At 67.3% G+C, this 54939-nt stretch carries 51 protein-coding genes and 3 pseudogenes; 24 read left to right on the forward strand and 30 right to left on the reverse strand.

Going from position 1 to position 54939, the window contains the following annotated elements:
- A pseudogene (locus RTW82_RS31020) lies at positions 1-126 on the reverse strand (hydrolase); the annotation flags it as partial.
- Between the two features lie 155 nt (positions 127-281).
- Between RTW82_RS31020 and RTW82_RS31025 the strand changes: the two are divergent.
- Complete coding sequence (locus RTW82_RS31025; RefSeq protein ID WP_184489004.1) at positions 282-1187, forward strand: LysR substrate-binding domain-containing protein; 906 nt, start codon at positions 282-284, stop codon at positions 1185-1187.
- Between the two features lie 84 nt (positions 1188-1271).
- On the opposite strand, the gene RTW82_RS31030 is transcribed toward RTW82_RS31025, so the two are convergent.
- From RTW82_RS31030 to RTW82_RS31040, 3 genes are all read right to left on the reverse strand, one after another.
- A complete protein-coding gene (locus RTW82_RS31030) occupies positions 1272-1874 on the reverse strand; it encodes a hypothetical protein (protein ID WP_263402230.1) in 603 nt (200 codons plus the stop codon).
- A gap of 219 nt (positions 1875-2093) precedes the next feature.
- Positions 2094-2543 carry a Bro-N domain-containing protein gene (locus tag RTW82_RS31035; protein WP_410478884.1) on the reverse strand — a complete coding sequence of 150 codons (450 nt, stop codon included), beginning with the start codon at positions 2541-2543 and terminating at the stop codon, positions 2094-2096.
- Positions 2544-3004: 461 nt separating this feature from the next.
- Entirely contained in the window at positions 3005-3436 is a 432-nt protein-coding gene (locus tag RTW82_RS31040; protein ID WP_169708426.1) for a hypothetical protein, read from the reverse strand.
- Positions 3437-3666: 230 nt separating this feature from the next.
- On the opposite strand from RTW82_RS31040, the gene RTW82_RS31045 reads away from it, so the two are divergent.
- The gene (locus tag RTW82_RS31045) at positions 3667-4026 is read left to right on the forward strand and encodes a hypothetical protein (protein ID WP_021220276.1); all 360 of its coding nucleotides are present in this window, start codon (positions 3667-3669) and stop codon (positions 4024-4026) included.
- Between the two features lie 72 nt (positions 4027-4098).
- Here RTW82_RS31045 and RTW82_RS31050 read toward each other — a convergent pair whose 3' ends face one another.
- From RTW82_RS31050 to RTW82_RS31070, 5 genes are all read right to left on the reverse strand, one after another.
- Positions 4099-5277, reverse strand: a complete 1179-nt coding sequence (locus RTW82_RS31050; protein WP_043246514.1) for a vWA domain-containing protein — start codon at positions 5275-5277, stop codon at positions 4099-4101.
- 25 nt (positions 5278-5302) lie between these two features.
- On the reverse strand, positions 5303-5698 hold the full coding sequence (locus RTW82_RS31055; protein WP_316927501.1) for a GFA family protein: 396 nt from the start codon (positions 5696-5698) through the stop codon (positions 5303-5305).
- Positions 5691-6125, reverse strand: coding sequence for a hypothetical protein (locus tag RTW82_RS31060; protein WP_111263519.1), 435 nt, complete (start codon positions 6123-6125; stop codon positions 5691-5693). The genes RTW82_RS31055 and RTW82_RS31060 overlap by 8 nt, the downstream gene beginning before the upstream one ends.
- Positions 6126-6132: 7 nt before the next feature.
- Entirely contained in the window at positions 6133-6978 is an 846-nt protein-coding gene (locus RTW82_RS31065) for an AAA family ATPase (protein ID WP_021220273.1), read from the reverse strand.
- A 285-nt stretch (positions 6979-7263) separates the two neighbouring features.
- Complete coding sequence (locus RTW82_RS31070) at positions 7264-8343, reverse strand: DUF748 domain-containing protein (protein WP_316927502.1); 1080 nt, start codon at positions 8341-8343, stop codon at positions 7264-7266.
- Between the two features lie 130 nt (positions 8344-8473).
- Here RTW82_RS31070 and cysK point away from each other — a divergent pair, with 130 nt between their 5' ends.
- The gene (gene cysK / locus RTW82_RS31075; RefSeq protein WP_316927503.1) at positions 8474-9448 is read left to right on the forward strand and encodes a cysteine synthase A; all 975 of its coding nucleotides are present in this window, start codon (positions 8474-8476) and stop codon (positions 9446-9448) included.
- A gap of 229 nt (positions 9449-9677) precedes the next feature.
- Here cysK and RTW82_RS31080 read toward each other — a convergent pair whose 3' ends face one another.
- The gene (locus RTW82_RS31080; RefSeq protein ID WP_263402221.1) at positions 9678-11342 is read right to left on the reverse strand and encodes an MFS transporter; all 1665 of its coding nucleotides are present in this window, start codon (positions 11340-11342) and stop codon (positions 9678-9680) included.
- Positions 11343-11589: 247 nt separating this feature from the next.
- Between RTW82_RS31080 and RTW82_RS31085 the strand changes: the two genes are divergently transcribed.
- Positions 11590-12675 (forward strand): polyamine ABC transporter substrate-binding protein, encoded by a 1086-nt coding sequence (locus tag RTW82_RS31085; protein ID WP_263402220.1) that lies wholly within the window; start codon positions 11590-11592, stop codon positions 12673-12675.
- Between the two features lie 170 nt (positions 12676-12845).
- Here RTW82_RS31085 and RTW82_RS31090 read toward each other — a convergent pair whose 3' ends face one another.
- Both RTW82_RS31090 and RTW82_RS31095 read right to left on the reverse strand, forming a co-directional pair.
- Positions 12846-13754: a DMT family transporter gene (locus tag RTW82_RS31090; protein WP_184488996.1), complete on the reverse strand. Its 909-nt coding sequence runs from the start codon at positions 13752-13754 to the stop codon at positions 12846-12848.
- A gap of 258 nt (positions 13755-14012) precedes the next feature.
- Complete coding sequence (locus RTW82_RS31095; RefSeq protein ID WP_316927504.1) at positions 14013-15755, reverse strand: amidohydrolase; 1743 nt, start codon at positions 15753-15755, stop codon at positions 14013-14015.
- Positions 15756-15862: 107 nt separating this feature from the next.
- Between RTW82_RS31095 and RTW82_RS31100 the strand changes: the two genes are divergently transcribed.
- Entirely contained in the window at positions 15863-16777 is a 915-nt protein-coding gene (locus tag RTW82_RS31100; RefSeq protein ID WP_316927505.1) for a LysR family transcriptional regulator, read from the forward strand.
- Between the two features lie 401 nt (positions 16778-17178).
- On the opposite strand, the gene RTW82_RS31105 is transcribed toward RTW82_RS31100, so the two are convergent.
- Both RTW82_RS31105 and RTW82_RS31110 read right to left on the reverse strand, forming a co-directional pair.
- Positions 17179-17922 carry a TorF family putative porin gene (locus tag RTW82_RS31105; protein WP_316927506.1) on the reverse strand — a complete coding sequence of 248 codons (744 nt, stop codon included), beginning with the start codon at positions 17920-17922 and terminating at the stop codon, positions 17179-17181.
- Between the two features lie 102 nt (positions 17923-18024).
- The gene (locus tag RTW82_RS31110) at positions 18025-19767 is read right to left on the reverse strand and encodes an amidohydrolase (protein ID WP_316927507.1); all 1743 of its coding nucleotides are present in this window, start codon (positions 19765-19767) and stop codon (positions 18025-18027) included.
- 106 nt (positions 19768-19873) lie between these two features.
- Here RTW82_RS31110 and RTW82_RS31115 point away from each other — a divergent pair, with 106 nt between their 5' ends.
- From RTW82_RS31115 to map, 7 genes are all read left to right on the forward strand, one after another.
- On the forward strand, positions 19874-20788 hold the full coding sequence (locus RTW82_RS31115) for a LysR family transcriptional regulator (RefSeq protein WP_316927508.1): 915 nt from the start codon (positions 19874-19876) through the stop codon (positions 20786-20788).
- 114 nt (positions 20789-20902) lie between these two features.
- Positions 20903-22633, forward strand: a complete 1731-nt coding sequence (aceK, locus tag RTW82_RS31120) for a bifunctional isocitrate dehydrogenase kinase/phosphatase (RefSeq protein WP_316927509.1) — start codon at positions 20903-20905, stop codon at positions 22631-22633.
- A gap of 13 nt (positions 22634-22646) precedes the next feature.
- Positions 22647-23666, forward strand: a complete 1020-nt coding sequence (locus tag RTW82_RS31125; RefSeq protein ID WP_316927510.1) for an AraC family transcriptional regulator — start codon at positions 22647-22649, stop codon at positions 23664-23666.
- A gap of 545 nt (positions 23667-24211) precedes the next feature.
- Positions 24212-25252: a histone deacetylase family protein gene (locus RTW82_RS31130; protein WP_316927511.1), complete on the forward strand. Its 1041-nt coding sequence runs from the start codon at positions 24212-24214 to the stop codon at positions 25250-25252.
- On the forward strand, positions 25249-26334 hold the full coding sequence (locus tag RTW82_RS31135) for an extracellular solute-binding protein (protein ID WP_184488987.1): 1086 nt from the start codon (positions 25249-25251) through the stop codon (positions 26332-26334). The genes RTW82_RS31130 and RTW82_RS31135 overlap by 4 nt, the downstream gene beginning before the upstream one ends.
- Before the next feature lie 162 nt (positions 26335-26496).
- The gene (locus tag RTW82_RS31140; protein ID WP_316927512.1) at positions 26497-26718 is read left to right on the forward strand and encodes a ParD-like family protein; all 222 of its coding nucleotides are present in this window, start codon (positions 26497-26499) and stop codon (positions 26716-26718) included.
- Positions 26715-27506 carry a type I methionyl aminopeptidase gene (gene map / locus RTW82_RS31145; protein ID WP_081711618.1) on the forward strand — a complete coding sequence of 264 codons (792 nt, stop codon included), beginning with the start codon at positions 26715-26717 and terminating at the stop codon, positions 27504-27506. Before RTW82_RS31140 ends, map begins: the two co-directional genes overlap by 4 nt.
- 303 nt (positions 27507-27809) lie before the next feature.
- Here map and RTW82_RS31150 read toward each other — a convergent pair whose 3' ends face one another.
- The gene (locus RTW82_RS31150; RefSeq protein ID WP_316927513.1) at positions 27810-28979 is read right to left on the reverse strand and encodes a YbfB/YjiJ family MFS transporter; all 1170 of its coding nucleotides are present in this window, start codon (positions 28977-28979) and stop codon (positions 27810-27812) included.
- Between the two features lie 102 nt (positions 28980-29081).
- Here RTW82_RS31150 and ptrR point away from each other — a divergent pair, with 102 nt between their 5' ends.
- On the forward strand, positions 29082-29954 hold the full coding sequence (gene ptrR, locus RTW82_RS31155) for a putrescine utilization regulator PtrR (RefSeq protein WP_316927514.1): 873 nt from the start codon (positions 29082-29084) through the stop codon (positions 29952-29954).
- A gap of 531 nt (positions 29955-30485) precedes the next feature.
- On the opposite strand, the gene RTW82_RS31160 is transcribed toward ptrR, so the two are convergent.
- A complete protein-coding gene (locus RTW82_RS31160) occupies positions 30486-31442 on the reverse strand; it encodes a helix-turn-helix domain-containing protein (protein WP_316927515.1) in 957 nt (318 codons plus the stop codon).
- 120 nt (positions 31443-31562) lie between these two features.
- On the opposite strand from RTW82_RS31160, the gene RTW82_RS31165 reads away from it, so the two are divergent.
- The 3 genes from RTW82_RS31165 (at position 31563) to RTW82_RS31175 (ending at position 32791) form a co-directional block, all read left to right on the forward strand.
- Positions 31563-32189, forward strand: coding sequence for a cysteine hydrolase family protein (locus RTW82_RS31165; protein ID WP_316927516.1), 627 nt, complete (start codon positions 31563-31565; stop codon positions 32187-32189).
- A gap of 123 nt (positions 32190-32312) precedes the next feature.
- Positions 32313-32459: a hypothetical protein gene (locus tag RTW82_RS31170; protein ID WP_021222824.1), complete on the forward strand. Its 147-nt coding sequence runs from the start codon at positions 32313-32315 to the stop codon at positions 32457-32459.
- Positions 32460-32656: 197 nt separating this feature from the next.
- Positions 32657-32791, forward strand: coding sequence for a PA1414 family protein (locus RTW82_RS31175; protein ID WP_021222823.1), 135 nt, complete (start codon positions 32657-32659; stop codon positions 32789-32791).
- Between the two features lie 28 nt (positions 32792-32819).
- Here RTW82_RS31175 and RTW82_RS31180 read toward each other — a convergent pair whose 3' ends face one another.
- From RTW82_RS31180 to speB, 6 genes are all read right to left on the reverse strand, one after another.
- Entirely contained in the window at positions 32820-33545 is a 726-nt protein-coding gene (locus RTW82_RS31180; RefSeq protein WP_316927517.1) for an MBL fold metallo-hydrolase, read from the reverse strand.
- Between the two features lie 252 nt (positions 33546-33797).
- Positions 33798-35399 (reverse strand): 5-guanidino-2-oxopentanoate decarboxylase, encoded by a 1602-nt coding sequence (locus tag RTW82_RS31185; RefSeq protein ID WP_316927518.1) that lies wholly within the window; start codon positions 35397-35399, stop codon positions 33798-33800.
- Positions 35400-35505: 106 nt separating this feature from the next.
- A complete protein-coding gene (locus tag RTW82_RS31190; RefSeq protein WP_316927519.1) occupies positions 35506-36894 on the reverse strand; it encodes a sodium:solute symporter in 1389 nt (462 codons plus the stop codon).
- 144 nt (positions 36895-37038) lie between these two features.
- Positions 37039-38553 (reverse strand): purine-cytosine permease family protein, encoded by a 1515-nt coding sequence (locus RTW82_RS31195; RefSeq protein ID WP_271660611.1) that lies wholly within the window; start codon positions 38551-38553, stop codon positions 37039-37041.
- Positions 38554-38577: 24 nt separating this feature from the next.
- Positions 38578-38985 (reverse strand): YybH family protein, encoded by a 408-nt coding sequence (locus tag RTW82_RS31200; RefSeq protein ID WP_410478883.1) that lies wholly within the window; start codon positions 38983-38985, stop codon positions 38578-38580.
- 2 nt (positions 38986-38987) lie between these two features.
- Complete coding sequence (gene speB, locus RTW82_RS31205; protein WP_021222817.1) at positions 38988-39947, reverse strand: agmatinase; 960 nt, start codon at positions 39945-39947, stop codon at positions 38988-38990.
- Between the two features lie 288 nt (positions 39948-40235).
- Here speB and RTW82_RS31210 point away from each other — a divergent pair, with 288 nt between their 5' ends.
- The 4 genes and pseudogenes from RTW82_RS31210 (at position 40236) to RTW82_RS31220 (ending at position 43907) form a co-directional block, all read left to right on the forward strand.
- On the forward strand, positions 40236-41129 hold the full coding sequence (locus RTW82_RS31210) for a LysR family transcriptional regulator (RefSeq protein WP_316927520.1): 894 nt from the start codon (positions 40236-40238) through the stop codon (positions 41127-41129).
- Between the two features lie 157 nt (positions 41130-41286).
- Positions 41287-41571 (forward strand): annotated as a pseudogene (locus RTW82_RS32310) (PAS domain-containing protein); the annotation flags it as partial.
- 249 nt (positions 41572-41820) lie between these two features.
- Complete coding sequence (locus tag RTW82_RS31215) at positions 41821-42852, forward strand: methyl-accepting chemotaxis protein (RefSeq protein WP_410478885.1); 1032 nt, start codon at positions 41821-41823, stop codon at positions 42850-42852.
- Positions 42853-43277: 425 nt separating this feature from the next.
- The gene (locus RTW82_RS31220; RefSeq protein ID WP_316927522.1) at positions 43278-43907 is read left to right on the forward strand and encodes a tRNA-uridine aminocarboxypropyltransferase; all 630 of its coding nucleotides are present in this window, start codon (positions 43278-43280) and stop codon (positions 43905-43907) included.
- Here RTW82_RS31220 and RTW82_RS31225 read toward each other — a convergent pair.
- Positions 43874-44233, reverse strand: coding sequence for an antibiotic biosynthesis monooxygenase family protein (locus tag RTW82_RS31225; protein WP_271660615.1), 360 nt, complete (start codon positions 44231-44233; stop codon positions 43874-43876). The genes RTW82_RS31220 and RTW82_RS31225 overlap by 34 nt on opposite strands.
- Entirely contained in the window at positions 44230-44940 is a 711-nt protein-coding gene (locus RTW82_RS31230; RefSeq protein ID WP_316927523.1) for a CTP synthase, read from the reverse strand. Before RTW82_RS31230 ends, RTW82_RS31225 begins: the two co-directional genes overlap by 4 nt.
- Before the next feature lie 87 nt (positions 44941-45027).
- Between RTW82_RS31230 and RTW82_RS31235 the strand changes: the two genes are divergently transcribed.
- Positions 45028-45909: a LysR substrate-binding domain-containing protein gene (locus RTW82_RS31235; RefSeq protein ID WP_316927524.1), complete on the forward strand. Its 882-nt coding sequence runs from the start codon at positions 45028-45030 to the stop codon at positions 45907-45909.
- Positions 45910-45918: 9 nt separating this feature from the next.
- On the opposite strand, the gene ssuE is transcribed toward RTW82_RS31235, so the two are convergent.
- Genes ssuE through RTW82_RS31260 form a run of 5 tightly spaced genes read right to left on the reverse strand, consistent with a single transcriptional unit; the run spans position 45919 to position 50247 of the window.
- Positions 45919-46506 carry an NADPH-dependent FMN reductase gene (gene ssuE, locus RTW82_RS31240; RefSeq protein WP_316927525.1) on the reverse strand — a complete coding sequence of 196 codons (588 nt, stop codon included), beginning with the start codon at positions 46504-46506 and terminating at the stop codon, positions 45919-45921.
- 10 nt (positions 46507-46516) lie between these two features.
- A complete protein-coding gene (locus tag RTW82_RS31245) occupies positions 46517-47338 on the reverse strand; it encodes an ABC transporter ATP-binding protein (RefSeq protein WP_316927526.1) in 822 nt (273 codons plus the stop codon).
- Positions 47339-47354: 16 nt separating this feature from the next.
- Complete coding sequence (locus tag RTW82_RS31250; RefSeq protein WP_316927527.1) at positions 47355-48125, reverse strand: ABC transporter permease; 771 nt, start codon at positions 48123-48125, stop codon at positions 47355-47357.
- Positions 48126-48134: 9 nt separating this feature from the next.
- Positions 48135-48902 carry an ABC transporter permease gene (locus RTW82_RS31255; protein WP_316927528.1) on the reverse strand — a complete coding sequence of 256 codons (768 nt, stop codon included), beginning with the start codon at positions 48900-48902 and terminating at the stop codon, positions 48135-48137.
- A gap of 1 nt (position 48903) precedes the next feature.
- On the reverse strand, positions 48904-50247 hold the full coding sequence (locus tag RTW82_RS31260) for an MFS transporter (protein ID WP_316927529.1): 1344 nt from the start codon (positions 50245-50247) through the stop codon (positions 48904-48906).
- 735 nt (positions 50248-50982) lie between these two features.
- Here RTW82_RS31260 and RTW82_RS31265 point away from each other — a divergent pair.
- The 3 genes from RTW82_RS31265 to RTW82_RS31275 are packed head-to-tail and all read left to right on the forward strand — an operon-like array spanning position 50983 to position 54864.
- Positions 50983-52218 (forward strand): SfnB family sulfur acquisition oxidoreductase, encoded by a 1236-nt coding sequence (locus RTW82_RS31265; protein ID WP_316927530.1) that lies wholly within the window; start codon positions 50983-50985, stop codon positions 52216-52218.
- Positions 52219-52228: 10 nt separating this feature from the next.
- On the forward strand, positions 52229-53437 hold the full coding sequence (locus RTW82_RS31270) for an SfnB family sulfur acquisition oxidoreductase (protein WP_316927531.1): 1209 nt from the start codon (positions 52229-52231) through the stop codon (positions 53435-53437).
- Positions 53437-54864, forward strand: coding sequence for an LLM class flavin-dependent oxidoreductase (locus RTW82_RS31275; protein ID WP_316927532.1), 1428 nt, complete (start codon positions 53437-53439; stop codon positions 54862-54864). Before RTW82_RS31270 ends, RTW82_RS31275 begins: the two co-directional genes overlap by 1 nt.
- Here RTW82_RS31275 and RTW82_RS31280 read toward each other — a convergent pair.
- Positions 54797-54939 (reverse strand): annotated as a pseudogene (locus tag RTW82_RS31280) (IS1595 family transposase); the annotation flags it as partial. The gene RTW82_RS31275 and the pseudogene RTW82_RS31280 overlap by 68 nt on opposite strands.

Below are 54939 nucleotides of genomic sequence, written 5' to 3' on the forward strand. Positions count from 1 at the left end.
CAGGACGTTGTTCTTGAACTTGTCCGGCTCGATATCGCGAACCAGGGAGAGCAGGCCAGCCTGGTGGTCCACCAGCAGGACGGCGGCGTTGTCTTTGTCGAGACGGTTGTAAGTGAAATTGGTCATGGTGCGTTCCTCGCTTATCGATTCTGGGTGCCGGTTCGGCGTTGGGTTCTGCTTCTCGCTGCAGGCGTTGTCTGCATGTGAGAAAGATTAAATTCGGCACCCTTGATCCGCTAGACTGCGAAAAATACCTCTAGCGTTCTATTTGGAGAACGAGCGTGGAAGACCTGAACACCCTCTACTACTTCACCCAGGTGGTGGAGCACGGCGGCTTCGCCCCCGCCGGCCGCGCGCTGGACATGCCCAAGTCCAAGCTCAGCCGGCGCATCGCCCAGCTCGAAGAGCGCCTCGGCGTACGCCTCATCCACCGCACCAGCCGGCATTGCTCGCTCACCGAGATCGGCCAGGAGTATTACCAGCGTTGCGTGGCCATGCGCGTGGAGGCGGAAGGGGCGGCGGAGGTGATCGAGCGCAACCGCAGCGAGCCGCGCGGCCTGGTGCGCATCGCCTGCCCGACCACGCTGCTCAACTCCTGGGTCGGGCCGATGCTCACCCGCTACATGCTCAAGTACCCGCTGGTGGAGCTCTTCATCGAAAGCACCAACCGCCGGGTGGACCTGCTCCACGAAGGCTTCGACATCGCCCTGCGGGTGCGCTTCCCGCCCCTGGAAAACACCGACATGGTGATGAAGGTGCTCGCCGACAGCACCCAGTGCCTGGTGGGCCGGCCGGACTTCCTCACCCGGTTGCCGGCAGGTTTTGCGCCCGAGGAACTGGGCCGCCTGCCGAGCCTGCATTGGGGCGGCGCGCAGCGGGACTACCAATGGGAGCTGTTCGGCCCGGAAGGGGCGCGGCTGACCATCCCGCACCGCCCGCGCATGGTCACCGACGACCTGCTGGCCCTGCGCAATGGCGTGCTGGGGGGCGTCGGCATCGCCCACCTGCCACGGGTCGCGGTACGCGAGGACCTGGCCAACGGCACGCTGGTGGAAATGCTGCCGGGCTTCTCGCCCAAGTGCGGCATCGTCCACGCCATCTTCCCTTCGCGGCGCGGGCTGCTGCCCTCGGTGCGCTCACTGATCGACTTCCTCGGCGAAGAGTTCGCCGGCAGCGACATGGCGTGATGCGGTGCAGGGTGGGGGCGGTGGGCTGAAGCGCAGCGCCGCCCGGCCCACCCTACGGGGTGGGAGCGGGGAGGGGCGTCGGCGTCAGCCGAACTCCTCCATGCTGGCGCGCACTTCTTCCAGTGCCTCGCCCAGCAGTTGCTCCAGCGGCTGGCCCTTGATGCCGTCGCGCAGCATCTCCTTCAGCGCCTGCTTGGCGCCGGCGAAATCGTCCTGGTGGTAGTAGAGGCTGCCGAAGCGACCCTCACGGTCGAAGAACAGGAAATAGGCGCCTTCGAGGATGTCCGCCACCCTGTACCAGCCGTAGCCGATGAAGCGCTCATTCAGCGCCGCGATCTCTTCCGCGCTGAAGTGGCGGCCCGCGTCGAACTCCGGGCGATCACCGCCCCAATGGGCGCGGATCACGTCGATGATCCCGGCCGAGCCGTCCTGCTCCTGCAGCCAGTCCGCCAGCTCGGCGGGGGCCGGAATCCAGAAGCAGTGGGAGTCGGATTCGGTCTGGTTCTTCAGCGCGCCGAGGCTGCGGTAGAAGCCTTGCAGCTCAGCCGGCAGTGGGCCGGTGATGGACGCCAACTGCTCGATTTCCTCCTCCGACGCAGGGCCTTCGGTAAAGAGCTCGTCGTCTTCCCCGTTGATCTCGAGGTAGGTCTGGTTATAGGCATCGATACCGTCGCGGATGGTGTCCATGCTGTCCTCCGGTGTGCTGGCCAAGCCCCGTGGGGCGGATGGCACGCACCTTAGCCGAACGCCTTGAAGGCATTGTGAAACCAGTGCGCGTTTGTGCGAGCCGGTGGTCGGGCCAATCCACTCCCACCGCTCGTAGGATGGGTAGAGCGAAGCGAAACCCATGCTGCAACGGGGGATCGCTCCGCGCTCCCTAGGCGAATGAATTCGCCCCTACAGGTATTACCAATCGGTGAAGGGCATCCGCCTCCAGCTCGGCTCATCGCTGAGTGCCGGGTCGTCCCGGCTGGCGAGGAAGACCGGCAGATCCTGCCGGGCGATCCAGATATCCCCCTGCCATTTCAGAATGCCAATCCGCTGATTGGCCCAGCTCATGGCGGCCCGCCGGGGGGCCGCTTCGGGGTTGCGGTGGCGGTCATATAGCGTTGGCACCACCGCCTCGCTAAGCCATTGGCTGATGCATCTGTGTTCCGGGTGATCGAAGCGGTACAGCAGCCGATAGGCGCCGGCCTCGCTGATGGCCAGTACCTCCTCGCTGCCAGCGTTGGCGTGGCGCAGTACCACGACACGGCGCTGGTGCGGGTCCACCAGGCGGGTCATGCGGTAGGGGCGCAGAGCGCCGATCAGGCGAGCGAAATCGTGGGCGACGAACCAGGGCTGGTTGTCGACCATCACGGTGCGCAGCTGGTGGTTGTGGCGTTGGAAAACGATGGGTGGATGCGTCGTGCATGGCGGAGCTCCTATTAGGTCGGAAGAGCCGCCACCTACGTCTCCAAACGAGGGTGGCAGACCACGCGGGGTTGGCGAACCGGCTAGTAGGAACCGGCAGACCAGGAGGTCTCCCCGCGCGATCTGCCATAACGCAGAGCAGTGCATGACTGCATGCGTGCGGGGGCCTGCAAGAACATTCGCCGTTCTCGCAAGCACCTCGGCGCCATCGCGCTTGCTAACTCCCGGGCCGCCAAACCCGGCCACGGGATTGACCGTGGAGGGGGGAGGATCGAGAGCGTGGATGAGGTGGGCAATAGGTTCTTCGGAGGCTTAGGCGTAAGACCTCTCTAAATAAACCAAGCCAAAGCCCTCCGTTTCAAGTTGCTTCAGGTCGCTTAAAGTCTCTATAGGAGTGAGCTTAGCTAGCGGCGTCCTTCATTCTGAGTGGGGCTGGAATAATCTCCTATCGTTGACCAGACCATGACTGCAAGTTTGAACATCTTGCCCACAACTCGGTTGGAGCGAATATCCAGTCCGATTTGATAGGCCCTATATAGTTCGTTTGAAACCATTCCACGAATAACTCCAGCGTTCCCACTAACCATCCGCCACTCTGATACGTAGTCGCCTGCCCATTCGCCCTGCGCCACTCCGGAGGGTTTGAACTGATTTCCCATTGAAAAGATCAGGCTTTCCGCATAGCTAAGGTCATCATGAATGTTGATATGGCGAGGTGAGTCATTTATCAATTTTTGCGTCATTTGCTCACATTGACTCTTTAGATAGGACGCATTTCCTCTCATGGATTCGACTTGGAGTGCTGCCTCAATTCCGTCTTGAAATAAGTAACTCATGGTTAATAGCTCCTTGCTATGGAATTTGCGCTATGCGAGTGGTGCAATTTGGCAGCGCAAAACAAAAAATAGTAGTGGCGAGCGCCATTGGGAAGTGGGAACTGGCTGTGGCTGCGTTGGAGTTTAGGGTGAAGCCGATGTAACCAGCCAAAATGAAGGTGTGTTTCTTGAAGGCAAGACTTTAAATAGCCAAGCCTCAGTGGCGATATGTCTTTCAAGGAGCAACAGTAGTGACTACGGATGACCTGATCACCATGTACCGCCCCTGCGGCGAGAAGGAGCTTGCCCTGGTTGCCGCCAGCGGGTTCAAGCGCTGGCCGCCCAGGCTGCCGGGGCAGCCGATCTTCTACCCGGTGACCAACGAGGCCTACGCCATCGAGATCAACAAGTGGAACGTCACGGACTTCAAGAAGGGTTACGTGACCCGCTTCAGGGTGCGGCGCGAGTTCGTCGAGAAGTATCGGATCGAGCAGGTCGGCGGCAGCCGCCATACCGAATGGTGGATCCCGGCCGAGGACCTCGAGGCCCTCAACGACAATATCGTCGGCGAGATCGAGGTGATCTACGAGGAAGGGCCGAACCCAAAATAAGCGGCCCCGAAGGGCTGCCGGGAGCTGAGCACCCAGGAAATGAAACGGGCCCTTCCGGGCCCGTTTTTCTTGTCACTTCGACAGGAACTTCATCCCGTCTTCCAGCCCGCTCAGCGTCAGCGGGTACATCTGGTCCTCGATCAGCTCGCGCACGATATTGGTCGAGGCGGTGTAGTTCCAGGTGTCCTTGGGGTAGGGGTTGATCCAGATGAGCTTCTTGTACTTCTCCATGAAGCGCTTGATCCAGACGTAGCCCGGCTCTTCGTTCCAGTGCTCGACGCTGCCGCCGGCCTGGGTGATTTCGTAGGGGGCCATGGCGGCGTCGCCGACGAACACCACCTTGTAGTCCGCGCCGTACTTGTGCAGCAGGTCCAGGGTGGAGGTGCGTTCGGAGGTGCGGCGCAGGTTGTTCTTCCACACCGATTCGTACACGCAGTTGTGGAAGTAGAAGTATTCGAGGTGCTTGAACTCGGTCTTGCAGGCCGAGAAGAGTTCTTCGCAGACCTTCACGTGGGCGTCCATGGAGCCGCCGATATCCAGCAGCAGCAGGAGCTTCACGCTGTTGCGGCGCTCGGGGCGCATCTGGATGTTGAGCAGGCCGGCGTCGCGGGCGGTGTGGTCGATGGTGCCGTCCAGGTCGAGTTCATCCTGGGCGCCCTGGCGGGCGAACTTGCGCAGGCGGCGCAGGGCGACCTTGATGTTGCGGGTGCCCAGTTCCACCTGGTCGTCGAGGTTCTTGTATTCGCGCTGGTCCCACACCTTGGCGGCCTTGCCCTGGCGCTTGCCGGCGTCGCCGACGCGGATGCCCTCGGGGTTGAAGCCGCCGGAGCCGAAGGGGCTGGTGCCGCCGGTGCCGATCCACTTGTTGCCGCCGGCGTGGCGTTCCTTCTGTTCTTCCAGGCGCTTCTTGAACTCTTCGATGAGCTTGTCCAGGCCACCGAGGGACTGGATCTGCGCGCGCTCCTCGTCGGTCAGCATGCGCTCGAATTCCTTGCGCAGCCATTCATCGGGGATCAGTGCCTCGATGTGCTGGTTGAGGTTTTCCAGGCCCTTGAAGTAGGCGCCGAAGGCCCGGTCGAACTTGTCGAAATGGCGTTCGTCCTTGACCAGGATGGTGCGCGACAGGAAGTAGAACTCGTCCATGTCGGCGAACACCACGTTGTGCTTCAGCGCGTTGATCAGGTCCAGCAGCTCGCGGACCGAGACCGGCACCTTGGCCGCGCGCATTTCGTTGAACAGGTTGAGCAGCATGGCTGCGCCCTCTTGCTGGTTGGCCTCAGGAACGGGGTTCCTGGGGCAGGCCGTCGGCTATGGCGTACCAGTCGGCCTTGGATTCGGGGTAGATGTGTTTCTGCGGGATCTCGCCCAGGGGCGAATCCAGCGTGCCCAGGGCGATCGACACCCAGTTCGGGTGGGCGTTGTCGCTGTACCACTGCAGGGTGGCGCCGCACTGCCGGCAGAAGCTGCGGGTGACGCCGGGGCTGGAGTGATAGTGGGTCACGAAGTCTTCGCCCGCGGTCCAGCGGAAGTCGCTCCAGCGCACGTTGCCATAGGTGGCGAACGCGGCACCGTGGCCCTTGCGGCACTGGCTGCAATGGCAATGGGTGGCGGATTCGATGGGGGCGTCGATCTGGTACTTCACCGCGCTGCACAGGCAGCTGCCGTTATGCATTGTCGCTGGCCTCTCCGTTGAGCTGGCGTTGGACTTCCAGGGCCCAGGCACCGTCGCTGACACCCGTCCCGCGGTTATGGCGGGAGGTCGAGGTCTGCTCTGTCACGTCATGCCAAAGGTTGCGGCCTTTGGCATCCAGCTTGGAGTAGTCCTCGTTGGTATCGAGGTCGAACTCAATGAACCGGCAGTCTTGGGTCAGCAGCAGGCCGCTGACTGAATGACCGCCGTATTGCTCTATATGCAGGTCGACCATGATGGTGCGGCTCCAGTCGATCCCCAGTGCCTGCGGGTGGTGCAGGAGCACGCGAGGCAATTCGTCTGGCTGGTTGCGGTAGTACTCGGCGGTCAGTCGCAGCCCTTCACGCCGGAGCAGGGACTGCTCCTGAACGTTCTTCTGGCGCTTGCGTCTGATCCGCTCGATGTCCATCGCAGCCTCAGCGGCTGGCGCGGCGGCTCATGAACGCCAGGCGTTCCAGCAGCTGCACGTCCTGCTCGTTCTTCACCAGGGCACCGGCCAGGGGCGGGATGGCCTTGGTGGGGTCACGCTCGCGCAGTACGGCTTCGCCGATGTTGTCGGCCATCAGCAGCTTCAGCCAGTCGACCAGCTCGCTGGTGGAGGGCTTCTTCTTCAGGCCCGGCACCTTGCGCACGTCGAAGAACACGTCCAGCGCTTCGGCTACCAGGTCCTTCTTGATGTTGGGGTAGTGCACATCGACGATCTTCTGCAGGGTCTCGCGATCCGGGAAGGCGATGTAGTGGAAGAAGCAGCGGCGCAGGAAGGCGTCCGGCAGTTCCTTCTCGTTGTTGGAGGTGATGATGATGATCGGGCGCTGCTTGGCTTTGATGGTCTCGTCGGTCTCGTAAACGTAGAACTCCATCTTGTCGAGTTCTTGCAGCAGGTCGTTGGGGAACTCGATGTCGGCCTTGTCGATCTCGTCGATCAGCAGGATCACGCGCTCTTCGGATTCGAACGCCTCCCACAGCTTGCCCTTCTTGATGTAGTTGCGAACGTCCTGGACCTTCTCGGAGTTCAGCTGCGAATCACGCAGGCGGCTCACCGCGTCGTACTCGTACAGGCCCTGGTGCGCCTTGGTGGTGGACTTGATGTGCCAGGTGATCAGGCGGGCACCGAAGGACTCGGCCAGTTGCTCGGCGAGCATGGTCTTGCCGGTGCCCGGCTCGCCCTTGACCAGCAGCGGACGTTGCAGGGTGATGGCGGCGTTGACCGCGAGCTTGAGGTCGTCGGTGGCGACGTAGGACTGGGTGCCTTCGAACTTCATCAGGGAATCCTCGAACGGTAACGCCCGGCTCGGCCGGGGCCTTCGGTATTTACGGAAAGGCCGACTATAACGCGCGGCCCGGCGCACTGTGAACGCAGACGGGGCATTCAGTCACTGAATGGGCGGTCACTCTCCCTCCAGCCTAGCCATTCCCTTTGCGCGGCGTACCCCGACCTGCGATGGGTGAAGGCTCAAGCACGGGCCTGCCAGGGCCGCGACTGTCACCTTCGGCTACAGGGGCCCACGTCTCGTGGGGGCGGATTCGTCCGCGATGGGCGCCGGCGGTCAGTCGTTCTTCTCCGGCGGCGGCCGTTCGAAGCGGGTGGTGAAGGCCTCGATGAAGGCGTTGCGCAGGATCGACAGGAAGGCCTGGAAGGCGCTTACGTCCTGGCGGTGCACGTTGCCGCTGAGCTCCACGCGGGTGGCGAACTGGTCGCGCTGCTGGTTCTTCAGCAGCGTCTCGCTGCCGCCCACCAGGGCTTCCCACAGGGAGCGGAGGAAGCCCTTGTCGTCGTTCTCCACGTCCTGCTCCCAGTCGAACACGTCGACGTTGCGCAGCAGCGGCTTGATGTAGCCGCTGAGCTGGGCGTTATCGGCACGGGCCTCGATCACCAGGTCGCCGCTGCCGGCCTTGAAGTCGAAGCGGCCGTAGGCGCGGGAGAAGTCGTTGAGCCGGGGCAGGTCGACGTCGCGGGCGCGCAGGCGCAGTTCGAAGTCCTCGAAGTTCTTGAACGGGTCGAAGCGCGCCTCCACCTCCAGCGGCGCATGGCCGAGCAACTGTGCCCGGCCCTCGAAGCGCGCCACCCGCTCGCCGCTGTCGTCGGCGACGTTGGTCAGGTTGTAGAGGCTGGCGTTCACCTCGCTGGCGTCGATATCCACCTTGGGCGTGGAGCTGAAGTTGTGGAAGGCGATGCGGCCGTTGACCACGCGCACCTCGTCGAGGGTGATGGGCAGCAGCTTGTTCAACTGGTCGCGCCAGTCGGTGCCGGCACCGGTCTGGGAGTCCTGCTTGTTCTTGCCGCCGTCGACGAAGTTCACCTCCGGCGCCTCGAAGATCACCCGCGCCACCACGCCGTGCTCGTACCAGAGCGAATGCCAGCTCACCGCCAGGTCGATGCCCGGGGCATCCAGCAGCGGCACCGGGATGTCGCCATCGGCCTTGACGATGGACAGGCCGTTGATGCGGTACGCGCCGCGCCACCAGGCCAGGTCGACATCGGCGATATGGCCGCGGTACTCGCCCATGTCGGCGAGCTTGTCGTTGAGGTAGTCGCGTATCAGCCAGGGCAGCGCGAAGTGCGCCACCACCAGCAGCAGGACGAGGGCGAGGAGGGCCCCGAGGGGCAGGCTGTAGCGTCGTTTCATGGGGGCATCCGCCGGGGGCGAGTCTCTTTCATGGACTGCCACCCACCGCAATGAGTTCGGCTGGACTGCACCGGCACACGGGCATAGGCTGTTCGCCTTTAATCTGCCCGCTACCTCTAAGGACAGGACCATGACCCGCATCTACGCAGACAACTCCAAGGCCATCGGCAACACCCCGCTGGTGATGATCAACCGGCTCGGCCCCAAGGGCGTGACCATCCTCGCCAAGGTCGAGGGGCGCAACCCGGCCTATTCGGTGAAGTGCCGCATCGGCGCGAACATGATCTGGGACGCCGAGGAACAAGGCCGCCTGCGTCCGGGCATGACCCTGGTCGAGCCCACCTCCGGCAACACCGGCATCGGCCTGGCCTTCGTCGCCGCCGCCCGTGGCTACAAGCTGATCCTCACCATGCCGTCCTCCATGAGCCTGGAGCGCCGCAAGGTGCTCAAGGCCCTGGGCGCCGAGCTGGTGCTCACCGAGCCGGCCAAGGGTATGAAGGGCGCCATCGAAAAGGCCACCGAGATCGCCGCTGGCAACCCCGAGCAGTACCTGCTGCTGCAACAGTTCGAGAACCCGGCCAACCCGGCCATCCACGAGAAGACCACCGGCCCGGAAATCTGGAACGACACCGACGGCGCGGTGGACGTGCTGGTGGCCGGCGTCGGCACCGGCGGCACCATCACCGGTGTATCGCGCTACATCAAGCAGCAGTGCAATAAGCCGATCCTCTCGGTGGCCGTGGAGCCGGTCACCTCGCCGGTGATCAGCCAGACCCTGGCCGGCGAAGAGGTCAAGCCCAGCCCGCACAAGATCCAGGGCATCGGCGCCGGCTTCGTGCCGAAGAACCTCGACCTCTCCATCGTCGACCGCGTCGAGCTCACCACCGACGACGAATCCAAGACCATGGCCCTGCGCCTGATGCGCGAGGAAGGCATCCTCTGCGGCATCTCCGGCGGTGCCGCCATGGCCGTCGCCGTGCGCCTGGCCGAGAAGCCGGAGATGCAGGGCAAGACTATCGTCGTCATCCTCCCCGACTCCGGCGAGCGCTACCTCTCCACCATGCTCTTCGACGGCCTGTTCACCGAGCAGGAATTGCAGCAGTAAGGCCTATCGGCATGCCCCCGGCACACGGGGGCATGCGTCCTTGTGGGAATTCATTCGCGAAATCCCGGCACCGATGCGCCGGGTTCCACCCGACCTACCGCCATCGCTCGACCTGAACCGGTAGGGCGGGTGCAACCCGCGTAGGGGCGAGTTCATTCGCCTGGGAGCGCGGAGCGATCCCCAGCAGCATGGGTTTCGCTTCGCTCTACGCCATCCTACGAAGCCGCTTCTAGCTTCCAGCTGCCTTCGCTTCATAACTCCCCGACTCATAACTGACCCCGTGCCTCACCCGTGGCGGCTCCTCGCCTTCGTGGAGCATGGTCACGTTGTCGATGATCGCCTTGTCGGCGATGGTCAGCCGGTCGAGCATGCGCAGGTGCTGCAGCCAGTTGTCCACCAGGAGGATTTCCTGCCAGTTCTCCTGGTCGCTGGTGTCGCGGTACAGCGCCCAGCGGTCGGCACCGTTGCGCAGGCGCAGGCGGCGGAGTATCTGCATGGCGCGGACGAAGTCGCGGGTGCGCTCCACCGGGATGCGGTATTCGATGGTCACCAGCACCGAGCCGCGGCCGGGGTTGAAGACGAAGGTCGGCTGGCCGGGCAGGGTGGTCACCGCGTGGGCGATGCTGGTGGCGTCCAGCTCCGGCAGGCGTGACTGATAGAGCAGGAAGGCGCAGGCGATCATCAGGCAGCCGGCGGCGAACAGCGCGCCCTTCACCCCCATGGTTTCCGCCAGGTGGCCCCAGAGGAACGAACCCAGCGCCAGGCCGCCGTAGAGCGCCGTCTGGTAAAGCGCCAGGGCACGCGCCTTGACCCAGTCCGGCACCAGTATCTGCACCGCCGAGTTGTAGCTGGCCACCGCGGCGATCCAGCAACCGCCGCCCAGGATCAGCGCCGGGAAGATCACCCACAGGCTGTCCAGCGAGCCCAGCGCCAGCAGCACCAGGCCCAGCAGCAGGCCGCCGAAGCTGATCAGGCGGCTGGTGCCGATGCGCCGTCGCGCCAGGTTCACCCCCAGGCTGCCGAGAATGGCCCCCACGCCCAGGGCGCCGAGCATGTAGCCGTACACCGCCGCGTCGCCGTCCGGGTTGCGGTGCGCCAGTAGCGGCAGCAAGGCCCACACGGCGCTGGCCGAGATACCGAAGGAGAAGGAGCGCAACATCACCAGGCGGGTGACGCTGGAGTACTGGGTGAAGCGCAGGGCGGCGACCACGCCTTCCATCAGCCGCTCCGGCGGCAGGGTGCGCACCGGCAGCACCCGGCGCCAGCGCCAGATGGCCCAGATCAGCCCCAGGTAGCACAGGCAGTTGAACAGGAAGACCCAGGCCGGCCCCACCGCACTGAGCATCAGCCCGCCGATGGCCGGGCCGGCGGCACGGGCGACGTTGTAGTTGACGCTGTTGAGCAGCACCGCATCGCCCACCATCTTCGCCGGCACCTGCTCGTTCACCGCCGCCTGCCAGGCCGGGATGGTGATGGAGCCCCCGATGGAGATCCACAGGATGGAGACGATCAGCAGCAGCGGGTCCAGGTAGCCGAAGAAGGCCATGGCGGTGAGGAAGGTCGCCCCGCTCATCTCGAAGGCCAGGCCCGCCATCATGATCTTGCGCCGGTCGTGGTTGTCGGCCAGCACGCCGGACATGATCGACAGCAGCACCAGCGGCAGCGCGGCGGCGACCTGGATCATCGCCACCGTCGGCGGGCTGGCGTGGGCTTCGGTCACCACCCAGGCGGCGGCCACCGATTGCGCCCAGGTACCCAGGTTGGCGAACAGGTTGGCGATCCAGATGATGCGGAACGCGGTGATGGTGAAGGGGCTGAACAGGCCGCTCTTGGGGGCTTCCTCGGATTCGGGTGTGCGCGGCAGGTCGTTCTTCGGCGATACGGACTGGAGCATGGGGTGGTTCCTTGCGAGGCCGGACCGGGCCATGGGCGCCGGTCCCTGGTTACCGCGCAAGTGTAGTCAGCGTCCCGGCGGACAAAGGCTGGATCGGCGGTTTTCGCCAGTGGCATTCTTCCTCGCGGGTCCGCTGGGACTTTTGTGCAATTGTCTCGCCTGGCCACCGGGGTAAAGCTGGCGCAACGGCAGTATCGACTACGCTTGCCGAGCCCCGACTCCAATCCGCAGCCAGGAAACAAAGACAATGAGAAGTTCCTTCGCGCCTCTGCTCCTGACCCTCGCCGTGTCCGGTGCCGCACAGGCCGCCGAAACGGTGAAGATCTACAACTGGACCGACTACATCGCGCCGGACACCGTCGCCACGTTCAGCAAGGAGACCGGGATCCAGGCGACCTACGACGTCTACGACAGCAACGAAACCCTCGACGGCAAGCTGATGACCGGCAAATCCGGCTATGACATCGTCGTCCCGTCCAACCACTACATGGCCAAGCAGATCGAGGCCGGCGCGCTGAAGAAGCTCGACAAGAGCCAGCTGCCCAACTGGAAGAACCTCAACCCGGCGCTGCTCAAGGCCCTGGAGGTCAACGACCCGGGCAACGAGCACGGCTTCCCCTACCTCTGGGGCAGCACCGGCATCGGCTACAACCCGGCCAAGGTCAAGGAAGTGCTCGGCGACAACGCCCCGCTGGATTCCTGGGACCTGATCTTCAAGCCCGAGAACATGGAGAAGCTCGCCAAGTGCGGCGTCGCCATCCTCGACAACGGCCCCGAGCTGCTGCCCATCACCCTCAACTACCTGGGCCTGCCGCACCACACCAAGAAGCCGGAAGACTACAAGACCGCCGAGGCTGCGCTGCTCAAGGTCCGTCCCTACGTGCGCTACTTCCACTCGTCCAAATACGTGGGTGACCTGGCCAACGGCGAAATCTGCGTGGCCGTCGGCTTCTCCGGCGACATCCTCCAGGCCGCCACCCGCGCCAAGGAGGCCGGCAACGGCGTCGAGATCAAATATTCCACGCCCAAGGAAGGCTCGCCGATGTGGTTCGACATGGTCGCCATGCCGGTGGACGCCCCCGACGAGAAGGCCGGCTACGCCTTCATGAACTACCTGCTGCGCCCCGAGGTGATCGCTGGCGTGAGCAACTACGTGCACTACGCCAACGGCAACAACGCCGCCGAACCGCTGGTGGAAGCCGACATCAAGGCCGACCCGGCGATCTACCCGCCGGCCGACGTCATGGCCAAGCTGTTCGCCCTGGAGTCCATGCCGCAGAAGATCGACCGCGTGCGCACCCGCACCTGGAACACCGTCAAGACCGGCAAGTGATCCCTCGCTGAAACGAAAACGCCCCGGCTTGCCGGGGCGTTTTTCTTATGGGCATTGTCCTTGTGGGAGCGGATTCATCCGCGATGGCCCAACACCGCAACGCCGGGTTTCACCCGACCTACAGGGGGCCATGCGTAGGGCGGGTGCAACCCGCGTCGGGCCGCACCCACCTACGACGCCTGCTCCACCTTCACCGCCGCTACCGCCGGGCGCAGCACCAGCCACAGCGCCAGGGCGATCAGCACGCCGCCCTGCAGGTGCGCCCAGGACAGCGACTCGTCCAGCAGCAGCGCGCCCCAGAACACCCCGAACAGCGGGATGAGGAAGGTCACCGTCATGGTCTTCACCGGGCCGACGTTGGCGATCAGGCGGAAGTAGATGACGTAGGCGAACGAGGTGCACAGCAGCCCCAGCCCGGCCAGCGCGAGCCAGATGCCCGGCTCGGCCAGGGGCGCCAGGGGCATGGCGTGGCTGCTGGCGAGGAAGATCGGCAGCAGGCACAGCGTCGCGCCGGCCTGGGCGCCGAAGGCCGAGAGGCCGCTGTCCAGGCCACCGGCATCGTTGATCCAGCGTTGGGTGAAGAAGCCGGCGAAGCCGTAGCAGGTGGTCGCCATCAGGCAGGCCAGGGCACCGCGCAGCAGGTCGGCATCGAAGGCCACCGGCCCGGCACCGGTCAGCACCGCCACGCCGGCCAGGCCCAGCAGCACGCCGGCGGCCTTGGGCAGGGTCAGCTTCTCGCCGAAGAACAGCCCGCCGATCAGCACGCCCATCAGCGGCGTGGTGGCGTTGAAGATGGCCGAGTAGCCGGCCGGCAGCACCTCGGCGGCCAGGGCGTACATGGCCGCGGGGATGCCCGAGCTGACCACGCCTATCAGCAGGATCTTGCCCAGCTTGCCGCGGAAGTCCCAGGTCACCCGCAGCAGCGCCAGGATCGCCACCAGGCCGATGGCCGAAATGGCCACGCGGAAGAACGCCGTCGGCAGCGCACCGATCACCGGCACCAGCACGCGCATGAACAGGAAGCTGGCGCCCCAGATGGCGGCGAGGCTCAGCAGGCGGACGAGATCGGCGGGTTTCATTGAGTGGCTCCGAGGCAGGAGCGGCACAGCTTACGCCGCCCCGGTAGCGGTGCAATCGACAACTTGCGATCAAATCGGCGGCACAGTTTGGCAAGGCGTCTGGGCCGGGCGTTGTGCGGGGAGGGGGGGTCGTTGGGCGAATGAATTCGCCCCTACGGGCGGGGCGGTTGTGGCGGTTGTAGGTCGGGTGAAACCCGGCGTTGCGGGGCGGGGCATCGCGGATGACTCCGCTCCCACAAGGGCGCCGGGGCGTGGCCGTTACAGGGCGGCTTCGAAGACTTCCTTGCCGCCGAACCAGGTCTTCAGCACCTGGGTGTCGCGCAGGGCCTCGGGCTCCACCTGGAACACGTCGCGGTCCAGCAGGATCAGGTCGGCCTGCTTGCCGGGGGCCAGCGAGCCGATCTGCCGGTCCAGGCCGATGGTGCGCGCCGCGTTGAGGGTGTAGGCCTGGAACATGGTTTCCCGGTCGATCTCCTCGCTCGGGTTGAGCACGCCCTTGGGCCCCTTGCGGCTGACGGCCTGGTAGATCGCCTTCCAGGGTTGCGGCGTGGTCACCGGCCAGTCACTGGCGCCGGCGATGGTGGCGCCGTTCTTCAGCAGCGAGCGGGCCGGGTACTGGTATTGGAAGGCCATGGCGCTGATGTAGGGCTGCACCAGGTCCAGGGTGGCGTCGTCGGCGCTGGCCCAGTAGAGCTGCATGGAGGCGATCACGTTGAGCGGCTTGAAGCGGGCGAACTCCTTGGGGTTGACCATCTGCAGGTGGGTGATGGAATGGGGGATGCCACTGTGCCGGTCCTTGCGCGCCTGCTCGATGCCGTTGAGGGACTCGCGCACCGCGCGGTCGCCGATGGCGTGCACGTGCACCAGCCAGCCCCTGGCGTCCGCCGCGCTGACCAGCTCGCCGAAGTGCGCCGGGTCGATCAGCAGCTCGCCGTACTTCCTGGAGTTCTTGTAGGGCTCCAGCAGGGCGGCGGTCTGTGCCGGGTATTCGGGCACGCCGTCGGCGAAGATCTTGATGCCCGGCAGGCTCAGGTTGGGCACGCCCTGGAACTGCCGGCGCACCTGGTCGAGGGTGTCCAGGTCGGCGGGGCGGCTTTTCGGATGGGCCACCAGCAGCGCGGCGACGTGGGCGGTCAGTTCGCCCTTCTCGGCCATGGCCTTGTACACCGGCAGGATGCCGAGGGTCTGGGCGGTGGGCTTGAAGTCGAACAGCGGCTCGCCGGGGGCGGCGTTGGCCGCCGGGTCCATCCAGGCGGTGATGCCCAGGCTGAGGTTGTAGCGCAGGGCCGCGCGGCCGGCCTCCAGCAACTGCTCGGGGGTTGCCGTCGGGTATTGCGCCAGCACCGGGTCGAGGCCGGCGTCGGCGAGGAAGCCGTTGGGGCGCTGGTCTTCGTGGTGGCCGACGGTGGCCAGCTGCTCGCCCTTGAGGGCTTTCACGGTATTGGCGTCGATGCCGGCGCGTTTCAGCATGGCCTGGTTGACCCAGCCGGTGTGCTGGTCCCAGCCGATGAAGGCGATGGGCACGTCCTTCCATTCGCCCTGGTTGAAGCGCCGCTCGAACTCCGCCACCTGGCTCCAGTAGGCCGAGGGCAGGCCGCCGACGCTGAGGATATCGCCCTGGCGTGCCTTGCCGTCGTCGCGCCACTGGCGCAGGCGCCGCTCCAGCTCGTCCATGGGCAGGAGCTGGGTGTCGACGGTGGCCGACGCCAGCTCCAGGCCGCCCATGACCGCATGCGAGTGGGAGTCGACGAAGCCGGGCATCAGCACCTTGCCGCCCAGGTCGATCACGCGGGTGCCGGCTTCCTTGAGCCGCAGCATGTCGGCGTCGCTGCCCACCGCGCGGATCTTGCCGTCCTCCACGGCCACGGCCTGCTGCAGGGGTTGGCCGGGCTCGGCGGTGTAGACCTTTGCGTTGTGCAGGATCAGGTCCACCGCCGCCATGCTTTCCATGGAGGCACAGATCAGGGCGGTGGCCAGGAGGGTGGGGGCGAGGCGCTTCATCGGCTGGGTTCCGGTTTTTGTTGGTATGGCGCTGAGCCTAACCAAGCCGGGGCAGCGGCAGAATGCTATGTTCGCGCACAACTTCTATGCCGGATCGGAACAGGTCGATGGACAAGCTCAGTGCCCTCTCGATGTTTATCGCCACCGCCGAGCACGGCAGCTTCAGCCGCGCGGCCGAGCAACTGGGCAAGACGCCCTCGGCGCTGACCAAGGCGGTGGGCCACCTGGAAGCCGAGCTGGGGGTGCGCCTGTTCGAGCGCACCACCCGGCGCATGGCGCTGACCGAAGCCGGGCACATCTACCTGGAAGGTGCGCGCCAGGCACTGATGCAACTGCAACTGGCCGGCGAGGAAGTGGACCAGCTGCAGCACGAGTTGCGCGGCACCCTGCGCCTCACCGCGCCGCCGTCCTTCGGCCCGGCCTTTCTCAATGAGGTCTGCTGCCGCTACATGGACGCCCATCCCCAGGTGCGCCTGGAGGTGGACCTCAACGACGCCTTCGTCGACCTCATCGACGGCGGCTATGACCTGGCCCTGCGCGACGGCCCCACCGACCTGCCGGGGTTGATCGCCAGGCCCCTGGCCGATAACAGCGTCTACCTGTGCTGCACCCCGGGCTACCTGGAGCGCAAGGGCATGGGGGTGACCCTGGAGACCTTCCAGCAGCACGACTGGCTGATCTTCCAGCACCCCATGCTCAACCGGCACTTCTGGTGGCTGCGCCTGGGCGAGGAGCGCATCCGCCTGGCCCACCCGGTGGCGCACCTGGCCAGCGACAACTACGACTTCCTGCTCGCCTGCCTGCTGCGTGGCCATGGCCTGCAACCGCTCCCGCGCTGGAGCGCCAAGCCTTATCTGGCCAGCGGCCAATTGGTGCGGGTGATGCCCGAATACCTGCTGGAGCCCGATGTCTTTGGCCCCTGGGTGCACGTGCTCTACCTCTCCCACCGCCGGCGTACGCGCAAGGTCCGGGCGTTCATCGACATGCTCGAAGGCTATATGCAGGAGCGGGGGATCGGCTGAGGGCGGGTGGTGGACCGGTGGTGCGCATCCAGCACCGGGCCTGTAGGTTGGCGCCGAGCGCAGCGAGGCCCAACGCAACGGTGCCGGCCCATTTCGCGAATGAATTCGCTCCCACCGARGAGCCAGAGCCSTGCGTAGGGTGGACGTCGCTYTTTACGTCCACCAGCGGAGTSGCGGRTGGCCCCGATGGTGGACCGATGAAGCGTGGTCCACCCTACATCCAGCACCGGCCCGTAGGTTGGCGCCGAACGCAGCGAGGCCCAACGCAGCGGCGCCGGCCCTTTCCGCGAATGAATTCGCTCCCACGAGGTGTGTGTCGTGCGCTGCGCGCGCCTTGGGCGAATGAATTCGCCCCTACAGGCGGACCGGTGTGCGTTGCCTGGGGGCAACGCACCGGGCCATCAGAACGACTTGCTGACGCTCGCCACCACCGTCGCGCTGCAGGTGTCGGTGAAGCCGTAGTTGCTGGCGCACTGGCTTTCCGAGAGGTCGGTGTCGACGTAGGCGAGGCCCCAGGTGACGCCGAGGAAGTCGCGGGTCAGCTTGGCTTCCCACTCGCGGTACGACTCGCTGCCGGTGCCGCTGCGCGACCAGAACAGCGGGTCCTTGAAGTCCATGCGCCCGTAGCGCAACTCCAGGCCCACTTCCAGGGGCAGCTGGGTCTCGTAGCCGACCCAGGTGTAGAGGGTGTCCTGGTCCTCGCCGATGATGTTCGGCGCATCGTCCGAGTAATAGGCGGCGGCCTTGAAGCCGTACGCGCTGAGGATGGCGTACACCTCGCTCTGGTTGAACTGGCTTTCCTTCGGGTAGGCGTACTTGATCACGCCCAGGTCGAGGCTTACGTCGTCCGTGGCCTGCCAGTACCAGCCGGCGTAGTAGTCGACTTCCTGGCGGGTCTTGAGGCCGAAGCCGAAGTCGACGTTGGAGGTCCAGGCGCCGGCGTAGAGGCCGCTGGCATGCAGCAGCGTGGCGCCGGCCTGGATGGCGGGGTCGTTCTGGGTCTGCGAGATGCCGCGGGTGCGGTAGTCGCTGGCCAGGTTGAGGTCGATCTGCACGGCGAAGTCGTCGGTGATCGGCAGCGCGGCCTGACTGCACAGCGGGGCCAGCGCGAGGCCGGCGAGGAGGAGGGTGGTGGAACGCTTCATGGTGGATTCCCGATCTTGTGGTTGTTATGGGCAGATGAAGGGCAAGGCTCCGCCCGACCCCCATGCAGCGGGGGCCAGGCATCACCGGTGGTGCGGTTGTTGTTATGGGGCGGGGGCGTAGATCTCGCGGCCGCCGAAGTAGGTCTTGAGCACCTGGGTTTCGGCCAGGGCCTTGGCGTCCACCTTGAACACGTCGCGGTCGAGGACGATAAAGTCGGCCTGCTTGCCGGCGGCCAGCGAGCCGATGCTCTTCTCCTGGCCGATGGTCCGGGCGGCGTTGAGGGTGTAGGCGTAGAACATGGTCTCGCGGTCCAGGCGCTCCTCGGCGTTGAGCACGCCTTTCTCACCCTCGCGGGTCACCGCCTGGGCCATGGCTGCCCAGGGGTTGGGCGAGGACACCGGCCAGTCGCTGGCGCCGGCGATGGTCGCGCCCTGTTGCAGCAGCGAGTGCGCCGGGTACTGGTAGCGGAAGGCGAAGGCGCTGACGTAGGGCTTGACCATGTCCAGCGTGTAGTCGTCACCGGCGGCCCACAGCAACTGCATGGAGGCGATCACGTTGAGCGGCTTGAAGCGCGCGAACTCCTTGGGGTTGACCAACTGCAGGTGGGTGATGGAATGCACCACGCCGCTCTGCCGGTCCTTGCGTGCCTGCTCGATGCCGTTGAGCGCCTCGCGCACCGCGCGGTCGCCGATGGCGTGGATGTGCACCAGCCAGCCACGGGCGTCTGCCGCGCTCACCAGCTCGCCGAAGTGCGCCGGGTCGATCAGCAGTTCGCCCTGCTTGTGGCTGTTGCTGTAGGGGTCGATCAGCGCCGCGCTCTGCGCCGGGTACTCCAGCACGCCGTCGGCGAAGATCTTGATCCCCGGCAGACTCAGGTTGTCGATGCCCTGGAACTGCTGGCGCACCTTCTCCAGGGTGTCCAGGTCGGCGGGGCGGCTCTTCGGGTGGGCCACCAGCAGCGCGGCGACGTGGGCGGTCAGCTCGCCTTTCTCGGCCAGCGCCTTGTACACCGGCAGCACGCCGACGGACTTCTCCGTGGGCTTGAGGTTGAACAGCGGCTCGCCGGGGGCGCCGTTGGCGGCCGGGTCCATCCAGGCGGTGATGCCCAGGCTGTTGTTGGTGCGCACCGCGTTCTCGCCGGCACGCAGCAACAGGGCCGGGTCGATGGGCGGCAGCACGGCGGCGACGCGGTCCCAGCCGGCGTCCACCAGGAAGCCGTTGGGCTCGCCATCCTTGCCCAGGCCGATGGTGCCGCGCTCGGCCTCGGGCAGGGTGGCGACCAGCTTGGCGTCGATGCCGGCGCGCTTGCGCATGGCGGCGTTGGCCCAGGCGGTGTGGTGGTCGCTGCCGACGAAGACGATGGGCACCTCGGCCCACTCGCCCTGGTCGAAGCGCTGGCCCATGGCCTCGGCCTGGGCCCAGTAGGCGGAGGTCATGCCCGCCACGTTGAGGGTGTCGCCGTGGCGCGCGGTGCCGTCGTCGCGCCAGCCGCGCAGGCGTTTTTCCAGTTCTTCCAGGCTGACCTGTTCATCGCCCATATTGGCGGTGGACATCTCCAGGCCGCCGAAGATGGCGTGGGAGTGGGTGTCGATCAGGCCCGGCATCAGCGCCTTGCCGGCCAGGTCGATGCGTTGGGTGGACGCGTCCGCCAGGGCCTTGATCTCGGCATCGCTGCCCACCGCCAGCACCTTGCCGTTCTCCACGGCGATGGCCTGCACCATGGGCCGGGCCTTGTCGGCGGTGAACACCTTGCCGTTGAACAGCACCATATCGGCGCCGGCCATGGCTTCCATCGAGGAAAAAGCCACCGCAGCGGCCAGTAGTCGTGGAACGAAGTTTTTCACGGGCTCCCCCCTTTGTTTTTATCGGTCTGCCAGCGAGACTAGCGGCTCCCCTGGGCTGGCAGAACGCCGGCAGCGTGCAAAACCCTTTTGCCTGAATGGAAAAACCATGGACAAGCTCGGTGCCATCGCCATGTTCGTCGCCACCGCCGAACAGGGCAGCTTCAGCCGTGCCGCTGAGCAACTGGGCAAGACCCCCTCGGCCCTGACCAAGGCCGTCAGCCACCTGGAGGCCGAACTGGGCGCACGCCTGTTCGAGCGCAGCACCCGGCGCATCGTCCTCACCGAAGCGGGGAGTCTCTACCTGGACACCGCGCGCCAGCTGCTGCAACGCCTGCATGACGTCAGCGAAGAAATCGGCCAGCTGCAGCACGGCCTGCAGGGCAGCCTGCGGATGACCGCGCCCCTGGCCTTCAGCCGCGCCTTTCTCGATGACGTCTGCGCCGGCTTCCTCGCCGCCTATCCGCAGATCAGCCTGCGGGTGGACCTTTGCGACGCCTTCGTCGACCTGGTGGAGGCCGGTTACGACCTGGCCCTGCGCGAAGGGCAGAGCGACCTGCCGGGGCTCATCGCCCGGGTCGTCGGGCGCAACCGCCTGGCCCTCTGCGCCAGCCCCGCCTACCTGGCGCGCAAGGGCATGCCGACCCTCGATGATCTCGAGCGCCACGACTGGCTGGCCTACCGCCACCCGGCGCTGAGCCGGCAGTACTGGTGGGTGGAGTGTGACGGCCAGCGCACGCGCCTGGCCCAGCCCGCCGCGCCGCGGCTGGAGAGCGACAACTACGACCTGTTGCTGGCCAATGCCCTGGCCGGTGTCGGCGTGCTGCACACCCCGTTGTGGAGCGCCGCGCCCTACATCGCCGACGGCCGCCTGGTGCGCCTGCTGCCCGACCACGAGATCGACCCGGACGCCTTCGGCGACCAGATCCTCGCCGTCTACCCCAGCCATCGCCGGGCCACCGGCAAGGTGTTGGCGTTCATCGATTACCTGGCGGCGTTCCTCGCTGCACGGGGCCTGGCCTGAGCCCATGACCGGCCGGTCGCAAGCGGTCCGGCCGGGGCCGATGCAGCGGGAGCTTTTTTTCGGCGCGGGCTGTGGCTAAGCTCCGTCTTCCGAATTCCCAGCTGAGTGTTCCCCATGGCGCAGCAATGGCCGGCCGCAGATATCGCGCGACTGATCCTCGATGGTTTCGACGACTACCGTGAACATTTCCGTCAGATCACCGACGGCGCCCGTGCCCGCTTCGAGCAGGCGCAGTGGCAGGAAATCCAGCAGGCGGCCGCCGCGCGGATCGCCCTCTACGAAGAAAAGGTCAGCGAAGTCAGCGAGCGCCTGCGCAGCGCCTTCGATGAAGAGGTGCTGCTGGACGTGCAGCTCTGGCCGCTGGTCAAGAGCGCCTACATCAAGCTGATCGACCTGCGCTTCGATGACGAACTCTCGGAAACCTGGTTCAACTCGATCTTCTGCGGCCTGTTCAGCCATGACCAGATCAGCGACGGCTGCATGTTCATCCACACCACGCGGCCGTCCCTGCGCGCCCACGAGCGTGCCCCGCAAACCCGCAGCTACCACCCGCGCGGCGACCTCAAGGCGGCGCTGCTGCAGATCCTCGACGACTACCGCTTCGCCGTGCCCTTCGATGACCTGGATCGCGACCTCGAACGCCTGGTGGCCCAGCTGCGCGACAGCCTGCCGGACTGGGTGATCAAGGACACGGAGCTGTGCGTCGAGCTGTTCTCCTCCACCCTCTACCGCAACAAGGGCGCCTACCTGGTGGGCCGCATCTATACCCGCGACGAGCAGTGGCCGCTGGTCATCCCGCTGCTGCACCGCGAGGGCAAGGGCATCCAGGTGGACGCGCTGATCACCGACGAGGCCGACGTCTCGATCATCTTCTCCTTCACCCGTTCCTACTTCATGGTGGACGTGCCGGTGCCGGCGGAGTTCGTCAGCTTCCTCAAGCGCATCCTGCCGGGCAAGCACATCGCCGAGCTTTACACCTCCATCGGCTTCTACAAGCACGGCAAGTCGGAGTTCTACCGCGCCCTGATCAACCACCTGGCCAACACCGACGACCGCTTCATCATGGCCCCGGGCGTGCGCGGCATGGTCATGAGCGTGTTCACGCTGCCGGGCTTCAACACCGTGTTCAAGATCATCAAGGACCGCTTCTCGCCGTCGAAGAACGTCGACCGCAACACCGTGATCGAGAAGTACCGCCTGGTGAAAAGCGTCGACCGCGTCGGGCGCATGGCCGATACCCAGGAGTTCGCCGACTTCCGCTTCCCCAAGGCCAAGTTCGAGCCCGAATGCCTGGCCGAGCTGCTGGAGGTGGCACCCTCCACCGTCGAGCTGGAAGGCGACACCGTGCTCATTCGCCACTGCTGGACCGAGCGCCGCATGACCCCGCTGAACATCTACCTGGAAAGCGCCAGCGAGCCCCAGGTGCGCGAGGCGCTGGACGACTATGGCCTGGCCATCAAGCAGCTGGCCGCCGCCAACATCTTCCCCGGCGACATGCTGCTGAAGAACTTCGGTGTCACCCGTCACGGCCGCGTGGTGTTCTACGACTACGACGAGATCAGCTACCTCACCGAGGTCAACTTCCGCTTCATCCCGCCGCCGCGCTACCCCGAGGACGAAATGTCCTCCGAGCCCTGGTACTCGGTGGCTCCGCACGACGTGTTCCCCGAGGAGTTCCCGCGCTTCCTGTTCGCCGATATCGGCCAGCGCAAGCTGTTCAACCAGCTGCACGGCGACCTCTATGACGCCGACTACTGGAAGAGCCTCCAGGACGCCATCCGCGCCGGCAAGGTGATCGACGTCTTCCCCTACCGGCGCAAGGAACGCCCGGACTCCATCCAGTGACGGCCTGAAGGCCATGGGCGACTCGCTGTTCTCCCGGGCCACCTGGCTCAACTCGCTGCACATGTCGACGCTCACCGTGGCCTGCCTCGGTGAGCGCGGCATCGACGCCGCCAGCCTGCTGGAAGGCAGCGGCATCACCGAGGACGACCTGCGCGCCCTGCAACGGCTGATCAACCCCGGGCAGGAGCAGCAGGTGTTCGCCAACGCCCTGCGCCTCGCCGACACCCCGGCGCTGGGGCTGGAACTGGGCCAGCGCACGCGCATCTCCGCCTACGGCCTGCTGGGCTATGCGCTGCTCTCGGCGCCCACCCTGGGCGAGGCCCTGCGCATCGGCCTGGGCTACCCGGTACTGCTGGGCACCTACTTCCACCTGCGCCTGGTGGAGGAGGGCGACCTGGCCTGGCTGCTGGCCAGCGGCTACGGCGAGCGCGAGGCGCTCAAGCCCTTCAACACCGAACTCTGCCTCGGCTCGCTGCGGGTGACCTGTGCCGACCTGCTCGGCCAGCCGCTGCCGGTGGCCGCGCTGGAGCTGGACTACCCTGAGCCACCCGGCGCCGCGCCGCTCTACCGCCAGGCCTTCGACCGTGCCCCGCGCTTTGGCCGTGCGCGCAGCGGCTTCGGCTTCCCCCGCGAATGGCTGGAACGTCCGCTGCCCCTGGCCGACCCGGTCACCCACCGGGAAATGCTCGAACAGTGCCGCCGGCAGAACGCCGAGTTCGCCACCCGCCGCGCCTGGCTGGAGCGCGTGCGCGACCTGCTTGCCCAGCGCCTGACCGCACCGCCGGGGCTGGAGGAGCTGGCCCGCGCCATGAACTGCTCCGCCCGCAGCCTGCGCCGCCACCTGGCCCAGCAGCAGACCAGCTACCAGCAACTGCTCGACGACCTGCGCTTCGCCCGCGCCAAGGAACTGCTGCAACAGGGCGAGCTGCCCATCTACCGCATCGCCGAGGAACTCGGCTTCAGCGAAACCGCCAGCCTCCGCCACGCCTTCCAGCGCTGGAGCGGCCAGCCCCCCAGCCAGTTCCGCGGCTGAAGTCGACCCCCGACGCCTACGGCCCAGGTGCGTAGGGTGGATGACGCTTTTCTCATCCACCAAGCGGAGCCCCCAATCGCGCTGAACCCACCTGTGACGCGTAGGGGGGGCCGGGCGACGCTCCGCTTCAATATGTAGGGTGGGCCGGGCGGCGTTCCGCTTCAGCCCACCGCCTCTGTGCTCCGCCCCACACATTGCCTTCGTGCACGCCCCGTCGGGTTACACCCGACCTACAAGGGCGCTCTGTTGCAGGCCGCTCGTTCCCATGTTCCCCGTCGACACCGCCGGTGGATGAAAAGAGCGCCATCCACCCTACGCCCCGGTTGGCGTCGTGGTTCGGGGTGAATACGGTGCCGTAGGTTGGCGCCGAGCGCAGCGAGGCCCAACGATGTGCGTGCGGCCATGCGGTCGCTCACCTCCCATGCGCAATGCCATGGCCAGTCAAATTGGCCATTTCGATCCCCTATTGGCCGCCCGTCCCCCTGCGCAAGGGGCCTCGATCCGCCACAGAATCCATCCACCCATAACAAGATGAGGTTCCCGGCATGCTGACCGTGTACAGCGACGACCACCGTCTCCATTTCGGCCAGTCCGAACTGGTGGATGGCAAGCTCCAGCCCTGCTTCGAGATGCCCAGCCGCGCGGACACCGTGCTGGCGCGGGTGCGCCACCAGGCGCTGGGGGAGGTGATCGAGCCCCGTGACTTCGGCCTGGAGCCCATCCTGCGGGTGCACGACGCCGCCTACGTGGATTTCCTCAAGGGCGCCTGGGCGCGCTGGGCCGCCGAAGGCCACAGCTGCGACATGCTGCCGAGCACCTTCCCCGCGCGCCGCCTGCGCCGTGATGGCCCCATCCCCACGGCGCTGCACGGCCAGCTCGGCCACTACTGCTTCGACACCGAGGCGCCCATCACCGCCGGCACCTGGCAGGCCGTGTACAGCTCGGCGCAGGTCGCGCTCACCGCCCAGGACCACATGCGCAACGGCGCCAGCACCGCCTTCGCCCTGTGCCGCCCGCCGGGCCACCACGCCGGCAGCGACTTCATGGGCGGCTACTGCTTCTTCAACAACGCCGCCATCGCCACCCAGGCCTTTATCGACCAAGGCGCGCGCCGCGTGGCCATCCTCGATGTCGACTACCACCACGGCAACGGCACCCAGGAACTGTTCTACAGCCGCGGCGACGTGCTCTTCGCCTCCATCCACGGCGACCCGCTGGTGGAATACCCCTACTACCTGGGCCACGCCGACGAACGTGGCGAGGGCGCTGGCGCCGGCTGCAACCACAACTACCCGCTGCCCCACGGCACCGGCTGGGAAGGCTGGGCCGCCGCCCTGGAAGACGCCTGCCGCAAGATCGCCGCTTACGCGCCGGACGCGCTGGTGATCTCCCTCGGCGTCGACACCTACAAGGACGACCCCATCTCCCAGTTCAAGCTGGATTCGCCCGACTACCTGGCCATGGGCCGGCGCATCGCCGCCCTCGGCCTGCCCACGCTGTTCATCATGGAAGGCGGCTACGCGGTTGAGGCCATCGGGGTGAACGCCGTCAACGTGCTGCAAGGCTATGAAGAGGTGGCCCGATGAACGCCCGCCATCTTGTCGCCCTGGCGCTGCTGGGCGCCTCCCTCAACGCTGCCGCCGAGCCGGTGGTGCGCATCTACAACTGGTTCGACTACATCGCCCCGGACACCCTGGAGAACTTCCGCAAGGACAGCGGCATCACCCCCAAGTACGACGTCTACGACAGCAACGAGGTGCTGGAGGCCAAGCTGCTCTCCGGCCACTCCGGCTACGACCTGGTGGTGCCCAGCGACGGCTTCCTGCCCAACTACATGAAGGCCGGTGTGTTCCAGCCCCTGGACAAGAGCAAGCTGCCCAACTGGAAGAACCTCAACCCGGCGCTGCTCAAGGTGCTGGCCGCCAAGGACCCGGGCAACCAGTACGTGATGCCCTACATGTGGGGCACCAACGGCATCGCCTACAACCTCGACAAGGTGCGCGCGGTGCTTGGCGAGAACGCGCCGGTGGACTCCTGGGAGCTGATCTTCAACCCCGACAACCTGGCCAAGCTCAAGCAGTGCGGCGTGGCCTTCCTCGACTCGCCCACCGAGGTGATCCCCGAGGTGCTGCACTACCTGGGCCTGCCGCCCAACAGCCGCAACCCCGACGACTACGCCAAGGCCGAGGCACTGCTCACCCGCCTGCGCCCGAGCGTCACCTACTTCAGCTCCTCGAAGTTCGTCAGCGACCTGGCCAACGGCGAAATCTGCGTCGCCCTGGCCTGGTCCGGCGGTGCCATGCAGGCCGCTGCCCGCGCCGAGGAAGCCGGCAACGGGGTGAAGGTGGAATACCGCATTCCCAAGGAAGGCACCGCCGCCTGGTTCGACGTGCTGGCCATCCCCAGGGACGCGCAGAACGTCGAGCAGGCCCACGCCTTCCTCAACTACCTGCTGCGCCCGGAAGTGGTGGCGCCCATCTCCGACCACGTGGCCTACGCCAACCCCAACCAGGCGGCAGATGGGCTCATCTCCGCCACCCTGCGTGACAACCCCAACGTCTACCCGCCGGCGGAGGTGCAGGCCAAGCTGTTCTCGGTGGAGATGCTGCCGCCCAAGCTGGAGCGCATCCGTACCCGCACCTGGACCAAGATCAAGACCGGTACCTAATGCGCTCGCGCTCGCTTCGTAGGATGGCGTAGAGCGAAGCGAAACCCATCGTCACCGAAGGTGATGGGGGCACGGGGAAGGGCCGCACCGCGGCCTTTTCTCATTTGCGATTCCAAAATGAAATGCTATGTTATGTAGCGTTTCGTATATGGATCGATTGCCATGGGTATCGTCAAGATTTCCGATGTACTGCACGAAGAGGCGCGCATCGCGTGCCGCGCCATGTCCCGCTCCATCAACGCCCAGGCCGAGCACTGGATGCGCATCGGCATGCTCGCCGAGGCCCAGCCGGAGCTGACCTACGCCGACATCATCAAGCGCCTGATGGAGGAGGCCCGCGAGCTGGAACTCTCCGCCGCGCCACCGGTGGAGACGGTGGAGTGAGCAAGGTCACCCTCAAGAACGCCGCCGAGGTCGAGCGCATGGTCGTCGCCGGCCGCCTGGCGGCACGGGTGCTGGAGGCGCTGGATGATTTTATCGTCCCCGGCGTCACCACCGCGCAGATCGACGCCTTCGCCGAGCGCTACATAGTCGAAACCCTGCAGGCCATCCCCGGCAGCAAGGGCCAGTACGGCTACCCCTTCACCGTCAACACCTCGGTCAACCAGGTGGTCTGCCACGGCTGGCCCTCGGCGGAGGAGGTGCTGCAGGAGGGCGACATCGTCAACGTCGACGTCACGGTGATCAAGGACGGCTTCTACGGCGATACCAGCAAGATGTACTGCCTCGGCACCATCAGTGACGACGCCCGGCGCCTGGTGCACACCACTCAGCAGTGCCTCTACGACGCCATCCGCCTGGTGCGCCCCGGCGCCACGCTGGGCGACATCGGCCACGCCATCCAGAGCCGTGCCGAGGAGGCGGGCTACTCGGTGGTGATCGAGTACTGCGGTCACGGCATCGGCCGGCAGATGCACGAAAGCCCGCAGGTGGTCCACGTCGGCCATCCCGGCACTGGCCTGCGCCTGCAGCCGGGCATGACCTTCACCATCGAACCGATGATCAACCAGGGCCGCCGCAGCGTCCGCACCCTCGCCGACGGCTGGACCGTCATCACCCGCGACGGCAGCCTCTCGGCCCAGTTCGAGCACACCATCCTCGTCACCGAAACCGGCTACCGCGTGCTCACCCTGCGCGAGGAAGAGCGCGACGCCTTCCCAGCGACGCCGTAGCAGGCAACCTGTAGCCCGGGCTTCAGCCCGGGAGCCCGCTGCGCAGAGGGCTCCCCGTAGGGCGGGTGAAACCCGCGTTGCCTTGGCGCACGGCCCTGTCGGGTTGCACCCGACCTACCAGCACTCGGTGCCGTAGGTTGGCGCCGAGCGCAGCGAGGCCCAACGGTGCGGGGTTGGTCGGCACGCGCCACCGCATGGGTTTCGCTTCGCTCTACGCCATCCTACGGGTGTGCGTCTGCGCCTTTGTAGGATGGGTAGAGCTCTGCGAAACCCATCGATGCGGATCAGCCGGTTATCGCTTGCTTACCCCCGGCACACCGCCACGGTTTCCACCTTCACCTCTTCCCGTGCCTTGAGCATCAAGCCACCCGCCAGCAGCAGGGCGCCGGCGGCGAGCAGCAGGGCGGGGCGCAGGCCGCCGCTGAAGTGGCTGCTCAGGGCCGCCAGCAGCGGGCCGCCGAGCTGGCCCAAGGCGAAGCCGGCGGTGAGCAGGCCGACATTGCGGGCGTGGCCCAGCGGGTCGATCTCCCGGGCCCGCTGCATCACCAGCAGCATGCTGGCGAGGAAGGGCCCACCGCAGAAGATCACCCCCAGCGCCAGCCCGGCCATGCCCGGGAACAGGCAGGCCAGCACCCCCAGCGCCTGCAGCCAGAGCGCGCCCACCAGCCAGCGGCCGGTGTTGCCGGAACCCGGGCGGCGCAGGCTTACCAGCAGCACGCCGAGGGTGGCGACCAGGCCAAAGGCGGGCCAGAACAGGTCGGCCAGCCACTGGCCGTGGAACTGCGCGGCGGCCATCTGCGAAAGGAAGGTGGCGGGGATGATGTAGCCGATGCCCACCAGCGAGTACGCCACCAGCAGCGGGTAGAAGGCCTTTGGCCGCGGGCCCGCCTGTTGCGGCGCGGTATCGGCGCGGGCCTGCGGGCGTGGCAGCAGCGGGTGGATGGCTGCGGTCAGTATCAGCGCGGTAACGCCATACAGCAGCCAGGCGCTGGACGAGCCCTGGCCCAGCAGGTTCAGCGCCAGGGCCATCAGCCCGGTGGCCAGCACGCCCAGGCTCGGCCCGGTGAAGATCAGCCCGGCCAGGCGTGGTCGACCGGCCTGCACCGCCACCTGGGCGGCCAGGGCGGTGAGCACCACCAGCACCCAGGCGCTGGCCACGCCGGCGGCGAAGCGCAGCGCCACATGGGGCCAGAAGCCGAACGCCCAGGCAGAGGCGAGGGTGATGGCCACGCCGGCCCAGAGCCCGCCGAACAGGCGGCGCCGTGCCTGCTCGGGCGCGGTGGCGCGCAGGGCATCGAGGGCGCCCACCAGGTAGCCGAGGTAGTTGGCGGCGGCGATCAGCCCGGCGCCGGTGAGGTCGACCTGGCCTTCGGCGATCAGGTGCGGCAGCTGCGGGGTGAGCGAGAAGCGCCCCACGCCCATGGCGACGAACAGGGCGAGGATGCTGGCGAGGATGCGGATGATGGGCGACATGGCGGCCTCCGGGGTGGCGATGGAAGCCATGCTAGGGTTTTGACTTGTTCAGTTAAAACGAATAATAAAGAACAACTTGTTCAACTAAAGAGAATGCTTGCCATGGAACTCAGCCAGCTGCGCATCTTCCAGGCGGTCGCCGAGGAAGGCTCCATCGCCAAGGCCGCGGTGCGCATGAGCCGCGTGCCGTCGAACCTGTCCACCCGCCTGCGCCAGCTGGAGGAAGCCCTGGGCGTGGACCTGTTCCTCCGCGAACGCCAGCGCCTGCAGCTGTCCGCCGCAGGCAAGGTGCTGCTGGGCTACGCCGAGCGCATGTTCAAGCTGCAGGCCGAGGCGGAAGCGGCGCTCAAGGGCGGCGAGCCGGCGGGCGACTTCGTCATCGGCTCCATGTACAGCACCGCCGCCATCCACCTGCCGGGGATGCTGGCGCGCTTCCACCGGGCCTGGCCGGCGGTCAACCTGCAGGTGCAAACGTTGCCCAGCGGCGAGCTGATCGAGGGCCTGGTCAGCGGCAAGCTGGACGCGGCGCTGGTGGACGGCCCCATGGACTACGCCGAGCTGGACGGCCTGCCGCTGTTCGAGGAAACCCTGGTGCTCATCACCAGCCTCGGCCACGCCCCGGTGGCCTCGGCGGCGGATGTGCTGGGCGAGGCGGTGTACAGCTTCCGCCCGCGCTGTTCCTACCGTAAACGCATCGAAAGCTGGTTCGCCGCCGCGCGGGTGCCCATGGGGCAGATCATGGAGATCGAGTCCTACCACAGCATGCTCGCCTGCGTGGTCGCCGGTGGCGGTGTGGCGCTGATGCCGCTGTCCATGCTGCAGACCCTGCCCGGCCGCGAAGCGGTGGCGGTGCACCGCCTGGCCGAACCCTTCGACCACACCACCACCTGGCTGATGTGGCGCAAAGGCATGCTCGGCGCCAACCTCAAGGCCTGGATCGAGGTGATGGACGTAGAGCCCATGCAACCCGCGTAACCATTGCCTGCACCGGCGCCAGATCGTGGGAGCGGATTCATCCGCGAAGGGTGTGCGCGGCAGCATGGGTTTCGCTTCGCTCTACCCATCCTACGAAAGCCACCACGTGCACATTGGGTTGGTGCGCACATCAATGTGAGGAATCGAGCGAAGAAAGTTGGAGCAGCCGCCAAACGCCCCTTCGCGGCGTGCCCCTGGAACGATGATGGAGCGAGGGAAGTCTGGCGAAGCCAGACCCGTATACAGGGGCAAGCCCTTTTGGTTCCTTTTAAGTGGTTCGGCATTCCGACGATTGTTAAAAGGGACTCGCCCGGGTGGGCGAAACCAGAAGCGTCAACAAAACTCGGCAATCAGCTGGACTCAAATCCTCTAGCAACACTTAACGCAGATAGAGCCAATTCATTCGCCCAGCGGCGCCAGATCGTGGGAGCGGATTCATCCGCGATAAGACCCGACCCTTGCACGAGGCCCGACACCCAGCGTTGGGCCTCGCTGTGCTCGGCGCCAACCTACGATGAGCCGATTGCGTGGCTACGCCACACTCCCCTGGAAACTCTGCCGCCACGCCGAGGGCGAGACGCCGAAGGAGCGGCCGAAGTGGTGGCGTAGGGAGACGGGCGAGCCGAAACCGGCGAGGGTGGCGATCTTCTCCACGCTCTGGTCGGTACTCTCCAGCAGGCGCTGGGTCAGGGCCAGGCGCTCGGCCAGCAGCCAGTCGCCGAGGGTGCTGCCGGTGAGCTGGCGGAAGTGGCGGCTGAAGGTGCGCCGGCTCATCAGCACGCGCTGGGCCAGGCTGTCGAGGCTGTGCTCCTGCTCCAGGTTGCTGCGCACCCAATCCAGCACACAGGTGAGACGGTCGTCGCGCGGGCTCGTAGGCAGGGGTTGCTCGATAAACTGCGCCTGGCCGCCCTGGCGGTGAGGCGGCACCACCAGGCGCCGGGCCACGCGGTTGGCGGTTTCGGCGCCGCAGTGCTGGCGCAGCAGGTGCAGGCAGCAGTCGATGCCGGCGGCGGTGCCGGCCGAGGTCAGCAGTTCGCCGTCTTCGAGGTAGAGCACGTCCGGGTCCAGCTGCACCTGCGGGTAGCGCTCGGCGAAGTCGCGGGCCCAGGCCCAGTGGGTGGTGGCGCGACGGCCATCGAGCAGGCCGGCTTCGGCCAGCACATAGGCGCCCAGGCACAGGCCGACCAGCTTCGCGCCGCGCGCGTGGGCGGCGACCAGGGCGTCCAGCAGGGCCTGCGGCGGGCGTTCGTCGGGGCGGCGCCAGCTGGGCACTATCACCGTGTCGGCGCTGGCGATGGCCTCCAGGCCGAGGTCGACGGCGATGGAGAAGCCCGCCGTGGTGTGCAGCGGCCCCGGCTCAGCGGCGCACACGCGCAGGTCGAAGGGCGCCATCTCCGGGCAGGTCTCGCCGAACACCAGGCAGGGCACCGAGAGGTGGAAGGGGATGATGCCGTTGAACGCGACCACGACTATCACGTGTTCCTGCATGGGCGGGGGCTCCTTGGGGTTGGCCCGATATTAGCGGAAGTTGGCAGTCGGGCCACTCACCGGCTGGGGTCGGCAGGGCCAAGAATGCGCACCAACCCACCCACAACAAGGAGCTCCACCATGGCCCAGCCGAAGCGTGCGCTGATCGTCATCGATGTGCAGAACGAATACGTCAGCGGCGATCTGCTGATCGAATACCCGCCCGTGGACCAGTCCCTGGCCAATATCGGCCGGGCGATGGATGCCGCCACCGCCGCCGGCATCCCCGTGGTGCTGGTGCAGCACCTGGCGCCGGAGGATTCGCCGATCTTCGCCCGAGGCAGCCGTGGCGCCGAACTGCACCCGCTGGTGGCCGACCGCGCCCACGACCATTTGGTGCAGAAGGACTTCCCCAGCGCCCTGACCGGCACCGACCTGGGCCCCTGGCTGCGCGAGCGCGGCATCGACACCCTGACCATCGTCGGCTACATGACCCAGCACTGCGACGAATCCACCGCCCGCCAGGCCTGCCATGAAGGCTGGAACGTCGAGCTGCTGCACGATGCCACCGGCTCGGTGCCCTTCGCCAACGCCTTCGGCTCGGCCAGCGCCGAGGAGATCCACCGGGTGTTCACCCTGGTCTCCCACACCGGTTTCGCCGCCGTGGCCAGCACCGAGCAATGGCTCGCCGCCCTGGCCGCCGGTGAGGCGTTGCAGGCGGACGATCTCTACCTCTCCAACCAGCGCGCGGTGAAGGCACGCGGCTGACGCAGCGGCAGGCCCGTCCCGGCGCTCTGGGCCGGGCCTGCCGGCGTTGCAGAAATATTCCCTGAACCCTGCTGGCAGGGCCCGGTCGATGCAGTGTGCCCCTCACACGAAAAGGACCGAGCCATGGGCGAGCCCAATCCCCTCAATGTCGTCTTCAGCCTTGCCGCCGGGCTGTTCCTGGTGATCGTCCTGGCCGGCTTCGCCCGTGCCGGGGAGCTGCCGCCAGCCGATCCGCTCCACCCGGCCGAGCACGGCGCGCTCCAGGGCTAGGCTGCGTGCCCTGGGCAGCGCCGGAAACAGCCTGTGATAAATCCACGCCATGCCCCGGGGGGAAATTTGATCCAGGGCATTTTCGCTTTGGCGAGGCGGGGCTACTCTGTATTTGGCAGCGGAATCCTTCCGTTCGCCGAGGGCGGCCAACCTGACTCGGGCCGCCCGACCAACCTTTTGATCGACTGGAGGGGCCCATGAAAGCTTGGCTGAGCCATATCGCCTGGCAGTTGTCCGTGACCCTAGGGCTGACCGAGCGTCCGCGCCTGCAACCCATCCCCGTTCGCAGCGACGAGCAACGTCGCCTGGCCGAGCAGCGTCGGCGCCGCTAGGGCGCCGGTTCCGCAGCGCCTTGCGCGCTCAGTCGTGCGCCTTGAACCAGGCGCCGATCAGCTCGCGCAGGCGCTCCCCGGAAAAACTCGGGAAATGCCCGCCATGCACGGTGCGAACCGGAAGGTCGCGCAGCCGTGCGAGGCTCTTCGCGTAGTCATCCAGATTCGAGTGGTAGGCGTCTTCGATCAGCGGCCCGTCATAGACGATATCGCCGCTGAACAGGGTGCCGGTCCGCGCTTCCCACAGGCTGATGCCGCCGGGTGAATGCCCGGGGGTGTGCAGCACCTCGAGTGTCCTGTCCCCCAGGTCCAGCACATCGCCTTCCTCGATCAGCCGCGTGGCCGGCGCCGCCTTGACGCGGTACTCGGCGTAGCACAGCGGGCAGTCGGGGTGGGCCTCGAACATCTCGTCGCCGACGAAGGCGCGGGCCAGGGTCTTGTCGCCGTCCGGCGTGGCGAGGATGTCCGCTTCGGCGGGGTGCACCAGGCGCTCGGGGAACTCGTGGTGCCCGGCGATATGGTCGAAGTGGGTGTGGCTGGCCACCGCCAGCAGCGGCCGCTCGGTGAGCCAGGGCAACTGCTCGCGCAGGCTTACCAGGCCGGAGCCCGAATCCACCAGCACGTCGCGGTCGCGGCCCTGCACGTGCCACAGGTTGCAGCGGTAGAAGGGCCTCACATAGGGCTCGCTGATCAGGCTGACGCCGTCGTAGAGATGCTCGACCTCGAACCAGCGGTCTCGGCTGACGATCTTCATCGGGGGCTCCCTTGTTGTGGTTGTGGGGGCAGCATACCTGTCCGGTGCGGGCCATGGCGGTGGCGTTTCCAGCATGGGCCTGTGCCGCACCCGACTCCGCCTGGTGGAGGTAAAGAGCGACCTCCACCCCACGACTGTGGGAGCGAATTCATTCGCGAAACGCCCCCGCACGTAGAGCCGTAGCCCGGGCTTCAGCCCGGGGCCAGACGGGAGATTCCCGGGCTGAAGCCCGGGCTACCGGTTGTCCTTGGCTCAAGGCGCAAAGGGCGCGGCCTCGGCCACCTCGATGATCAGCGGCCGGTCGCTTGGTGCATTGCGTAGCAGTTCCTGCAGGTGCGCGTGGTCGCGGGCCTTCTCGGCCTGGCAGCCGAAGCCGCGGGCGATGGCGATGAAGTCCGGGGTGTAGATGTCCACGCCCAGCGGGGTGATGTCGCGGCGCTCCATGTAGCGCTTGATCTCGCCGTAGCCCTGGTTGTTCCACAGCAGCACGATCACGCCGACCCGCGCTTCCACGGCGCTGGCCAGTTCCGGCAGGGTGAACTGGATACCGCCGTCGCCCATCAGGCTGATCACCGGGCGGCCCGGTTCGGCCAGCTTGGCGCCGATGGCTGCCGGCAGGCCGTAGCCCAGAGTGCCGTAGCCGGTGGAGGCGTTGAACCAGCGGCGCGGGCCGTCCAGCTCCACCAGGTGGTTGCCGCTGTACACGGTCTGGGTCGAGTCGCCGACGAAGCGGGCGTCCGGCAGGGTCTCGAGGATGCAGTCGAACAGCTGGCGGTAATGGGCCCAGCCGGAGAAGTCCTCGGCCAGTTGCGCGCGCACCCCGGCGGCGCGCTGGGCGCCCGGGCTGGTGGTGCTGGCTTCGCGCGCCGGCAGCTCGGCCAGCAGCACGCGCATGGCCAGGCGTGCATCGCTGTGGATGGCCAGGGCCGGGGCGTGGTTGCGCACCAGCTGCTGCGGGTCGATGTCGATGCGGATCAGCTCGCCGCCGATGCGGAAGTTGCCGTCGAACACCACGTCATAGTCGGTTTCGCCCAGCTCGGTGCCGATGGCCAGCACCACGTCGGCCTCCAGGGCCAACTGGCGCACCGGGATCAGCGACTGGTTGCTGCCCACCAGCAGCGGGTGGTCGGGTTGCAGCAGGCCCTTGGCGTTGATGGTCAGCGCGGTAGGGGCGTCCAGCGCGGTGGCCAGGGCGCGGGCCTCCGCCTGGGCCTCGACGCAGCCGCCGCCGAGCAGCAGCAGCGGGCGCTTGGCGTTGCGCAGGCGGCTGGCGGCTTCGCGCAGCTGGGCCATGGCCGGGGCCGGGCGCGAGAGGGCAGGGCGGGGCTGCACCTGCAGGTGCTCGGCGGGTGCGGTGATGATGTCCAGCGGCAGCTCGATGTGCACCGGGCGTGGGCGCTGGCTGTCGAACACGGCGAAGGCGCGGGCCAGCACGGCCGGCAGCTCCTCGACGTTCATCAGGGTGTGGCTGAAGGCGGCGACGCCGGCCACCAGGGCGCGCTGGTTGGGCAGCTCGTGCAGGTAGCCGTTGCCCAGCCCCAGGCGCGAGCGTTCGTTGACGCTGGAGATCACCAGCATGGGGATGGAGTCGGCGTAGGCCTGGCCCATGGCGGTGGTGATGTTGGTCATGCCCGGGCCGGTGATGATGAAGCACACGCCCGGCTTGCCGGAGACGCGCGCGTAGCCGTCGGCCATGAAGCCGGCGCCCTGTTCGTGGCGCGGGGTGATGTGGCGGATGCCGCTGCCGGGCAGGCCGCGATACAGCTCGACGGTGTGCACGCCGGGGATGCCGAACACGGTGTCGACGCCCCAGGCTTGCAGTTGCTTGACGAGGAATTCACCGCAGGTGGTCATGGCAGGTTCCTTGCTCTTCCGGTCTCGAATAAAACGAATCCCGGCCTGCGGGCGCAGGCCGGAATTCAAGGGTGGCCGCCGGGATGGTGCGGCCGTTCACGCAAACTCAGGCCAGGCTGGTGCTGGCCGCCGGGCGACGTGACAGCAGGCTGACCAGCACGAAGCTGACCAGGCCCACCGCCAGGCTGTAGTAGATCGGGGTGTTGGCGTCGAGGCCATCGATGACCATGAAGGCGAGGACGGTGGCGAAGCCGAGGACCATGCTGGTGATGGCGCCGACGGTGGTGGCGCGCTTCCAGTAGATGGCGCCGATCAGCGGGATGAGCATGCCGCCCACCAGCATGTTGTAGGCCACGGTCAGGGCGCTGATGACGTCGCTGACCACCAGGGCGATGCCGAGCATCACCAGGCCCAGCAGCAGGGTGGCGACGCGGTTCTCGTGCACGTCGCCGTTGCCGCTCTCACGGCCTTTGCGCAGCAGCGGCAGCAGGTCCTGGGTGATGGTGGTCGAGGCGGCCAGCAGGCCGGCGCTGGCGGTGGACATCAGTGCGGCCAGGGCCGCGGCGATGACCAGGCCGCGGATGCCGTTGGGCAGGCTGTGCTCGACGACGCTGGCGAAGGCGTTGTTGACGTTGTCCAGGTCCGGCAGCAGCACCTTGGCGGCCATGCCGATCAGTGCGCCGGCCAGGCCGTAGAGGATGCAGTAGAGGCCGGCGGCGGTGCCGGCCACCTTGGCCACGCCCTCGCTGCGGGCGGTGAACACGCGCTGCCAGATGTCCTGGCCGATGAAGATGCCGAAGAAGTAGATGAGGAAGTAGGTGACGATGGTGTCCCAGCCGATGGCGGTGAAGTCCAGGTAGCTGGCGGGCAGCTTGTCCATCATGGCGCTCCAGCCGCCGGCGTCGCTGATGGACATGGGCATCAGCAGGAACACCAGGCCGATGGTCATGATCAGGAACTGCACGATGTCGGTCAGGGTCAGCGACCACATGCCGCCGATGGTGGAGTAGAGCACCACCACGCCGCCGCCGATGAGGATGGCGACCCAGAAGTGCAGGCCGAACAGCACCTGCATGACGGTGCCGATGGCGATGGTCGAGGTGGCGCCGATCATCAGCGCGTAGACCAGCATGATCAGAGCGCTGGCGTGACGCGCGGCGGAGTTGTAGCGGCGCTCCAGCACCTGGGTGACGGTGTAGATCTTCAGCTTCAGCAGCGGCTTGGCGAGGAACAGGCTGAGGCCGACGATGCCCAGGCCAATGGCGCCGCAGAGCCAGAAACCGGAGATGCCGTGGACGTAGCCCAGGCGCACGGTGCCGATGGTGGAGGCGCCGCCGAGCACCGTGGCGGCCATGGTGCCGAGGTAGAAGCCCGGCCCCAGGTTGCGCCCGGCCACCAGGTAGTCGTCACGGGTCCTGGCGCGGCGCATGCCGTACCAGCCCAGGGTGAGCATCGCGGCTACGTATAGCAGTACGACGAAGATATCCAAGGCCATTGTTCAGCTCTCTCTTTCTCATTGTTGTAGTTCAGGCGGGTCAGGCCTGGCGTAGCACGTGGCGGGTGCAGCACCGGGGCGGCTGCCCCGGGTTGGGCGAGTCACCGGCGGCCGGGCTCCGGCCACCGCTGCACGGGATGCGGATCAGGCGATTTCAGCATTGCCCAGGCCGCTGGGGGCTCGCTTTGCGCGTACCCAGCGCGGGCCCTTTGGGCCGTACACCTCGGCGGGCTCGGGGAACAGGTTGAGCAGCGCCAGGTAGAGCAGGGCGGCCATGCCCAGGGTCACCGGCAGGCTGATGTCGATGCCGCCGGCCAGCTCGCCCAGCGGGCCGACGAACTGCCCCGGCAGGTTGACGAAGCACAGGCCCACCAGCGCGCTGGGAACCCAGGCGCCCATGCCGCGCCAGTTCCAGCCGTTGTGGAACCAGTAGCGGCCGCCGGTCTCGCCGCGGGTGAACACCTGCAGGTCGTCCGGGCAGTAAAAGCCACGGCGGATCACCAGGCCGAGGATCATGATCACCATCCAGGGGCTGGTGCAGGTGATGATCAGCACGGCGAAGGTGGACACGCTCTGCACCAGGTTGAAGGCGAAGCGGCCGATGAAGATGAAGGCGATGGACATCAGCCCGATCATCACCGTGGCCTGCACGCGGTTGAGCAGGCGCGGGAACACCGAGGACATGTCCAGGCCGGTGCCGTAGAGCGAGGTGGTGCCGGTGGACATGCCGCCGATCACCGCGATCAGGCACACCGGCAGGAAGAACCAGGTCGGCGAGACGGCCAGCAGGCCACCGACGTAGTTGTTCTGCGCGATGTAGTCCGGTGCCTGCACGGCGACGATGGTGGCGGTCACCAGGCCGAAGAAGAAGGGGATCAGGGTCGCCAGCTGCGCACCGATCACCGCCAGCATGATGCGGCCCTTGCTCGCCTCGCGGGGGATGTAGCGTGCCCAGTCGCCGAGGAAGGCGCCGAAGGACACGGGGTTGCTCATGGCCAGCAGGGCGGCGCCGATGAAGGCGGCCCAGAAGCCCTCGCTGCCCACCTGCACCGAGCCCGCGTAGCTGGCGTCGAAGGGGCCGGCGAAGGCGAAGATGCCCAGCAGGAACAGCGCACTGGCGCTCCACACCGCGACCTTGTTGACCCACAGCAGGAAGCGGAAGCCGTAGATGCACACCGTCAGCACCAGCACCGCGAACAGGCCGTAGGCCAGGCCCAGGGTCAGGTCGGTTTCCGGCAGGCCCATCAGGCGCTTGGCACCGCCGATCAGCGCGTCGCCCGAGCTCCACACCGAGAGGGAGAAGAAGGCGATGGCGGTGAGCAGGGAGAGGAAGGAGCCGACGATCCGCCCGTGCACGCCGAAGTGGGCGCCCGAGGAGACCGCGTTGTTGGTGCCGTTGAGCGGGCCGAACAGGCCCATCGGCGCGAGGATCAGCGAGCCGACCACCACGCCCAGGAGGATGGCCCACACGCCCGCCTCGAAGGACAGACCGAACAGCACCGGGAAGCTGCCCAGCACGGCGGTGGCGAAGGTGTTGGCGCCGCCGAAGATCATGCGGAACAGGTCGACTGGCGTGGCGTTGCGTTCGTGATCGGGGATCTGCTCGACCCCGAAGGTTTCGATTCGGGTCAGGCTTTGCTCGTTATTGTTGTTATGCATCGTTGTTCTCCCGGGGGAGCCTCATCAGGTTTGGGGCAGGTGCTCCGGCATTGCCGACAAGTGCTCGTGACAGGCCAGCCAACGGCCCTGTTCTTGTTGTTGGCGGAAGACGATGGTCTCCCGTTCCAGGCTCGTGATCGCCTCACCGCCCACACGCAGGCGGGTGACCACTTCGTGCATGAAGATCGCCACCTCGCCCTGCAGGCTCAGCAGCGGATTGCGCGATTCGCAGCCCAGCACGCGGAAACCCTCGCGTTGCCAGGTGTCCCAGAGTTCGCGGTAGGCCGCGCGGCCCTGCAGCACACCGGGGGTGGTGTGGAACAGGAAGCTGGCGTCCTCGCTGAAGGCGGTGAAATAGGCCTCGGTGTCGTTGCGGGCGAAGGCGGCCACCAGTTCCCTGGCGGCCTCCATGACCTGGGCGTGGCGGTCCATGCTCAGCGGTGCTCCACGCCGGGGAGGATGCAGAGCATCTCGTACAGCAAGTTGGCGCCCAGCAGCGAGGTGTTGCCGGTGGTGTCGTAGGGCGGGGAGACCTCGACCAGGTCGCAGCCGATGATGTCCAGGCCCTGGCAGCCACGGATGATCTCGATCGCCTGGATGGTGGTCAGGCCGCCGATTTCCGGGGTGCCGGTGCCGGGCGCCCAGGCCGGGTCGATGCCGTCGATGTCGAACGACAGGTACACCGGGCCGCCGCCGACCTTCTCGCGCACTTCGGCCATCAGCGGGGCCAGCGACTTGTGCCAGCACTCCTCGGCCTGGACCACGCGGAAGCCCTGCTTGCGGCTCCAGTTGAAGTCCTCGGCGGTGTAGCCCTGGGCGCGCAGGCCGATCTGCACCACGCGGTCGCAATCGAGCAGGTCCTCTTCCACCGCGCGGCGGAAGGTGGTGCCGTGGGCGATCTTCTCGCCGAACATGTGGTCGTTGACGTCGGCGTGGGCATCGATGTGCACCAGGCCCACCTTGCCGTGCTTCTTCTTGATGGCACGGAGGATGGGCAGGGTGATGGTGTGGTCGCCGCCCAGGGTCAGCGGCAGGATGCCGTGGCCGAGGATGCGGTCGTATTCCTCCTCGATGATGCGCACGGCGTCGAGCAGGTTGAAGGTGTTGATGGCGACGTCGCCGATGTCGGCCACGTTCAGCGAATCGAAGGGCGCGGCGCCGGTGGCCATGTTGTAGGGGCGGATCATCACCGACTCGGCGCGGATCTCGCGGGGGCCGAAGCGGGTGCCGGAACGCAGGGAGGTGCCGATGTCCAGGGGCACGCCGACGAAGGCGGCGTCCAGGGCGTCGAGCTCGGCAGGGGTCTGGATATGGGGCAGGCGAAGCATGGTGGCGATGCCGCCGAAACGGGGCATTTCATTGCCGCCCAGGGGCTGGTGGAGTTTCTTGTCCACGGGGTGGCCTCACGTTTGTTGTGGTTGTCGTGGGCCGATTCTGGTGACCTGGCGACGCGGGAAGAATCCCCACGGGCAAATAATCACTTCAGGTATTTCTAAACTATCCGCAGCAGGTAGACTGCGCCGATCTGTCGCAGCTGGCTGCTCTCTGTAGGGGCGAATTCATTCGCCAAGGGTCGCGAAGCGGCCCCGGTCGGGGCTTGTGGAGGGCAGGCCGCTGGCCTGCATGGCGAATGAATTCGCCCCTACAGATTTGTGCTGCCTTTCGAATCCCATGGAGTTTCCATGTCCAACACCCTCCCCGATCTCAAGCTGCTGCGCATCTTCGCCACCGTGGTGCGCAACCAGGGTTTTGCCGCCGCGCAGCAGGAGCTGAACCTCTCCACCTCGGCCATCAGCACCTACATGAGCCAGCTCGAAGGGCACCTGGGGCTGACCCTCTGCCACCGCGGTCGGGGCGGCTTCAGCCTCACCAGCAAGGGCGAGCTGTTCTACCAGGAGACCCTGCGCCTGCTGGGCGAGCTGGAGGGCTTCGAGCGCTATTCCGCCTCCCTCAAGGGCGAGCTGCGCGGCACCCTCAACCTCGGCGTGCTCGATTCCACCGTCAGCGACCCGGCCCTGCCCCTGGCCGAGGTCATCGGCGCCTACAGCCGGGAACACGCCGGCGTGCACCTGCACCTCTCGGTGATGAGCCCCTACGACCTGCAACTGGGCGTGCTCGACAACCGCCTGGACCTGGCCATCGGCGCCTTCTCCACCCGTATGAACGGCCTGGTCTACCAGCCGCTGTACCGCGAACAGCACTGGCTCTACTGCAGCGACCGCCACCCGCTGTTCACCGAGCGGCGCATCCCCGCCGAGGTGATCACCCAGCAGCGCATGGTCGGGCGCGGCTACTGGAGCCAGGCGGAGCTGGCGCGCCACGGCTTCAAGCACAGTGCGGCGACGGTGGAGTCCATGGAGGCGCAGCTGATCCTGGTGCTCTCCGGCGCCTACATCGGCTACCTGCCCGAGCACTACGCCCAGCCTTGGGTCGACCAGCAGCGCCTGCGGGGCCTGCTGCCGGCCACCTTCGGCTACCAGGCGCCGTTCTCCATGATCCTGCGCCGGGGCCGTGCCCGCGAGCCGCTGATCGTCACCTTCCGCGACCTCCTGCGGGCTCAGTTGAACCTGCACTGAGCTGCCGCTTCGCTGGCGCTTCCCTGACGCATGGGAGGTGTTCCAGCCCTTGATGCCAAAATAATGGCTGGCGCCTCTGGCGGCCTCGCAACCCTGTGCTAGACCTAATTTCTGTGGGTCAGGAAGTACACACGTACCAATCACCAGGGATTTGCGTATGCGCCAGAATCTACCCGTCACCCAGCGTGAAAGAACCTTCCCGGCCAACGAACGCCTGATCTCCACCACCGATCTCAGTAGCAAGATCACCTACTGCAACGACGCCTTCGTCGAGATCAGCGGCTTCTCCCGCGAGGAGCTGGTCGGCCAGCCGCACAACCTGGTGCGCCACCCCGACATGCCGCCCGCCGTCTTCGGCCACATGTGGGACACCCTCAAGCAGGGCAAGCCCTGGATGGGCCTGGTGAAGAACCGCTCCAAGAACGGCGACTTCTACTGGGTCAGCGCCTACGTCACACCGGTGTACGAGAACGGCCAGATGGTCGGCTACGAGTCCGTGCGCTCGCTGCCCACCCGCGAGCAGGTGCAGCGCGCCGACGCCCTCTACGCGCGCCTGCGGGCTGGCAAGGCGCCGGTGCCCTGGATCGAGTACTGGACCTACGATCTGGTCCGTTCCTGGCCGGTGATCCTCGCCACCCTGGTGATCCTCGGCGGTCACTTGCTCATTGGCGGTCCGGCGCTCGTGGGCCTGATGCTGGTGACCATGTTCGCCCTCGGCTCCTACCAGCTCTACAGCAAGCGGCAGACCATCCGCCACACCCTGGCCGAGCATCCCAAGGCCTTCACCAGCGGCCTGGTATCGCTGACCTATTCCAGCAACAAGGGTGCGCAGGCGCTGCTCGACATGGCCATGATCAGCGAAGAAGCGCGCCTGCAGACGGCCCTCACGCGGCTGGAGGATGCCGGCATCAACGTCAAGCTACGGGCCTCGGACTCCTCCCGGCTGTCACGCTCCAGCGCCGAGTTGCTGGAGCAGCAGCGCTCCGAGACCGATCAGTCCGCCACCGCCATCAACCAGATGGCGGCGACCATCCAGGAGGTCTCGCACAACGTGCAGAACACCGCCCATGCCGCCGAGGAGGCCGACCGCCTGGCGCAGCAGGGGCGCGGCCTGGCCGGGGATAGCCTGAGCGCCATGCAGCACATGGCCAGTGCGGTGAGCGAGATCGGCCAGGCGGTGAACGAGCTGGCCAACTCCACCCAGTCCATCGGCAGCGTGGCCGACGTCATCACCTCCATCGCCGAGCAGACCAACCTGCTGGCGCTCAACGCCGCCATCGAAGCGGCCCGGGCAGGCGAGCAGGGCCGGGGCTTCGCGGTGGTGGCCGACGAGGTGCGCTCGCTGGCCTCGCGCACCCGCCAGTCCACCGAGCAGATCCACCAGATCATCGCCTCCCTGCGCTCCGGTGCCGACCGCGCGGTGGCTACCGCCAACCGGGGCGAGGAAATCTCCCGTGACAGCGTCGGCAGCGTCGAGGCTGTCGGCAAGGCGCTCGATGGCATCAGCCAGGCGGTGACGCGCATCACCGGCATGAGCCAGCAGATGGCCGCCGCCTCCGAACAACAGAGCCACGTGGCCGACGACATCAGCCGGCAGATCACCCGCATCGCCCAGCTCTCCGACCACAGCGCCGGCCAGGCCCAGGAAGGCGCGCAGATCAGCCAGGACCTCGAGCACATGGCCGAGTACCTGCACAGCCTGGCGGAACGCTTCAACCGCTAGCGACCGAGCATGGGCGGGCGGAACCACGCAGGAGGGCGCGGTTCCCGGGGCAGGGATGCCCCACTTTCCCGACACGCCGCCGGTGGGAGCGAGCTCTGCTCGCGAAGCTCCACAGCCGCCCCGACGATGGGGCCGGCGTAGGGTGGATGGCGCTCTTTTCATCCACCAATCGGAGCCACCCTTCTCGCACTCCAGACCGGCGAGCACATCGGGTGGACTTCAGCCCACCGCCGCGGCTGCGCGTGGCACGAACATCGATGCGGAGCTCCAGGCACCACAACGTGCCGCGCTCGACGCCGCCCGGTGGAGGTAAAAAGCGACCTCCACCCTACGCAGCGCTCATGCCCTTCGCGATCTTGTGGGCGCGAATTCATTCGCGAAAAGGGCCCACGCCGTGCTCGGCATCCATGGCAAAATCCCCGCCCATGTCCCGCCCCCAATGCCCCCGCTGCCAACGCCCCGCCAGCCATTGCCTGTGCCCGCTGATCCCCAGCCTGCCCAGCCGTACCCGCGTGCTCGTCCTGCAGCACCCGAGCGAGGTGGGGCATGCGCTGAACACCGCACGGCTGGCGGCGCTGGGTCTGGAGAACGCCGAGCTGCGGGTGGGTGAGCATTTCCCTGAGCTGGCGGCCGAACTGGCCGACCCGCGCCATGACGCGCGGCTGCTGTTCCCGGGGGACGAGGCCGTGTCTCTGGCGGAGCTGGACGGCAGCGCCGGGCGCCCCGTGCTGCTGGTGGTGCCCGACGGCACCTGGCGCAAGGCGCGCAAGCTGCTGCACCTCAATCCCGCCCTGGCGGCCTTGCCCCGGGTCACGCTGCCGGCCGGCGGCGTCTCCCGCTACCGCCTGCGCAAGGCTCCGGCGCCGGGGGCGCTGTCCACCGTCGAGGCCATCGCCCAGGCGCTGGACCTGCTGGAAGCACCGGCCCGTTTCGATGCCCTGCTCAAGCCCTTCGAAGCGTTGATCGAAGGCCAGATCGCCGCCATGGGCGAGGAGACCTTCCAGCGCAACCACGGCCAGCCTCAGGCCGGTTCCCCCGCGCGGGAGAAGCCGTAGGCGCGCTCCACTCGGGCGATGCGCACCTCGAAGGCGCTGTACCAATCCGCCCGGCCCCGTGCCCGCGCCAGGCTGTGTTCGCCCTGGCGCTTCCAGGCGAGGATCGCCGCCTCGCTCTCCCAGTAGGACACCGTGATGCCCAGCCCATCCGCGCCCCGCGCCGACTCCACGCCGAGGAAGCCCGGCTGCTCGCGCGCCAGGTCCACCATGCGCTCGGCCGTGTCGCCGTAGCCGTCATCCGTGGCGGTGCGCAGCGAGGTGAAGATCACCGCGTAGTAGGGCGCCGCCGGCGTCTGGGCGAACGCCTGCCCGTCGCCGCCGCTCATTGGGCGCAGGCCGCGACGAAGGCCGCCACCAGCGCGGGCAGGCGACCGGCGAGGGCGGCGCGCTCCGGCTGGAACAGCGTGGCGACGAAGAAGGGATGGCCTTCCAGCTCCACGGCACGCACCTCGCCGCTGGCGTCCCGCGCGCTGGCTTTCAGCGGCCCGCCCAGCAGTGCCGCGGCGCACTGCGGGTTGAGCCCGTAGCGGCAGTGGTAGCCCTCGAAGGCCAGCTCCGCACCATAGGCCCGGGCGATGCGCGAGCCGGGTTCCAGGCGCACCGAATCGATGGCTTCCACCAGCGAGCACGACAGCGGCGCGATCACTTGGCGGGCGGCGTCGGGTGCGCTCTCGCCGTGCTCGGCATCGGCCCAGCCCAGCACATTGCGCGCGTACTCCAGCAACGCATGCTGGAAGCCGCCGCAGGTGCCGAGGAAGGGCACGCCCTCGAGCCGGGCATGGCCGATGGCACGCAGCGCTGCTTCGGTGTCGCGGTAGGGGCTGCCCGGCACGCACCAGAGGCCGTCGAAACCGGCGAGGGTGGCCGTATCGAGGGCATCGGTGGCCAGCCAGGTGGGCGCCAGGCCGATGTCCAGCGCCGAAGCGGCCAGGGACAGCGCCTCGGGAATGGCCTGGTGGGCGGTGATTTCGGGGTTGCGGTCGCCGATCAGGGCGATGCGCAGGTGGGTGGCGCGGGGGAGGGTGGAAGCCATGTCCGTTCCTTGTCTGCGACGCGATATGCGCGGTGGCAGACGGACTATATAGTTGCGTCCTGGCACTCAATATTGGCGAAAACACAATTGATCATTGCAGCTGCGCACTATCGACTGGAGCACGGCGACCTGGCCCTGGTGCTCGCCCTGGTCCGGGGCGGCAGCCTGGCGCGCGCCGCCGAGCTGCTCAAGGTGGACGTCTCCACGGTGTTCCGCGCGGTGCGCAAGCTGGAGAAGGCCCTGGGCGAGGAACTGTTCGAGAAGAGCCGCGCCGGCTACCTGCCCGGCAGCACCGCGCTGCTCCTGGCCCAGCAGGCGGAACAGGCCGAGCAGGCCCTGGAGACGGCGAGGGTAGCCCTGGAGCAGGGCCGCGAGGTGCTCAACGGCACGGTGCGCCTGACCTGCACCGACTCGGTGTTGCACGGCCTGCTGCTGCCGGCCCTGGCGCGCTTCATGCCCAACTACCCGGCGTTGCACCTGGAGCTGGCCACCTCCAACGACTTCGCCAACCTTAGGCGCCGCGATGCCGACATCGCCCTGCGCCTGACCAATGCGCCGCCGCAACACCTGGTCGGCCGCTGCCTGGGCCAGGTCGCCTACGGCCTGTGCGCCAGCCCGGCCTACCTGCAAGGGCGCGACGCCAGCGACCTGGCCGCCATGGCCTGGATCGCCCCGGACGAATTCCTGCCCAACCACCCCAGCGTGGTCTGGCGCCGCCAGCGCTACCCGGCGCTGGTGCCGGCGTACCGCTGCAACAGCATGCTCTCGGTCGCCGAAATGGCCCGTGCCGGGCTCGGCGTGGCGGCCCTGCCACGCTTCCTCATCGGCGACGGGCTGCAGGCGCTGGAGGGCGAACTGCCGGATTGCGACACCGCCCTGTGGCTGCTGACCCGTCCGGACTGCCGCGCCCTGCGCTCGGTGGTGACGCTGTTCGACGAGCTGGGTGGCGTCATCCGCCTGGGTACCTGAAGGCCGGGTTCAGATACCCCATTGCGACAGCCGCAGGCTGTCCCCCAACTGGTGCGGCTGCAGCCGTGCGGGGCGACGCTGGAGGATTTCCAGCAACTGCTGCAGGCCGTCCCCCAGGCGCTGGCGCAGATCGTCGGCCAGGGCTCCCCCCTGCTCGTCATAGGTGACCTGGGCATCGACGGCGAAGATGCCGTGCAACACCTGCTGCGCCTTGAGGGCCGAGAGCACCGGCTTGAGCGCGTAATCCACCGCGAGCATGTGGGCCAGGCTGCCGCCGCTGGCGATGGGCAGCACCGGCTTGTCGCACAGGGCGCGCTCCGGCAGCAGGTCGAGCAGGGTCTTCAGTGCGCCGGAGAAGGACGCCTTGTACACCGGCGTGGCGATCACCAGCGCATCGGCGCCGGCCACCGCCTCGATCAGTGCCTGTACATCGGGGCTGTCGAAGCGCGCGTGGAGCAGGTCCTCGGCCTTGAAGTCGTGGATGCCGAAATGGCGCACGCTGGCGCCGTGCTCCACCAGCCAGCGCTGGCCGTGGGCGAGGATCACGCCGGAGCGTGAGCGCAGGCCGGGGCTGCCGGCGAGGGTGACGATCCGCATGCTGCGCTCCTCAGGCCGCCTGGCCGGCGGTGGGGGTGTCGTGGCCGGTCAGCTCGGTGAGCAGCTCCTCCTTGAGCGTCTGCAGCAGCGGCGAGGCACGGTCGCGCGGGTGCGGCAGGTCGACCCGGATCTCGTGCTTGATGCGCCCCGGGTGCGAGTCGAGAACGATCACCCGGTCGCCCAGGTAGAGCGCTTCCTCCACGTCGTGGGTGACCATGATCATGGTGCTGCGCTGCTGGATCCAGATGCGCTGCAGCTCGCGCTGCAGGTGCACGCGGGTCAGCGCGTCGAGGGCGCCCAGGGGTTCATCCAGCAGCAGGATCTTCGGCTTGTTCACCAGCGCCCGGGCGATGGCCGCGCGTTGCGCCATGCCGCCGGAAAGCTGGTGCGGCCAGGCGTTCTCGAAGCCCTGTAGGTTGACCAGGGCGATGTGCTCGGCCACCAGGCGCTCCTTCTCGGCGGCGCTGAGGCGGTGGTTCTTCAGGGCCAGGGCGATGTTCTCGCGCACGGTCATCCAGGGGAACAGGCGGTGGTCCTGGAACACGATGCCGCGCTCCAGGCTGGTGGCGGCGATGCGCTGGCCGTCGAGGAGGATCTCGCCCTGGTAGTCGTTCTCCAGGCCGACGATCAGCCGCAGCAGGGTGGATTTGCCGCAGCCGCTGGCGCCGACGATGCTGACGAACTCGCCGGGGGCGACCTTCAGGTCGATGCCTTCGAGCACCGGCAGGTCGCGGCCCTCGATGCGGTACCGCTTGCTCAGGCCGCGGATCTCCAGGGCGCCGGGCAGGGTCTGTTGCTGCCCCGTGGGGGCGTGCTGTGCGAGTGCTGTCATGGTCATCAACCTGCGTTCAACGGGTGTTGCGCCAGCGCAGCAGATAGCGCGCCAGGCGGGAAAAGGTGAGGTTCATCAGGTAGCCGAGCAGGCCGATGCAGAGCACCGCGAGGACGATCACTTCCATGCGCGAGCCAGCCTCGGCGCTCATCATCAGGTTGCCCAGGCCGGCCCCGGAGGAGAGGAACAGCTCGCTGCCCACCGCCGTCACCCAGGCGAAGGCCAGGGCGTGCAGCAGGCCGGTGGCGATGCTCGGCAGGGCGGCCGGCAGCAGCACATGGCGGAACTGCTGCAACGGGCCCAGCTCGAAGACCCGACCCAACTCGCGGTAGCGCTTCTCCACCTGGGTGAAGCCTTCATAGGTGTTGAGCACCATGGGGTAGAAGGCGGCCAGGGAAACGATCAGCACCTTGGAGAATTCGCCGTTGCCGAACCACATGGCGATCAGCGGGATCCAGCCCAGCATCGGCACCTGGCGGATGGAGTGGAACAGCGGGCCGATGACCCGGTCGGCCACCTTCGACAGCGCCATCAGCACGCCCAGGCCCAGGCCGAACAGCACGCCGAACAGCAGCCCGCCGCTGGTGCGTGCAAGGCTGGCGAAGAGGTTGACCAGCAGCTCGCCGTTGCCCAGCAGCTCCACCAGCGCCTGGCCGATGCGGCTCAGCGGGACGAAGGCGTAGGCGTTGGCGGCGTCCTGGCGCGACAGGGCTTCCCAGCCGGCCACCAGCAGCAGCGGCAGCACCAGGCCACGCAGGCGCGGCAGCAATGAAAGGATTCGGGACATGACGGGCTCCTAGCGCGACTGCCAGCGGAACAGGCGGCGTTCCAGCAGGCGGAAAACGAAATCGAGGCTGAAGCCGATCACCCCGGTGACCAGCACGCCGACCATCACCACGTCGATGCGCAGCATCTGCCGGCCCATCTCGATCATCTGCCCCAGGCCGCTGTCGGCCGCCAGCAGCTCGGCGGCCACCAGCACCACCCAGGCGCGGGTCAGGCTGATGCGCAGGCCGGTGATGATCGGCGGCGCGGCGGCGGGGAAGGCCACCTCGCGCACCAGGGTCGGCCAGCGCAGGCGGTACACGTCCGCCACTTCGAAGTAGCTGCGCGGGATGGCCTTCACCCCCTCGCTGGCGGCCAGGGCCACGGGGAAGAACGCCGCCTTGGCGACGATGACGATCTTGAAGGTCTCCTCGATGCCGAAGAACAGCACGAACATCGGGATCAGGGCGATGCTGGGGATCTGCCGCAGGCAGTGGAACAGCGGGCCGCAATAGGCCTCCACCTGTTTCGACAGCGCCATCAGCACGCCGAAGGCCAGGCCGCCGACGGCGCCGAAGCAGAAGCCCAGGCCCAGGCGCGACAGGCTGCCGCCCAGGTGCTCCTGCAGCTCGCCGCTCTGCAGCAGTTCTTCGAAGGCCTGCAGCACGTGCAGCGGCGGGATCAGCAACTGGCGCGGGAACAGGCCGGCGTCGGCCACCAGGGCCCAGAGCGCGAGCAGCGCCAGGGGCGAGATCAGCCAAGTGAGCGCACCCGGCAGGCGTTTCAGGGGCGTGGTCATGTCAGGCCTCATTCAACAGCGAGGGGGCGTTGGCCGGCGTGCGGCGCCGGGCGCGCAACCAGCAGGCGAGGGCGGTTGCCAGCACCAGGGGAATCCAGCTGAGGAACAGGTTGCCGAGCCCCACCAGGTGGCTGACCAGCCCGCCGAGCATGGCGCCGCCGAAGCCGCCGAGCATGGTGGCGAGGTTGAACAGGCCGGAGATCTTGCTCTTGTCCATGGCGTGGCTGGCCAGCTGCGCCATGTTCACCAGGTGCACCTGCGCCGCGGCGATGCTCAGCAGCACCGCGCCCAGGGCCAGCAGCCAGTAGTGGTGGGCCAGGCCCAGCAGGGCCAGGGCCGCCACCGCCGCCAGCAGGCTGGAGCCATAGGCGAAGGCGCGGCCGCCGAGCTGCACCAGGCGGCCGAGGCCGAACAGGGCGAGCACCGAGGCCAGCCCCTGGATCATCACCAGGCTCACCGCCTGGCCCTGGGTCAGCCCGGCCACCTGCATGGCCAGCAGCAGGATGAAGGTGCCGTAGAGCGAGCCGGTGGACGCGCTGACCGCCTCGATCAGGCAGCTCTCGCTGATCGCCGGGTTGGCCAGCATGCCGCGCACCTCGTCCAGCAGCCCGCCACTGGGTGCGCTGGCGGCGCTCTCGTCGCCGCCGTCCTCGTTCCAGAAGCCCAGGCTGTACGCGGCCATGGCGCCGAAGCACAGGCCGATCACCACGAAGCCCAGGGTGAAGCTGCCGGTGCCGCTCAGGGCATTGCCCAGCAGCGGGCCGATCAGCCCCATGCCCAGGGTCAGCGCGCCGCGGTACCAGCCGGCCTTGGCGTGGCCGATATGGCGCAGCTGGCGGAGGAAGGCGCTGTTCATCGAAACGATGCGGAAGGGGATGCACAGGCCGATCAGCAGCCGCGCCAACGCCAGCCACCACCAACTGGCGAACACCGGGATCAGCAGGTTCAGCAGCATCGGCCCGAGGCTGGCGAGGAAGTACACCCGCCGCGCGCCGAAGCGGGCGATGACGAAGCCGGCGGGCAGGGTGACGAAGATCATCCCCAGGGACTCCATGGCGGCGATCACGCCGATCTGCATGGAGTTGGCACCCAGCTCCAGCGCATAGAGGGTGGTAACGATCTTCGCCATGCCGATGGTGGCGCCACTGAAGGCGGCCAGCAGCAGGAAATTGAACAGGAAGGCGGACGGGCGCTGGCTCATGGTCGCGCCCCGCATGGCGGGAACGATGCCGTGAAGGGCGAGGGTGGAACAGGTATCGGCTGCATGGGTGGAGTCCTGGGCGAACAGCTGGCAGTCGGTAGCGCAAGGCGCATCGACCGCATGGGCCAGGTGACATAGCAGCATGCGTGCCGCTTTTTGATTTCAATTCAAACTATTGAATTAAAAGGGATTTATTTTGATTGGCGGCGCGATTGCGGATGCCGTGCTGCAAGGCCAGCAGCCCGGTGCTTGCAGGGTGTTGCTGGGGCAGCAGTGGGGCGACAGGGTGTGTTTGTCGGGAGTGGCGCGGTCTATGGGGGAACTGTGTAGGAGCGAATTCATTCGCGATGCGGTGCCACCAGCCACCCTCGGACTCGCCCGAAATGTAGGGTGGACCACGCTCTATCGGTCCACCAATCGGTGTCATGCCGGGCACCGCTGGTGGATGAAAAAAGCGTCATCCACCCTACGGGCGTGCCATCGCAAGGCTCAGGAATGGGAGGGTTTTCCTGTCGGGGCAACTCCGTTGCCCTTGGGCGACTGAAGTCGCCCCTACATCGGTTCTGTGTCGCCTGCATCTCCTGCGGGCAGCTGTTGCTCCAGCAACACCTGACCAACAGATTGCCTGCCCCAGCCGCCATGAAGTGTTGGACAAAAACTCTATCTAATTGAATTCAAAGGAAATAAAAATCAGGCACGGCTTGTGCTTTGTCTCCTTGCAAGCAAGGTCGCGGGTGTTCGCGATCCAACAGCGCTGACGGAGAAGCTGGTTTTCCCCTTCGCGCTTCCACCTCTCCCGCCTTGCTTGCCTCCGCCTCCTTCGTGCCCGGGATCCCGGGTTAGGGAAGCCTGAAAACGCACATTGCCCAAGGCCACACCATGACTAACGAAACCGAACCCAAGGTTCTTCGTGATGAAGCGCCGCCGCTACTCCCGGCGGCGCTGATCGAGAACGATGCCCAGGCCCTGCTCGCCGCCCACGAAGTGGCGAAGCTGGCCAAGGAAGGGGCTGCACACCGTGACCGCGAACGCCTGCTGCCCTGGCGCGAGCTGGAACTTTTCACCCGGCTCGGCCTGGGTGGCATCCGCATCCCGCGCGCCTATGGCGGCGCCGAGGTGTCCTACGTCACCCTCGCCGAGGTGTTCCGCATCATCTGCGCGGCCGACCCGGCGCTGGGACAGATCCCGCAGAACCAGTTCGGCCTGCTCAGCGTCATCGAGTACGTCGGCAGCGAGGCGCAGAAGCGCAAGGTCTTCGCCGGCATCCTCGAAGGGCGCCGCCTGGCCAACGCCGGGCCCGAGCGCAACACCAAGCACACCCTGGAGATCAAGGCGCGCATCACCCGCGGCGACGCCGGCCTCGATGTGAGCGGCGAGAAGTTCTATTCCACCGGCGCGCTGTTCGCCCACTGGGTGGCGGTCAAGGCCATCGACGACAGCGGTGTCGGCGTGCTCTCCCTGGTGGAGCGCGGGGTGCCGGGGCTGGCGATACTCGACGACTGGTCCGGCTTCGGCCAGCGCACCACCGCCAGCGGCACCGTGCTGCTGGACCGCGCCCCCGTGGCCGACGACCTGGTGTTCCACAACGGCCGCCTGGCCGAGGTGCCGAGCATCCAGGGTGCGCTGTCGCAGCTGATCCAGGCGGCCATCGATGCCGGCATCGCCGAGGCCGCCATCGACGACGCCATCGCCTTCATCCGCGAGCGCTCGCGGCCCTGGGTCGACGCCGGCGTCGAGCGCGCCAGCGAAGAGCTCTACACCATTGCCGAGATCGGCCGCCTGAAGGTCGAGCTGAACGCCGCCAACGCGCTGCTGGAACGCGCCGGGCGGGTACTCGACGAGATCGCCGCCGCGCCCATCGACGCCGCAGCCGCCGCCCGCGCCTCCATCGCCGTCGCCGAGGCCAAGGTGCTGACCACCGAGATCAGCCTGCTGGCCAGCGAGAAGCTGTTCGAGCTGGCCGGCAGCCGCGCCACCCTCGCCGAGTTCAACCTCGACCGCCACTGGCGCAACGCCCGGGTGCACACCCTGCACGACCCGGTGCGCTGGAAGGTCCACGCCGTCGGCAACTACCACCTCAATGGCGCCTTCCCGGCGCGTCACTCCTGGATATGAGGCAGCGCCCATGACCCTCCTGCAACCGCAACAGGGCCCGGCGGTGGCCATCATCCGCGACGACGCCGAGGCCCTGGCCGTGGCCCGGCAACTGGCCGAGGCATTCCGCAGCGGCGCCGCCGAGCGCGACCGCGAGCGGCGCCTGCCCCATGCCGAACTCGACACCTTCAGCCGCTCCGGCCTGTGGGGCATCACCGTGCCCCGCGAGTTCGGTGGTGCCGGGGTGTCCCGCGTCACCCTGGCCCGCGTGGTGGCGATCATCTGCGCTGCCGACAGCTCCATCGGGCAGATCCCGCAGAACCATTTCTACGCCCTCGAAGTGCTGCGGGTGAACGGCAGCGAGGCCCAGCAACGGCGCCTGTTCGCCGCCGCCCTGGCCGGCGAGCGCTTCGGCAACGCCCTGGCGGAAATCGGCACGCGCACTTCCAACGACCGCACCACCAGGCTGGTCGGCGACGGTGATGATTTCCGCATCCAGGGCCGCAAGTTCTACTGCACCGGTGCGCTCTATGCCCAGCGCGTGCCGACCCTGGCCATAGGCGAGGACGGCCACCAGCACTTCGCCTTCGTCGAGCGCAATGCACCGGGGCTGGAGATCGTCGACGACTGGTCCGGCTTCGGCCAGCGCACCACCGGCAGCGGCACCGCGATCTTCGACGACGTGCCGGTGGCGGCGGAGGACGTGGTGTCGTTCCAGGCCGCCTTCGAGCGCCCGACCACGGTCGGCCCCTTCGCCCAGATCCTCCACGCCGCCATCGACGCCGGCATCGCCCGCGAGGCCTATGAAGACGCCCTGGCGTTCGTGCGCACCCGCTCGCGGCCCTGGATCGACGCCGGGGTGGACAAGGCCAGCGACGACCCGCTGGCGATCCACGAATTCGGCCGCCTGGCCATCCGCCTGCACGCGGCCGAGGCCATCCTCGATCGCGCCGGGCGCATCCTCGACGCCGCCACGGCGGAGCCCACGGTGGAGAGCGTCGCCGCTGCCTCCATCGCCGTCGCCGAGGCCCGCGCGCTGACCACCGAGGTGTCGCTCAACGCCGGCAGCAAGCTGCTGGAGCTGGCCGGCACCCGCGCCACCCTGGCCGAGCACAACCTCGACCGCCACTGGCGCAACGCTCGGGTGCACACCCTGCACGACCCGGTGCGCTGGAAGTACCACGCGGTGGGCAACTACTACCTCAACGAGGTACTGCCACCACGACGGGGGACGATCTGATGGCGCGCAAGCAGATCCTCCTCAACGCCTTCAACATGAACTGCGTGGGGCACATCAACCACGGCCTCTGGACCCACCCGCGCGACCGCTCCAGTGACTACCGCACGCTGGCCTACTGGACGGAGCTGGCGCAGCTGCTGGAGCGCGGGCTGTTCGACGGGCTGTTCCTGGCGGACATCGTCGGCGTCTACGACGTCTACCAGGGCAACGTCGACCTGACCCTCAAGGAGAGCATCCAGCTGCCGGTCAACGACCCGCTGCTGCTGGTTTCCGCCATGGCCGGGGTGACCCGCCACCTGGGCTTCGGCCTCACCGCCAACCTCAGCTACGACGCGCCCTACCTGTTCGCCCGGCGCATGAGCACGCTGGACCATCTAAGCGACGGCCGCGTGGGCTGGAACATCGTCACCGGCTACCTGGAAAGCGCGGCGCGGGCCATGGGCCTGACCCAGCAGGTGGAGCACGACCGCCGCTATGACCAGGCCGACGAGTACCTGGAGGTGCTCTACAAGCTCTGGCAGGGCAGCTGGGAGGAGGGCGCGGTGCTCGGCGACCGCCAGCGGCGCCTCTACGCCCAGCCGGAGAAGGTGCACAAGGTCCACCACCACGGCGAGTTCTACGACGTCGAGGGCTACCACCTCTGCGAGCCCTCGCCGCAGCGCACGCCGGTGCTGTTCCAGGCCGGCTCCTCGGCGCGCGGCCTGCGCTTCGCCGGCGAGCATGCCGAGTGCGTGTTCATCAGCGGCAACAACCGCGAGGCCACCCGCGCCCAGGTGGACAAGGTGCGCGCTGCCGCCCAGGCCGCCGGCCGCGATCCACAGGCGGTGAAGGTGTTCATGGGCATCAGCGTGATCGTCGCGCCCACCGAGGCCGAGGCCCGCGCCAAGCACGCCGAGTACCTGGCCTATGCCAGCGCCGAGGCGGGTGTCGCCCATTTCGCCAGTTCCACCGGCATCGACTTCGCCGAGTACGGCCTGGACGAGCCCATCCGCCCGGTGAAGACCAATGCCATCGAATCGGCCACCAACAAGCTGCGGGAGAACAGCCTGACCCGCCGCCAGCTCCTGGAGCAGCACGCCCTGGGCGGCCGCTACATCCTCCTGGTGGGCTCGCCGACCCAGGTGGCCGACGAGCTGCTGGCCTGGATCGACGAGACCGGGCTCGACGGCTTCAACCTCACCCGCATCGTCACCCCCGAGAGCTACGCCGACTTCATCGACCTGGTGATCCCCGAGCTGCAGGCCCGCGGCGCCTACAAGACCGCGTATGCCGAAGGCACCCTGCGCCACAAGCTGTTCGGCGCGGGTAACCACCTGCCGGCGGACCATAGGGGCACCCATGTTGGGGCGAATTCATTGGCTATGTCTGCGTTAGCTGTTGCACTGGATAGCCGCCGAGCGATTCCTTCATACAAATCAACGGGTTGAGATCATTTCCATAACGCTCGAGCAGGCGTCGCCAGCCCAGGTAGTTCTCCAGGTACTTGGTCGCGACACCGTTGA

This window comes from Pseudomonas sp. zfem005, from assembly GCF_032621735.1.
GTDB lineage: Bacteria > Pseudomonadota > Gammaproteobacteria > Pseudomonadales > Pseudomonadaceae > Metapseudomonas > Metapseudomonas solani.

Excerpts from the sequence above, each read along its gene's own strand:
- RTW82_RS31030 (WP_263402230.1), bottom strand. The coding sequence starts at position 1,874 with ATGGACACCATCCGCGACGGTATCGATGCCTATAACCAGACCTACCTC.
- RTW82_RS31035 (WP_410478884.1), bottom strand. The coding sequence starts at position 2,543 with ATGGTCGACAACCAGCCCTGGTTCGTCGCCCACGATTTCGCTCGCCTG.
- RTW82_RS31040 (WP_169708426.1), bottom strand. The coding sequence starts at position 3,436 with ATGAGTTACTTATTTCAAGACGGAATTGAGGCAGCACTCCAAGTCGAA.
- RTW82_RS31050 (WP_043246514.1), bottom strand. The coding sequence starts at position 5,277 with ATGCTGCTCAACCTGTTCAACGAAATGCGCGCGGCCAAGGTGCCGGTC.
- RTW82_RS31055 (WP_316927501.1), bottom strand. The coding sequence starts at position 5,698 with ATGCATAACGGCAGCTGCCTGTGCAGCGCGGTGAAGTACCAGATCGAC.
- RTW82_RS31060 (WP_111263519.1), bottom strand. The coding sequence starts at position 6,125 with ATGGACATCGAGCGGATCAGACGCAAGCGCCAGAAGAACGTTCAGGAG.
- RTW82_RS31065 (WP_021220273.1), bottom strand. The coding sequence starts at position 6,978 with ATGAAGTTCGAAGGCACCCAGTCCTACGTCGCCACCGACGACCTCAAG.
- RTW82_RS31070 (WP_316927502.1), bottom strand. The coding sequence starts at position 8,343 with ATGAAACGACGCTACAGCCTGCCCCTCGGGGCCCTCCTCGCCCTCGTC.
- cysK (WP_316927503.1), top strand. The coding sequence starts at position 8,474 with ATGACCCGCATCTACGCAGACAACTCCAAGGCCATCGGCAACACCCCG.
- RTW82_RS31080 (WP_263402221.1), bottom strand. The coding sequence starts at position 11,342 with ATGCTCCAGTCCGTATCGCCGAAGAACGACCTGCCGCGCACACCCGAA.
- RTW82_RS31085 (WP_263402220.1), top strand. The coding sequence starts at position 11,590 with ATGAGAAGTTCCTTCGCGCCTCTGCTCCTGACCCTCGCCGTGTCCGGT.
- RTW82_RS31090 (WP_184488996.1), bottom strand. The coding sequence starts at position 13,754 with ATGAAACCCGCCGATCTCGTCCGCCTGCTGAGCCTCGCCGCCATCTGG.
- RTW82_RS31095 (WP_316927504.1), bottom strand. The coding sequence starts at position 15,755 with ATGAAGCGCCTCGCCCCCACCCTCCTGGCCACCGCCCTGATCTGTGCC.
- RTW82_RS31100 (WP_316927505.1), top strand. The coding sequence starts at position 15,863 with ATGGACAAGCTCAGTGCCCTCTCGATGTTTATCGCCACCGCCGAGCAC.
- RTW82_RS31105 (WP_316927506.1), bottom strand. The coding sequence starts at position 17,922 with ATGAAGCGTTCCACCACCCTCCTCCTCGCCGGCCTCGCGCTGGCCCCG.
- RTW82_RS31115 (WP_316927508.1), top strand. The coding sequence starts at position 19,874 with ATGGACAAGCTCGGTGCCATCGCCATGTTCGTCGCCACCGCCGAACAG.
- aceK (WP_316927509.1), top strand. The coding sequence starts at position 20,903 with ATGGCGCAGCAATGGCCGGCCGCAGATATCGCGCGACTGATCCTCGAT.
- RTW82_RS31125 (WP_316927510.1), top strand. The coding sequence starts at position 22,647 with ATGGGCGACTCGCTGTTCTCCCGGGCCACCTGGCTCAACTCGCTGCAC.
- RTW82_RS31130 (WP_316927511.1), top strand. The coding sequence starts at position 24,212 with ATGCTGACCGTGTACAGCGACGACCACCGTCTCCATTTCGGCCAGTCC.
- RTW82_RS31135 (WP_184488987.1), top strand. The coding sequence starts at position 25,249 with ATGAACGCCCGCCATCTTGTCGCCCTGGCGCTGCTGGGCGCCTCCCTC.
- RTW82_RS31140 (WP_316927512.1), top strand. The coding sequence starts at position 26,497 with ATGGGTATCGTCAAGATTTCCGATGTACTGCACGAAGAGGCGCGCATC.
- RTW82_RS31150 (WP_316927513.1), bottom strand. The coding sequence starts at position 28,979 with ATGTCGCCCATCATCCGCATCCTCGCCAGCATCCTCGCCCTGTTCGTC.
- ptrR (WP_316927514.1), top strand. The coding sequence starts at position 29,082 with ATGGAACTCAGCCAGCTGCGCATCTTCCAGGCGGTCGCCGAGGAAGGC.
- RTW82_RS31160 (WP_316927515.1), bottom strand. The coding sequence starts at position 31,442 with ATGCAGGAACACGTGATAGTCGTGGTCGCGTTCAACGGCATCATCCCC.
- RTW82_RS31165 (WP_316927516.1), top strand. The coding sequence starts at position 31,563 with ATGGCCCAGCCGAAGCGTGCGCTGATCGTCATCGATGTGCAGAACGAA.
- RTW82_RS31170 (WP_021222824.1), top strand. The coding sequence starts at position 32,313 with ATGGGCGAGCCCAATCCCCTCAATGTCGTCTTCAGCCTTGCCGCCGGG.
- RTW82_RS31175 (WP_021222823.1), top strand. The coding sequence starts at position 32,657 with ATGAAAGCTTGGCTGAGCCATATCGCCTGGCAGTTGTCCGTGACCCTA.
- RTW82_RS31180 (WP_316927517.1), bottom strand. The coding sequence starts at position 33,545 with ATGAAGATCGTCAGCCGAGACCGCTGGTTCGAGGTCGAGCATCTCTAC.
- RTW82_RS31185 (WP_316927518.1), bottom strand. The coding sequence starts at position 35,399 with ATGACCACCTGCGGTGAATTCCTCGTCAAGCAACTGCAAGCCTGGGGC.
- RTW82_RS31190 (WP_316927519.1), bottom strand. The coding sequence starts at position 36,894 with ATGGCCTTGGATATCTTCGTCGTACTGCTATACGTAGCCGCGATGCTC.
- RTW82_RS31195 (WP_271660611.1), bottom strand. The coding sequence starts at position 38,553 with ATGCATAACAACAATAACGAGCAAAGCCTGACCCGAATCGAAACCTTC.
- RTW82_RS31200 (WP_410478883.1), bottom strand. The coding sequence starts at position 38,985 with ATGGACCGCCACGCCCAGGTCATGGAGGCCGCCAGGGAACTGGTGGCC.
- RTW82_RS31210 (WP_316927520.1), top strand. The coding sequence starts at position 40,236 with ATGTCCAACACCCTCCCCGATCTCAAGCTGCTGCGCATCTTCGCCACC.
- RTW82_RS31215 (WP_410478885.1), top strand. The coding sequence starts at position 41,821 with ATGCTGGTGACCATGTTCGCCCTCGGCTCCTACCAGCTCTACAGCAAG.
- RTW82_RS31220 (WP_316927522.1), top strand. The coding sequence starts at position 43,278 with ATGTCCCGCCCCCAATGCCCCCGCTGCCAACGCCCCGCCAGCCATTGC.
- RTW82_RS31225 (WP_271660615.1), bottom strand. The coding sequence starts at position 44,233 with ATGAGCGGCGGCGACGGGCAGGCGTTCGCCCAGACGCCGGCGGCGCCC.
- RTW82_RS31230 (WP_316927523.1), bottom strand. The coding sequence starts at position 44,940 with ATGGCTTCCACCCTCCCCCGCGCCACCCACCTGCGCATCGCCCTGATC.
- ssuE (WP_316927525.1), bottom strand. The coding sequence starts at position 46,506 with ATGCGGATCGTCACCCTCGCCGGCAGCCCCGGCCTGCGCTCACGCTCC.
- RTW82_RS31245 (WP_316927526.1), bottom strand. The coding sequence starts at position 47,338 with ATGACAGCACTCGCACAGCACGCCCCCACGGGGCAGCAACAGACCCTG.
- RTW82_RS31250 (WP_316927527.1), bottom strand. The coding sequence starts at position 48,125 with ATGTCCCGAATCCTTTCATTGCTGCCGCGCCTGCGTGGCCTGGTGCTG.
- RTW82_RS31255 (WP_316927528.1), bottom strand. The coding sequence starts at position 48,902 with ATGACCACGCCCCTGAAACGCCTGCCGGGTGCGCTCACTTGGCTGATC.
- RTW82_RS31260 (WP_316927529.1), bottom strand. The coding sequence starts at position 50,247 with ATGCTGCTATGTCACCTGGCCCATGCGGTCGATGCGCCTTGCGCTACC.
- RTW82_RS31265 (WP_316927530.1), top strand. The coding sequence starts at position 50,983 with ATGACTAACGAAACCGAACCCAAGGTTCTTCGTGATGAAGCGCCGCCG.
- RTW82_RS31270 (WP_316927531.1), top strand. The coding sequence starts at position 52,229 with ATGACCCTCCTGCAACCGCAACAGGGCCCGGCGGTGGCCATCATCCGC.
- RTW82_RS31275 (WP_316927532.1), top strand. The coding sequence starts at position 53,437 with ATGGCGCGCAAGCAGATCCTCCTCAACGCCTTCAACATGAACTGCGTG.